Source organism: Chlamydiifrater volucris (assembly GCF_902806995.1).
Classification (GTDB): Bacteria; Chlamydiota; Chlamydiia; order Chlamydiales; family Chlamydiaceae; genus Chlamydiifrater; species Chlamydiifrater volucris.
On the sequence record NZ_LR777654.1, the window covers coordinates 230,687 to 288,357 of the forward strand.

Consider the following 57,671-nt stretch of genomic DNA (forward strand, 5'->3'; position numbering starts at 1 on the left):
TTCAAGTTCTCGAAAGAATCTTTCCCCGTGGGTTCTCACAATTTGCGAACAAGAAAAGGGTTTTTTATAGATGTGTAGGTAAGTGTTTCTGCAGTAAAGATCCAAATCAACAAAGGGTACATGTAATTCTTCAGATAATTGTTTTCCCAGAGAAGTTTTACCGGACCTGGGGAGACCACAAATTACGAGCATCTTTTGTTAGTTTCTCATTTATGATTTTTTATTCAATTTCTTCATGAATATCTGCGTGCATCTTGCACAAACTTTCTAAAAAATTGGGAAAGCTTTTTCCTATGCATTCTGTTTGATGGATAACGGTAGTCCCTTTTGCTCTGAGAGCTGCCGTAGTGAGGGCCATAGCTAATCTGTGATCGTTGTGAGAATGCACTTGGGCTCCCTTTAGCTGAGAAGGGTGGATAATTAGTTCATCGTCGTTAAGGATAGTGATTTTTGCTCCCATTTTTTTCAATTCTTTAGTGGTACACACTAGTCTGTCGCATTCCTTTGTTTTTGCGATTTTAGCGTTGTATATCCTTGAAGGTGTCTGCGCAGACAAAGCTAAGACAGCAAGAATGGGTACTGCATCAATGAAGAGATTGGCATCTACAGAAAAACCTTGCCAGGAGTTTTTGGAAGAAGTTACAACGGAATTATTATTAAAAGTAATATCTGCTCCTAGGGACTTTAGTAGATGAAAAAGTTCTTTATCCCCTTGAAGATCATTAAAGTTTAGATTATGAATGGTGACCGCGCCGGTTTTTCTGCCAGCCAGTAGGGTCGCTCCTAGAAGAAAAGACGCGGAGCTAAAATCCCCGGGAACTGAATAAGAAAAAGGTCGGTATGATTGGTTTCCGGGAACTGAAAAATGAGTTAACGAATTGTTAGCAGTTAGTTGAATCCCCAAACGTTTCAACCAGTCTAGAGTCAATTTCACCCAAGGAAGTTCTCCAGGATTTGACACGGAGATAGTAGATATTTGTTTTCGAAGGGGGAGCATTATTAGCAGAGCAGAGACAAATTGAGAATCAGATCCGTCTACGGAAAAGTCTATTTTTTTATGGGTATTAAGGTGAGAGATGCTGAAGAGGGAGTTTGAAGATACATTTGCCGTAATTTTGGCACCAGCATCCATCAGAGATTTGAGTAGAGGAGTCATTGGTCTTCTATGAACTGAAGGATCCCCCGTAAAGGTGATGGGGCTTTTGGATAGTGCTGCTAGAGCTGTCAAAAACCTCAGAGTAATGCCAGAATTTTTTACATCAATAAGAGAGGGTGTTTCGAAAAATTTTTTCTGTGTTGAAGAGATTATCAGCTGATTTTTCTCAAAATTGAAGATAGATCCCAGATTTTGGCATGCATTTATCATAGCTTCGGTATCAACGGATTTTAGTGGATTGGTGATCACAGATACTCCTTGGGCTAATGAAGCAAATAATATTGCTCTGAGGGTATGTGATTTCGAGGAAGGGGCGAAAGCTTCTCCTGATACGTTAGAAGGGTTGATGATATAGCGCACTCGTTATAGCTCCTCTGTGTCAATAGCATTTTAGAGCATATTACAATTATCTTTGTTTATTCACCTTTTTTAGGAAGATTCTTGAGAAGGTTGCGTTTTTCGTCTTAAAATTAAAACAATTTAATGTTAAACATTTTTTTTAATCTTAAAATAAGATAGTCTATTTTTCGTTAAAGTTTTGTTGTATGGGAATCATTTTCAGTAAGTACGAAATCTCTTATTTAGGCTACACTCTGTCCCTATTAGAGGCGATGAAGCGTCGATTTCATTTGGTGGTCTTTGTCATTGCTGAAAAGTCTTTCGCTCAGGGCTTAGACGTTTCTTATTCTTGATTTGGCAAATCTTTTTCTAAAGAGCAGAGTTTTTTCAGCACTTTAAGTGGTGCTCAAGTTTTCCTAGCTTGATAGCTAGTTTAGGGGAGGTTTTTATGGTAGGTGGAATCGAGGTCTCGCTGAATTCTGTGATAGATAATGCAGAAGTCAGAGAAAGGTCTCTTGGAAGAGAGCTATTGATAAAGCTCAAAGATAAGGTTTGCCTAGCTTCTCTTTTAACATTGAGTATAGCTTTTGCAACAATATCGGCAGCTTCTTTGATAGTAGCTAACTTTTCAATTGTGTCTATCTCTATCAGTTTAGTTTCTTTTTCTCTGTTTTTACTTTTCTTATTTAAATTTTTTTCTTTTTCTCTTCGGGATGAAGTTATAGAAGATGACAAATTGATTTCTGAAAAAGAATTTAAAGAAATTCAAAATGCAGAAAGTCAAGAGAAGGATATTGTTTTTTTTAAAAAGACTGTTGATAAAGACTCTTCTACTAACGAGGAGAGTACTTCTACCTCTACAAAAAGCGAAGAAATCTCTGAAAATAGTTCTGACGGATCCTATCCTGAAGAGTTGCTAGAATTTGCTCCTGAAGATTTATTGGAATATTCTGCTCTAAGCAAAAGAGGGGCAAAAGCTGTAGTTTCCACAATATTTTCAAGTGTGAGCTCTCTAGGAAGTAAAATGGCGAGTGTGTTAAAAGATGAGTCTTTCCGAGCGGCCCTAGGGGATTCGGTTCACAAGGTTGTTGAGGGTATCTACGTTTTAGCTGCGGGAGAATCTTCATCTGGAGAGGGAGGGAAAGAATCTCAGCAGAGTGTTGAAAAAGGTGGGGGGAGCTAGTTGATTGGGTACAACACTACCCATTTTCGGCTTGATACCACTCTCTCAAATCTTCTGGAAGAAACTGTCTTGCGTGCAAGACAGCCAAGGTCATGTGTTCACGAAATCTTTGTAAAAGTTGATTCGCTTGTTTTGTGGAGAGATTGCCATAGGTTGACCGTGAGCTTGATGAAGGGTTTTGGAGGTGGTTGTATAAGAACCAACAAGTGAAGGCTCCACAAGAGTCCCCATCAATTTGTAGTGCTCGGTCCTCCGTTACATTTTCTAAAGAAAAAGCCTGCCCCTGGGGATATTTCTGAGATAAAAGCTCTGCTATTAGATGGAGCTGTTCAAGGAGTTCTTTTTGCCCAAGATAATTGGAAAGGCTATTGAAATAGAGAATTTTTCTCATTTGCATATCCAAAATAACCAGAGCCCAGTGATTTCCGAATGTTCCAAAATCTCCTGGGGAGAATAGGAAGGGGAAAGAGATAATTTGGTCCGCAGTAAAAGAATCGGAGTTTACTTTTTCTAGGACTTGGTTTTTAAGATCATCGGGGTGGGAGCTCCAGTGTTCTGCATCGGCCAATTTAGGAAATTTACGAAATAGTGCTAGAGAAATTTCCCTTATAAGCCCTGGAGAAAATTGTGAGGGAGGGGTCATACGTTTCAATAGGCGTGGGTATAAACGCTCTTTCCTGAGTTCTTCTATATCTAATCCACTTGTGAGAAGCTCTGGAGACGGTAGTGCAGAGGTGATAGTTTTTTTCGCTAAGGTGGTTTGACTGGGGCTTTTTTTAGAAAGCTGTGTCAGTAGATCCTTGGTTGTTTCAGCTGTTGGATAAAGGAAGGAATCGGTAGTGGTAATGGCTATGTCTCTATGCTCCCCAATGAGTTCGCGAAAGGAAACGAAGCAAAGAATAGTTCCCAAAGTGAGGATTACTAGAATTAAAGCCGCTATAACCAATATGATTTTCTTTACGGTAGCACAGTTCTCTTTCTCTGAAACTGAGGAGGGATAGGCTTTTGGTGTGATAAAAAAAGAATTAGTAGGTATTTGGGACATAAAAATTACCGACATTGTTGATTACAGTATTTTATTAAAAAAGAATTTGTTTTTAAATTTCCTTTTTCTTCTTTTTCTTTTGAAAAGATATCTTGATGTTTCTAACTAATTTGTTTATATTTCTTAATTTTTTTTGGTTTTTAACTATGAAAAAAGTAATCGGCATTCTAGGAATTACGGGAAAAGCAGGTAGTTCTGTTGCTCATCATATCAAAAGTTCCTCTCAATTTTGCTTGGGAAAGGGCGTAGGAAGAAGGTTTGGAAGTCCTTATCCGTTGGGTTCTTTGCAAGAAGTAGTGTTAGAAAGTGACTTTCTTATAGATTTTTCCTCACCGGACCTTGTGAAGGAGCTTTTAATAGAATTAAAAGAACATCCCAAGCCTTTAGCCATTTGTACGACCAATTTAGAATTATGCGGGGGGGAAATAGTAGAACTTGTAGAGACTGTGTCCAGGAAGAGCCAGATAATTATTGCTCCAAACGTTTCCTTTGGAGCCTGCCTACAGAGTTTTTTAGTTTCTTTTCTGACTAAAGTTTTGGATGATAAGTATGATATCCATATCCGTGATGAACATCATAGAAGCAAGAAAGACGCGGTCTCAGGGACAGCTAAGGCCCTAGTTAAAAGTATAATACAAGAAAAAAAAGAACATTGGAACTTAGACTATAATTATGGATTTCCTCAAGAGGGAGGTAGACCCGATCATTACATAGAACTAAGTTCTTCCAGATCTGGGGGTATCCTAGGCAGGCATAACGTATCTTTCACAAATTTTCAAGAATCTCTTTCTGTCGTTCATGAAGTTTTTGATAGAAGCGCTTTTACTTATGGTGTAGAAAAAATTTTGGGGTGGATGGAGAAAAACATGGGTAGAGTCGGAGTTTACGACATGGCTGATGTTTTTGGTTTAAAAAAACATCTCTTCGGTATGAAATAGAGTATCCGGTTTCACCGTAGTTGTTGAGTTTTCCTTGCGAGGTGCTGTTTGTTGATTAGGGTATATGCGGATCTGGATTTAGAAACATTGTACTTAGATAGATTCATATAGATATACCTAAGGCATAGGAATGGTTAGGGTTGTAGTAAAGTTTGGCGGGGGGAGTATAAGATCGGTCAAGAGCATACGGAAGGTTGCTGAGATTATTCGTAGCACCCCTGAGGCGGAAGTGATTGTTGTTAGTGCTTTTGCTGGAGTCACAAATATGCTCTCGGAGCTTTTTGTCCTTGGTGGCTATGACAGACAAGCCCTGATAGATAAAATTCTTTGTTTTCATGAGCAGATTTCTTCGGATTTATGCGTCCCTTTCTTTTCGAGTTTTTTCCGTAATAGGATTCGCAGTTGCTTAGTAAATCAAAAGATAAGTCCTAAGCAAAAAGCGGATATTCTTTCTGTTGGCGAAGACATGTCCCAGGCTATTTTGGCAAATTTTTTTGTCAAAGAGGGAATCTATACGGAAACTTTATGTGCAAGGACCTTCATTATCACTGATTCAAGTTATGAAAGAGCTTCTCCAGATCTCTATGCTATGAGAAAGCAGTGGTCAAAAAGGAAAACTTCTCCAGGTGTTCGGTACCTTATACAAGGATTTCTAGGTGCAACAAAACTAGGAGAAACTACTCTCCTTGGTCGGGGGGGTAGTGATTATACAGCAGCTTTGGTTGCTGAAATGATCAATGCGGATGAGGTGCGATTGTACAAAGATGTAGCTGGTGTATATTCTATAGATCCTGTCTACTCTGACAGGGCGGAAGTTCTTTCTCGACTCTCTTTTCAAGAAATGGAGATCCTTTCTCAAAAGGGTGCCAAAGTTGTATACCCTCCAACATTGTTACCCTGCATGAGAGCCAATATTCCTATTCGGGTATTATCTACTTTTGATGAAGAACCTACAAAGTTGTTAAATAAGGGAACTTTAATTTCTTATGAAGAGGGTTTGTTGAGGTCCCCAGAATCAGTTTTAGATTCTCGTATAAAGGCTGTAGCGATTCGAACGCAGCAAGTATTGGTTTTCATTAACCTGAGAAGATTAGAAGATATGCTTAAAGTTCGTAGCTTTTTAAGGGCCTTATCCCAGAAATATTCTCTAGATTACGTTCAGCACGGAGATAAGACCTATGTTGTAATGCTAGAAGATGTTTGGTTTGAGAGGCTTAGCAAAAAAATAAAAATGCTTCGCAAACTAGAATCTTTTGCAGATTTGAATATCATAAAAAACGTTTCTGCTTTATCCTTGGTCGGCCGAGGTTTATCTAATCTTGATTATTTGCAAAATGCAGTTCAGAAACTGTTGCAGGACTTGGTTCCGGTCGTCATCTTTTACAAGGTGGGGGATTCTGCGCTTACTGTTGTAGTTGAAGGTAATGAGGCTTATGCATCAGCGTCTTTGTTACACAACGAGCTCGTCGGAGAGGCTTTTTTGGTTTAGAACGCGGTTCATAGAGAAGTTGGGTTTATTGAGTAATGCATAGCACTCTTCTTCCAGAGGTAATAGTAGCTTGTGTAACGCCTTTCTTAGATACCGGAGAGGTGGATTTTGGTTCCTTGATTAGGGTTCTTCGGTGTGCAGAGAAGGTTTCTGGAGGAATTCTTCTTTTCGGCAGTACTGGTGAGGGAATGGCCTTGTCCTTGTCGGAAAAATTGCAGATAGTTCAGTATGCCTGTGACCAATATCTTTCCGTTCCTATCTTGTTGGGGGTCCCTGGTATTGACAGCAGTGGTGCAAAAAAGTTAATGCGGGCGTGTGACTCTTTTCCCATTCAAGGGTATCTGCTAACGACTCCAATATACTCCAAGCCAGGTGTCCATGGGCAAATCGATTGGTTTAGAAATTTGATGCGAAGTACCATGCTTCCCATAATTTTGTACAATATTCCTGGAAGATGTGGTTCTCCATTGTACTCAGAAGTTGTTAGAAGTTTAAGTACAGAATCTAACTTTTACGGCGTTAAGGATGCTTCAGGTAGTCCTTCTTCGTGTAAGGAGTTTTCATCGATCTGCTCCAAGTGCAAAGTTTTTTGTGGTGATGATGTTTTGTTACAAGACTTCTTAAATCATGGGGCTAGCGGATGGATCAATGTATCCGGGAATGTTTGGCCAGAGGTAGCCTCTAAATACTATGGCTTTCTTAAACAAAGAATTGATCGCAAGGAGCTTATGGAAGATCGGCCTTGGAGAGATGCTTGCTCTTTATTATCTTCAGGAGGAAATCCCGTGTCAGTGAAGGTGGTATTGGAGAGGCTAGGTGTGATCAAATCTGCAACTGTCAGAGAACCTCTGAGCGTTTTAGATTTTCCTCCTCATAACGATATAGAATTCATCCATAATGAGTTGATGAGTTGGTCTAGGTCCTTAGAAGTTTGTGCGTAGCTCTGTCTACAAAGGTGGTTTTTTAATGAGAGTGAATTATGTGATGGGATGCCATTGCGAAAGAACTTATCGTTGGAATAGTCTGAGGAATTCCTTAGTGATATTTGTTTCGTTTGTTCAAAACTTGCTAAAGCTTTTCTTCTTGCGTATGAAAGAAACTTGGCAAATGGTTTCTAATCGACTTAGAGTTTATCGGGCAGATATTCGATTGATAAATCCTATACATGTCTTATTTAGTGAGGGTTCTGGAAAAGCATGTAAAGCCTTTTTTAGGTTTTTATATTTGCTATCTTAGTCTTTAAGAGACTAGTGCCTTAGAATCAGTCAAAACTAGCTCTAATCTTGAGAGGACCCGTGGTAGTGAGTGCTTAGTTTTTATTGTGGTAATACTTATAATCAGCCTTGCTTATTAGGTTCTTTGGTTCTGGTGGAGGAGGTCTTCGCCTTAGCTGGAAAGTTTTCTGACATGTTTGTATGTCTGGGAGCACTTCAGAGTTTGTCAAAATGTTAGTTCCTTATGACAGCTTTGGTTTTCAATTATTGCTGAGCATAGTTCAGTTTCGTTTTTAACCAGAATCTCTTAATGATTGTGTATGAGAGAAATTTTAGTGAAGGAGAGGTATGATTAATCGGAATGGGGGTGTTGTATCTAAAGTTCCTGTCGGTATTTTGGGGGCTACTGGCGCTGTAGGTCAAAAATTTGTGGGTTTATTAGCAAACCATCCTTTTTTCCAAATAGTTTCTCTTATGGGATCAGAACGCTCTGTAGGAAGAAGATATGGTGATTTAGTTAACAATCTTTCTTGTTTCATTCCTCGAAATTTGCTGGATATGAAAGTTCAAGCTAGCGAGCCTATAGAGGGGTACGCGCTTGTTTTTTCTGGATTACCATCAGAGGTAGCATTTCAGCAAGAAGTGGCGTTTGCTACATCAGGGTGTTTCGTGGTTTCTAATGCTTCAAGTCATCGGATGAGAGAAAATGTTCCGCTACTGATTCCTGAAGTTAATGCCGACCATTTGCGGTTAATAGATAATTCTTCCGGAGGTATTGTAACTAATCCAAATTGCTCTGTAGTTGCAATAGTTGCAGCCCTCAAACCTTTGGTAGATACTTTTGGTGTTTCTGCTGTCCAAGTTGTCACTCTTCAAGCTGTTTCTGGTGCTGGATATCCTGGAGTATCAGCTTATGATGTTCTAGGAAATATTATTCCCTACATACCGGGAGAAGAAGACAAAGTAGAGATGGAACCAGCCAAAATTTTAGGTAGTTATTGCTATCAAACGAATTCTATACAACCATACCCAATAAGTGTAAGCGCTTATTGCACAAGAGTTCCTGTATTAGACGGACATACGGCTTGTGTTTCTGTGAAATTACGAACTTCAGCTTCCAAGGAAGAGATCATTCGTGCTTGGAAGAAATACTCCGGGGAACCTCAAAAGTATTCGCTACCTAGTGCTCCCAAACAATTTCTATATTATTTACCAGATCTTTTTGGTCCTCAACCAGTTAAGCATTCAGAAATAGAAGGCGGGATGTCTATAGCTATAGGTAGATTAAGAAAGTGCACTGTTTTGGATTGGAAGTTTATTATCGTTTCTCATAATACGGTCCGAGGAGCTGCAGGTGGAGCTATTTTAAACGCGGAATTAATGTTAAAAAGGGGGTTAATTTCTAATGGTTTATTTGTTGACTCTGAGTCTAGTATAACTTGTTTGCAATAAACATAATAAATTTTGTTCATTAAAATTAATTCCTTTATTGTTTGTTTTTGTTTACAAACAGTTTAGGTTTGAAAGTTATTTTTTAAATAAAAGCGCCTTAGTTTGTTTTTAATTTATTTTTTATAATAAAAATAAAAAATTTATTAAAAATGAGCAGTATTAATTCTAATAATGGAGTAAGTTCATCTTTCCCAGTACCAGATAATTCATCTTCAAATGTTGGAAAATCTTCCAAACTGGGAAATCACAATATTAGTAACAAAGGAGATGCTAAGCAGGCAGAATCAGCCTCCAAGTCTTTTGACGCAGCTAGATTAGCTATAGGAAGGGCTTTGGGAGGATCTTCTGTTCGGTCCTCTGCTCCATTATCTTCTAGGATTAGTACATCGTCCGGGGGAGATCAAAGATCCGCATCATCAGTTAATCCTCCCCCTGCACCTCCGTTGCCGTCAGATTTGGGTAAATTTGATGCTAAACCCTTACAGCTGCCTCCAAAGTCAAGTTCGCCAACTTCAAAAACGTCTGAAATGCCCCAGGGAAAAAAAACATCATCCGGGGGATTTTTAAGTGAGTTGCAGAAAGCTATTTCATCCAGAGGTGGAAATGAGGAAGTAGTTGAAAATACCCCAACTCCCGGTACTTCAGATCCTGTTGTTCAACAGAATTTGTCTCTTCCTAAAGATTCTGATCTCCCATTTGATCCCGCCACCACTCCTCCTCCTCTTCCCTCAAATTTTGGAAGTTCCTCTGCAGCATCTATGTCTAGTTTGAATTCTCCCACAGAAAAGAAAACACCTTCATCTAGGCCCCGAGAAGGGAATGCTCCTAGCAGTAGTGGATTGATGAATGAACTAAAAGCTAAATTGCAACAAAGGTCTTCTTCTGCTCCAAATTTGGATAGTGGTTCGACTTCAAAAATCTTAGAGAAATCTCAAAACTTCTCCGCCAAGGAGGCGACTAGTATGGAGAAATCTCAGAAATTTTCCAAAGATGGTAACGTACAAAGACCCGTTAGTGCTCCTGCTGGTTTGAATTTCATGGAGGAGTTAAAAGCAACTTTGCAGAGAAGAAATTCCGTTGGGGGTGGTAATGAATCCAAAAACGAAGATACCAGTTTTGTACGTGAAGATTCTGAGGTGAATCGTTCGGAAGTTAACAAGGAAAGTTCAAGGGTGGAGGAAGGTCCTTTAGAATACCCCCCTGTGGACTATGATTCTTCAAAATCAGTGCAGGAGAATAGCTCCCGTCAGGATCTTCAAAGGACGGGATCTCGTCGTAGTTTGAGCGAATCAGAGTTGCCTCCCGTAGATTATAATTCAGGGGAATCTCGTTCTGTTGAACAGGCTTCCAAGGAATCTTCCAAGGTTGACGGAGAATCCAAAAAATCCTTACCCGCCCAGGTTGGAGATAAGATTCGAAAGTTTTTCAATAGAAGAAAATCCTTATAAGAAGCTTTCCTGAATCGCGTTTAGCCTTATTCTCGTTGAGAGGATGGTCCTTCGTCCGGGTCCTCCTCTTCTTCCTTGTTGTAGCTTGTAGACATTTTTATGCTCAAGACGGATTTGCTAAATTGTCTTACTTTTAGTATTCGTTGCTTTGGTTCTAGCGGGTCATCATCTCCATCCTCTTTCTTTCTTGTTCTCTTGGAGAGGAGAAATTCACCTAAAAGTGTTTTTCTAAATGTTTCTGAAGAGGACCTAATTAACTCGGAAGTTTCCGCAGGAAATTGTTGGATGAGAAGTTTATTTCTTAAGGCAGGGTATTTTTGTTCAGATTCTAAAGAGGCAACGAGAATGCAGTAGAGAAGCTCTGTGGAACATACGTAAATAGTTTGTGAGCTTATCATTTGAGTTGTTAATAGGGCGCTTCTGTATTTATCAGAGTCTATGATACATGAAAGAGTTGTCCGTACTTGTAAAACTATATGCTCAACCTTTCTGATAGATGCTCTTAGACTGCGTTGGGGGGTTAATTTCGAATGAAAGGTCTGAGAAGAAACAAAAGCTTCTAAGCGTTGGGAGCAGAAAGGAGAAAGATCACCTTGCTTATTTTTTATCCACAAAGAGGCTATATTAGGTAGGTTTTTAGCGTTTGTTTTTTTTGTAGTTTGCCATAGCTCTAAGATGAGATGGAGAGCTTGTGATTGTGTCTGAGAACTGATTACGTGGTTCCTAGCACTATTAAGCTTGTCTTTGCCTTCTTCCAAGGAAAGCTCATAAAATTTTTTACAATCAGATTTTAGAATTTCCTTTTGTTTTTTGGTGAGGTCTCCCAGTTGTCGCATCATGGTTCCCAAAGGTATCTTATTGCGAATAACTGTTTCTGCGATGCAGTTGATATTATGTTGTTTGACTAGTTCAGTTAGGAATAAGTGAAGTTCTTTGATATCTTTGCCGTGAACTTTGCCAAAACAACAGGTCCAGCAATGACACAATTCCATTAGCGGTTGTCCGCCCCCTGAGTGGACACAGCCTTGAGGGGGACATGATAGACACCCAGAATATCTTTTCAGACAACGATCGGAAGACAGTGGGATCAAACTAGATACAAAATCATTAATTTTTCTTGTCGTGGCTAATATTTGTTCTGGAGATATTAAGGTTGTTTCAGCTTTTAAAGATGGGTCGTAAGATGAGCAGGATATGGATTCCTCTTGAGAGGTGGAGGTAGAGGATACTGACATAAATTTTTAATTGATGAGAAATAGCTGAAATTATTTTTTAAATGACTTTCATTTGTTTTAAGCGATTTTAATTAAACTGTCTTTTTTTGATTAGAAATAATAATATTTTATATTCTTTTTAATTAAATAAAATATTGATATGTCTATCAATTCTTTTTTTCGAGGTCTGCAGAGTATTATTTCTCCTACTCCCTCAAGCTCTTCTACAGAAAACCCAGGGGAGGATGAGCGCTCATGTAGCGTCAATATCAATCAATTACCAGTAGAAGTTGCCTCGAGCATTTTTAATTTTTTGTCCGAAAAAGATGTTCTCTCTTATGGACTGACTTCTCAGGCCGCTAGGGTGCAGGTGATTCTATATGCTAACCATAGATCAAAAAAAGCTTTAGCTAGTTTGAGAAAAGGATCAGAGTCTTTTTCTAAAGCTGTTAGTGTTTTAAAAATCGTTTTAGGTAAAAGGGTGGACCTCCTCCCCATTTTAGAAGCAGGGGATGCAGACGTTTTATTAAATTGCTTAGACGATCTTCGGGTGCCATCCTTTTCAGATCAGTTTTTTTTGCCATTTCTTGTGCAAAATGAAGAGGAAGAGCTTGACCTTTCCTTGGCAGTTTCGATTAGTAACCATTTTGATTTTTCTAGGGGGCTGTTCTCAATATTACATGCCCTGGATGAATTGGATTTTTTGATAAAATCCGAATTTGAAAGGATTCGTATGCCATTGAATTCTTCGATGATAGAAGAATTAAGGGCTCTTTTAGTACCTCTGATTAATCGCGTTTGTGAACATTTTTCATGGAAAATTGCGGAAGGCAACATAGACGAGTTATTAGAGTCTGTCTCGGAAGATTCTTTGAAAAAAATTTTAGAGAACAGATTTTTAGAAACAGAACCCGACCGCCCGGGGACAACGAGCCACATATTCGTAGAAAGGTTGTATAAGTTTATTTCTTTAGGACTCAACTGGGAAGCTTTTTTATTTGTAGTTAAGGTCTTCAAAATTTCTATTCCTAGGATGCATCCAGGTGTTTTGGAAAGATTATTAAGGTCTTCGTTGACAAGACCAGATTTTGTTAAACAACTCTTACAGTTGCCTGTAAGAATGGATCCAGTCCTCTTGGGAGGAGAAGTCTACGAAGCGTACCCTGTGTACAGTTGTTTGAACGTCTTTTTTTTGGAAGATAATGAAGAAACATTAGCTTCCGCAATGAGCTCTTGCTACGAGATTTTGACTAGTAGAGCATGCTGCAAGCAGGTGTGTAGCGGGGTTTTTTCTCATCTTTTTCTTTCTGCTTTGATCAATTGTAAGGAAGCAACAAAAACTCTTTTAGAAAAATCATTGAGTGTAGATTTATTGAAAATTCCCTCTTCGACTCACATACATTCAGTTGCTATTCATCATCAGGGGGTAAGAATTTCTTTAACTGACGTTGTTATGAGGAGATATTTAAGTCGGTTTTCAAGCATCTTCCCTCATAGATTTCCTCTAAATGCTATGGGGCAATTAGAAAGAAACTTTCTGCAAGCATCTCCGTTTGTCTCTTTTAGTAGATTAGCGGCTTTGAATCTAGATTTATTTGCTATAAGAAGTCTATCACGCCGGGGAATAATGGAACCTCTAGAAAAACCTTATGTTGTGGGTGGACTATCTATCACAATTCTTGCCGATATATGCTTTCCTCTGGAACCTTTGCGTCGGGAATCTCCTAGAGAGCAAGGAATGATGGCGCATCTTCTTATGGAAAATGGGGCTAATGTAAACGCTATCATTTGTGGAGGAACAACTATCTTAATGCTAGCTTGTCGTTTGTGTGGTTGGTATTCAAGAGCTTTCTTTATTCAAGAGTTGCTTCTTTATGGAGCGGATGTTAATGCTGTGGATGATGAAAATAACACCGCTCTTCATTATCTTGCCCAATCGATTCCTTCTGAGGATCTTCTAGGGGAATATTCCATGATTTTTCAACTTCTGTTAGTAGAGAATAAAACTTTGAACTTTCGTAACGGAGAAGGACGGACGGCTTTGGAAGTTGCCCAGTTTTTTGGTAATAATGTTTTTCTAGATTTGGCTGCGAGGGATGAAGGTTTTTTAGCAGAGGATGCGGAGTTAGATTGATAATACTTGATTCTATGCTTAACTTTGTGATAGGATGGCGTCCTCCTTGGGGCAGTAGCTCAGCGGTTAGAGCTGCGGACTCATAACCCGTAGGTCCCTGGTTCAAATCCAGGCTGCCCCAAAGGTTCTTCTTTTGGAAAGCGAGGCTAGCGGTGTTCTGTATTTTGAGCGCTCGTTGCTTGTATTGCTAGGAGTTTCATCTTTAGGAATAAGGCTTCCATTCCTTGTTGTCTTCCCAAGGATATCGCTGAGTAGAATTGTAGTTTCTTCGAAAAAATAGGAGGGACAGTGAATAGGGTTTGTGCAGTTTCTCCAGAGTAAGAGATCAGGAATAATCTAGTCATACCCATGGATAGAAGAGCTTCAGAGAAAGCGGAAAAGGATAATTTACTCTCCAATAGGCAACAACTCAAGTATAATTCGCTTTGACACCCCCTGACCAAATTTTTTTCTACCTTCTCATCCGGAACAAAGGGAGAGGGCTCCCTACCCAGATTTATGAGAGCTTGGTAGAAGGACTCTTTAGAAGTTAACTTGTTAAGCATAGAGACAAGAAAATGCTGCTTTTCTAGGCAAGAAAGGTTTTCTACATCGATAATTTCAAGATTCATCTTCTACAATCCTTTCCGGGGTTTCGTTTATACTAGCCAAGCGGACTGATAGGGCCAAAATGCTCTTTTCCAAAAGTTCGATAGCTGTTTTAGGGTCGCTTAGGCTAATGGGTTTAGGTGCTTCTGGGTTGCTGAAGTCATAAATTCTACTCATTAAGCCAGTAAGCTTCAGTGGTACAGTAAAAGTAGGGGCATTTTCTACTGCAGCTTTTTGGTGCTTTTTCAGTAGGAGAGAAAGCATTTCCTGATTAATTAACAAATTCCGAAAAATTTGACATTCATTGATGGAGTGTTGAATAGCGTTAGTCCTTTTTTCGAAATCGTCGGGATCATATAGACTTTGGACAGCATCTTGTCCCAATCGGATTCCGTAACAAGTTTGTATGGATATTTGGTTTCCAATGCACGTTCCAATCAAAAATCCCACAACTTCTGGAATCATGTAGATAAGTCCTGAGATTGAAGCTACCATGGTAGCCAGCAAAACTTGTCTTGTCCCGTTTTGATCCAGCTGGGTAATACCGTGGTTTAGAAGATTCCAAAGACTATTGATTTCTTTATGTTTATTTTCTTTATCCAGAACTGTAGCGGATACGATGCCTATAACAATTCCTGCAGCAAATCCGATACAAAGCCAAATTGTAAGTGTCATGGCTACAGTAAAATGGCAGGCCAAAATGAGGGCCCATGCAAGCATGTATAGTAGGATATATTTCCAATTAGCCTTGAGAAATTCTCCTATTTTGTCTGTGATGACAAACAGCCGGCCGGAGATTCCTGAAGAAGAGGTTTTTTGCAAAGGAATTACCTCTAGATCTGTAATAGGAGGGGCTTCCAATAGTCTTGATTTCGAAAACCGACCGATCATCTCAGACTCAGAAGGGTCATCCGCAGGAGATTTAGGAGGGAACTCTAACGAGGACGGGGGTTCTGGAAAGGCATTGTTGATAGACTGGACGCTCATTCTGTTTTGGTTTTAAGTTAAAAGGCATTATTTTAAAAATGATCTCTTTAATTCTAAAGAGAAAGTTTTTTCTTTATCCTTTTTGATTTTTCTAAATAAATGATTTAGGGAAGAAAAGTGTTTTTAATACAGTAGTCTCTTAAAAGAAGGGATTATTATTTTCTCCTAGTAGGAACTCATTTGACTTTTTCTTGTTGTCGAATATACTTTTTTCTTTTTACGATTCTATTCCGGCCCTTTTGGGTTGCCTTTTAGGGGGTAAAAATTCGTTTTTACAGTTTGCGATGTCGAAAGCAGGGTTATGGCTAAGAAAGAAGATACTATAGTTCTAGAGGGACAGGTTAAAGAATTGCTCCCGAACATGAGTTTTCGAGTGGTCCTGGAAAACGGGATGCCCGTTACGGCCCATTTGTGCGGGAAAATGCGTATGAGTAATATCAGGCTCTTGGTTGGGGATCGTGTGACTGTGGAGATGTCAGCTTATGACCTAACCAAAGCAAGGGTCGTCTATAGACATCGCTAGAGGTTTTCTGTTGATGTTTTAAAATTGGTTACATAGACTAGGCTATCTTCTATGACGCTTCGGTCTTGAACGAGCCCAGATAGCTCAGTGGTAGAGCACTTGCATGGTAAGCAAGCGGTCGTAGGTTCAATTCCTATTCTGGGCATTTGTAGGAACAGGTAGAATAAATTAATATATAAAGAGGATTCTGAAAGATGTCGAAAGAAACTTTCGAGCGAAAAAAGCCCCACGTAAACATTGGAACAATTGGGCACGTTGACCACGGTAAAACTACTTTGACAGCGGCTATTACGAAGGCATTGGCTGGTGATGGGTTGGCTGATTTTCGCGATTATAACTCGATCGACAATACTCCAGAAGAGAAGGCTCGTGGAATTACCATCACAGCTTCTCACGTGGAATATGAAACACCTAACAGGCACTATGCGCACGTTGACTGTCCGGGGCACGCTGACTATGTAAAGAATATGATTACGGGAGCGGCTCAGATGGATGGGGCCATTTTGGTGGTTTCTGCTACAGATGGTGCTATGCCTCAGACTAAAGAACATATTCTATTGGCAAGGCAAGTTGGAGTTCCATATATTGTTGTTTTCTTGAACAAGATTGACATGATTTCTGGCGAGGACAGTGAGTTGGTCGATTTGGTTGAGATGGAGCTTTCCGAGCTTTTGGAGGAAAGGGGTTATAAAGGTTGTCCTATAATTAGAGGTTCTGCTCTCAAGGCTTTAGAGGGAGATGCTCAATATGTAGAAAAAATTCGGGAGCTAATGCAGGCTGTTGATGATAACATTCCAACCCCCCAAAGGGAGATTGATAAGCCTTTCTTAATGCCTATCGAAGACGTTTTCTCTATTTCCGGTCGAGGAACTGTAGTAACGGGGCGTATTGAAAGAGGGGTAGTTAAAGTTTCTGACAAGGTTCAGCTTGTAGGTCTTGGAGAGACTAAAGACACTATCGTTACTGGGGTTGAGATGTTCCGAAAAGAGCTTCCAGAGGGGCACGCTGGAGAGAATGTAGGTTTGCTTCTCAGAGGTATTGGAAAGAATGAGGTTGAGCGCGGAATGGTTGTGTGTGTGCCTGGGAGCGTTAAACCTCACACGAAGTTTCAGGCTGCGGTCTATGTTTTGAAGAAAGAAGAGGGCGGAAGGCATAAACCTTTCTTCAGTGGTTATAGGCCTCAGTTCTTCTTTAGGACAACGGACGTTACGGGTGTAGTTACTTTGCCTGAGAATGTAGAGATGGTTATGCCTGGAGACAATGTTGAGATTAAAGTGGAGCTGATTTGTCCTGTGGCTCTCGAAGAAGGAATGAGATTTGCTATTCGGGAAGGCGGTAGGACGATTGGAGCTGGAACAATTTCAAAGATTGTTGAGTAGGTTCTTGCAATAGCAGTGAGCGCAGGGATTCTGCGCTCTCTGGGTGTGTAGCTTAGCTGGTAGAGCAGTGGCCTCCAAAGCCGCCGGTCGGGGGTTCGATTCCCTTCGCACCCGTTGTAAAGTATAAGTTCTGAAAGTTCGTTTATGAAACAGGGTCAAAAAAGTATAAGTTCTCGAGCAGCGTATTTCAAAAAAGCTTCTCAATTTGCTGGGAGCTTTTCTGACGAAATAAGAAAGATAGAGTGGACCAGTAGGAAAGACCTAAAGAGGTGTCTAAAAATTATTTTAGCGAGTGTTTTTTCTTGCGGATTGGCAATTTATTTGATCGATATAACTATTCGAAAGGTGCTTGTTGCTATAGGCGAATTGGTAAAAGTGGTTTTTGGTTAATTGCATGTTTAAGTGGTACGTCGTACAAGTTTTCACGGCTCAAGAAAAGAAAGTTAAGAAAGCTTTAGAAGACTTCAAGGAATCTTCGGGGATGTCTGAGTTCATCGAGGATATTGTCTTGCCTATAGAAAACGTTATGGAAGTAAAGAAAGGCGAGCACAGAGTGGTCGAGAAGTTGATTTGGCCAGGGTATCTTTTGATAAAGATGCATTTAACGGATGAATCTTGGTTGTATATTAAAGGTACTAACGGGGTGATAGAGTTTCTTGGCGGAACCACGCCTGTAGCTCTTTCCGAAGAAGAGGTAGGAAATATTTTAAACGATCTTGAAGAGAAGAAGTCTGGAGTTGTCCAGAAGCACAAGTTTGAGGTCGGGTCTAGGGTTAAAATCAATGATGGGGTTTTTGTGAACTTCGTTGGGGTTGTTTCAGAGGTTTTTGAGGATAAAGGCCGGCTTAGTGTGATGGTTTCCATCTTTGGTCGAGAAACTCGGGTTGATGATTTGGAATTTTGGCAAGTTGAAGAGGTTGCTCCTGGACAGGAAATTGAGTAAAATTCAACAAAATAGTGCATTCTAATTGTCGATCCTTTTATAATGCCGACTTCCTGTTTTTTTCTCGTCAATTTATGTAAGAACGTACAAACGTACTCAAGGTTATTCGTATGTCCAATAAAAAAATAGTTAAGCTTGTTAAGTTGCAGATTCCTGCGGGGAAGGCAAACCCTGCTCCTCCTATAGGTCCCGCTTTAGGGGCTGCTGGGGTTAATATTATGGGGTTCTGTAAGGAGTTTAATGCTGCCACTCAGGATCGAGCTGGGGATATTTTGCCTGTAGTTATCACTGTTTATGCAGATAAAAGTTTTACTTTCATAACGAAACAGCCTCCGGTGTCTTCGTTAATTAAGAAGGTGTTGGGGCTGGAATCCGGTTCTAGGATTCCGAATAGAAACAAAGTTGGAAAGATCACCCAAGAGCAAATGAAAGCTATCGCTGAGCAGAAAATGAAGGATATGGATGTCGTGAAGCTTGAGTCTGCAATCAAGATGGTTGCGGGTACGGCCCGGAGCATGGGGATAGATGTGGTAGAAGGTTAGGTTAGTTCGGGGTTAATAGGTTTAGAGCATTGCGTTATGAAGTGTGGAAAAAGAATGAAAAGCATAGCAAAGAGTTTTGACTCGAGTCGTTCGTACTCTTTGTTGGAGGCTATAGAAATTTTAAAATCTTGCCCTTCAGTCAAGTTTGATCAGACTGTTGATCTCTCTATGAAGCTGGGGGTGGATACCAAAAAGAGTGATCAGCAGGTTCGTGGGTCGGTGTTGCTTCCTAGTGGGACGGGGAAGAAGCTCGCTGTTTTGGTTTTTGCTGCTGGAGATAAGGCTAGAGAGGCTCTAGAGGCTGGGGCTGATTATGTGGGTAGTGATGAGTTAGTTGAAAAGGTTAAGAGTGGATGGACTGATTTTGATGTAGCGGTTGCCACTCCTGATATGATGAGAGAGGTTGGTAAATTAGGAAAGGTTTTGGGGCCAAGGAATTTGATGCCTACTCCTAAAGCTGGGACTGTCACGACTGATGTTGTTAAAGCTATTCAAGAGCTTAGGAAGGGGAGGGTTGAGTTTAAGGCTGACCGATCTGGGGTTTGTAATTTAGGTGTCGGGAAGTTGTCTTTTGAGACTCAATCGTTGAGGGATAATATAGAGGCCTGTGTTCACGCTGTGTTAAGGGCTAAGCCTGCTACGGCCAAAGGGCAGTATCTCGTTTCTCTTGTGGTTTCGTCTACGATGGGGCCTGGAGTTATGGTTGATGTTCGTGAGCTTGCGGTAGCATAGAGGGTGGAACTATGAAAGAAGAGAAGAATTTGCTTTTACTCGAAGTTGAAGAGAAGATAGCGGAGTCTCGGGGATTTATTCTGATGGGCTATTCTGGAATGGATGCGGCTAAGACCAGAAGTTTTAGAAACTCTTTGGCGGGGATCTCTGCTGAATTTGAGGTTGTGAAAAAGAGGATATTCTTTAAGGCCTTAGCTTCGGCTGGGTTAGATATTCCTGTAGAATCTTCAAAGGGTCATTTGGGTGTTGTTTTTGCTTATGAAGATATGCTTTCTGCTGCAAAAGAAGTATTAAATTTTACTAAGAAGAATGAAAATGCTTTAGTCTTTCTTGGTGGAAGGATAGATGATGCTTGTTTGAGCGGTAGAGAAGTTGAGAGTGTTGCAAAGTTGCCTTCATTGCAAGAATTGCGCGGACAGTTTGTTGGTTTATTATCAGCTCCGCTCTCAGGTGTTGTTGGAGTTATGAACTCAGTGCTTTCCGGAGTTGTTTCTTGTGTGGAGCAAAAAGCTGGGAAGAGTTCTTAGGAAGCTATTGTTTTGTTTAAGTTTGTAGAAAAAAGGTGTTAACGTGACTGCGGAATGTTTGGATGAATTAGTAGAAAAATTGAGCGGTTTAACCGTTTTGCAACTTTCTGATCTGAAGAAAAGATTGGAAGAAAAGTGGGATGTTACTGCTTCTGCTCCTATGATGGCTATGCCTGTTGCTGGTGCTGCTACTGGTGATGCTGGTGCTGCTGCTGAGGCTTCAGAGTTTATGGTAATCATTGAAGAAGTTCCTGCAGATAAAAAAATTGGAGTTCTCAAAACTGTTCGAGAATTGACTGGATTGGCTCTCAAAGAAGCTAAAGAAATGACTGAGGGGTTGCCCAAAACTGTTAAGGAGAAAGCTTCTAAAGCTGATGCTGAGGATATGGTTAAGAAGTTACAAGAGGCTGGAGCGAAAGCCGTTGCCAAAGGCATGTAGGCTGTATTTCTTCTTATATCGTTTAGATTTTCTTCGTCTTGTTTGCGTAAGAATATCGTGTGTGTTTTCTCCAAATTTGAGGTGCTCTTGTTTGGAGAAAGCTTGGTTGCATTCGAATTAGTTTAGGAGATCACGCATGTTAAGGTGCCCTGAGAGGGTGAGTTTCATCAAAAAGGAAGACATTTTAGATCTTCCTAATCTTATAGAAATTCAGATTAAGTCATACAATCAGTTTTTACAGATAGGGAAGCTTGCTGAAGAGAGAGAGAATATTGGGCTAGAAGAGGTTTTTAGGGAAATATTTCCTATTAAATCTTATAATGAAACTACTGTATTAGAGTATCTTTCTTACAATTTGGGTGTGCCGAAGTATTCACCTGAGGAATGTATCCGAAGGGGGATTACTTATAATGTGACGCTGAAAGTTCGATTTCGTTTGACAGACGAGACGGGAATTAAAGAAGAGGAAGTCTACATGGGGACCATCCCTGTCATGACTGACAAGGGGACTTTCGTCATCAATGGTGCAGAGAGGGTAGTAGTTTCTCAAGTTCACCGATCTCCTGGCATCAACTTTGAGCAAGAAAAGCGTTCAAAAGGAAGTGTCCTTTTTTCCTTCCGAATCATTCCTTATCGAGGGAGTTGGTTGGAAGCGATCTTTGATGTTAATGATTTAATCTATATCTACATCGATAGAAAGAAGCGTCGAAGAAAAATTCTAGCTATGACCTTTATTAGGGCTTTGGGATACTCTTCCGATGCAGACATTATAGAAGAGTTTTTCAAGGTGGATACCTTCTCCTTAAAAAGTGAGAAGGATTTTTCTGTTTTAGTTGGAAGGATTCTTGCTGATAATGTCGCAGATGAGTCCTCTTCTCTAGTTTTGGGTAAGGCCGGAGAGAAGCTAACCACAGCTATGTTGAAGCGAATATTGGATGCTGGAGTTGATTCATTAAAAGTGGCTCTTGATGCAGATGAATCTCATCCGATCATAAAAATGTTAGCTAAGGATCCTACGGATTCTTATGAGGCTGCATTGAAAGATTTCTATAGAAAAGTTCGTCCTGGGGAGCCTGCTACTTTAGCCAATGCTCGGTCTACAATCATGCGTCTTTTCTTTGACCCGAAGAGATATAATCTTGGTAAGGTTGGTCGATACAAAATGAATCGTAAGCTTGGGTTTGAAACGAACGACGAGATTCTTTCCCAAGTGACTTTGAGAAAGGAAGATGTGATAGGCGCTCTAAAATATCTGATTAAGTTGAAAATGGGAGATGAGAGTGCGTCTGTAGATGATATTGATCATTTGGCTAATAGAAGAGTTCGTTCTGTTGGAGAGTTAATTCAGAATCAGTGTCGTTCAGGATTAGCTAGAATGGAAAAAATCGTTCGAGAGAGAATGAACTTATTTGATTTCTCTTCTGACACCTTGACTCCGGGTAAAATTGTTTCGGCCAAAGGATTGGCTAGCGTCTTAAAAGACTTTTTCGGTAGGTCCCAGTTGTCTCAGTTTATGGACCAAACGAACCCTGTTGCAGAGTTGACTCATAAGAGGAGATTGTCTGCTTTAGGGCCTGGAGGGTTAAATAGGGAAAGGGCTGGATTTGAAGTCAGAGACGTACACTCCACGCACTATGGGAGAATATGCCCAATTGAGACGCCAGAAGGTCCAAATATTGGTTTGATAACTTCTCTATCGGCGTTTGCAAAAATTAATGAGTTTGGTTTCATTGAAACTCCGTACCGAATTGTCAGAGGTGGTGTAGTCACGGACGAGATTGAGTACATGACTGCGGATATAGAGGAAGAATGTGTTATAGCTCAGGCGTCGGCTAGGTTGGATGAGTACAACATGTTTGTTGATAGTGTTTGTTGGGCTCGTTGTAAAGGAGAGGCTTTTGAGGCGGATACAGCTACTGTCACTCATATGGATGTTTCGCCGAAACAGTTGGTTTCAATAGTAACTGGGTTGATCCCTTTCTTGGAACATGATGACGCCAATAGAGCTCTTATGGGTTCGAACATGCAGCGTCAGGCAGTGCCTCTATTGAAAACTGAAGCCCCTGTTGTGGGAACTGGATTGGAAGTTCGTGCTGCGAAAGACTCTGGAGCAATTGTTTTAGCTGAAGAAGATGGAGTTGTTGACTACGTGGATGGCTTCCAAATTGTTATTGCTCCTAAGTACAATTCGACGGTTAAGAAAACTTACAAATTAAAGAAATTTTTAAGATCCAATTCGGGAACGTGTATTAATCAGACGCCTTTAGTTTCCGTTGGAGATGTTGTTTCTGTGGGAGATGTAATCGCGGATGGTCCTGCTACGGATAAGGGAGAGTTAGCTTTAGGGAAGAATGTTCTGGTTGCCTTCATGCCTTGGTATGGGTACAACTTCGAGGATGCTATTATCATTTCAGAGAAGCTTATCAAACAGGATACTTATACTTCTGTGTACATTGAGGAGTTCGAGCTAACTGCTAGGGATACCAAATTAGGTAAAGAAGAGATTACTCGAGACATTCCGAATGTTTCCGAAGAGGTTTTAGCGAATCTGGGAGAAGATGGTATCATCCGCATCGGAGCTGAAGTGAAGCCAGGGGATATTCTGGTGGGAAAAATTACTCCGAAGTCAGAAACGGAATTAGCTCCAGAAGAGCGTTTGCTAAGAGCAATTTTTGGAGAAAAGGCTGCGGATGTTAAGGATGCTTCTTTGACGGTACCTCCTGGTACAGAGGGTGTTGTCATGGATGTAAAAGTCTTCAGTCGGAAGGATCGTTTGTCGAAAACTGACGATGAGTTAGTAGAAGAAGCGGTTCACTTGAAAGATTTGCAAAAAGGGTACAAAGCTCAACTTTCGGATCTTAAGGTTGAATACAGAGAAAAACTTGGTGCTTTGCTATTAAACGAGAAGGCTCCAGAAGCCATCCTGCATAGGAGAACTGCTGAAGTTATCCTAGGTAAGGGTGAGGTATTTGATCAAGAGGTCATAGAGAGAATAGAGAAGGAAGACTTAGTTGATCTCCTGATGCCTCAGTGCGAGTTGTACGATGTTCTGAAGAGCATACTAACGGATTATGCTACTGACTTACAAAAGTTAGAAGTTGGTTACAAAACAGAAATTGAGCAGATTCGAGAAGGGGATGCAGATCTTGATCACGGGGTGATTCGCCAAGTGAAAGTCTATGTAGCTTCCAAAAGGAAGTTGCAAGTGGGTGATAAAATGGCTGGTCGCCACGGAAATAAGGGAGTGGTTTCTAAAATTGTTCCAGAAGCAGATATGCCCTATTTACCTAACGGGGAAACAATTCAGATGATATTGAATCCTCTCGGAGTGCCTTCCAGGATGAACTTGGGACAAGTGTTAGAGACTCATCTTGGGTATGTAGCAAAGACGACGGGTATTTATGTAAAGACCCCTGTATTTGAAGGATTCCCGGAGGATCGTATTTGGGATATGATGCTAGAGCAGGATTTGCCTAGAGATGGTAAGTCTTTCTTGTATGATGGCAAGACTGGAGAACGTTTCGACAATAAGGTTGTAGTGGGTTATATTTACATGTTGAAACTCAGTCATTTGATTGCAGATAAGATTCATGCCAGGTCTATAGGCCCATATTCTTTAGTGACCCAGCAGCCTTTAGGAGGTAAAGCTCAAATGGGGGGACAAAGATTTGGAGAAATGGAAGTCTGGGCGTTGGAAGCGTACGGAGTAGCGCATGTTCTTCAAGAGATTTTAACTGTCAAATCGGATGATGTGGCAGGAAGGACGAGGATTTACGAATCCATAGTTAAAGGGGAGAATCTCTTGCGTTCAGGAACTCCTGAATCCTTCAACGTATTAATTAAGGAAATGCAAGGTCTAGGACTTGATGTCAGACCTTTGGTTGTAGAAGCGTAAACTTTTCACTTGTTGGAGATAAGATTAATGTTCGGAGAAAATTCTCGAGACATTTCTGCCCTGGCTATGAAGGAAGGGCTTTTTGATAAATTAGAAATAGGTATTGCCTCTGACTCTATCATTCGTGACAAGTGGTCTTGTGGAGAAATCAAGAAACCAGAGACGATTAACTACAGAACCTTTAAACCTGAAAAGGGTGGGCTCTTTTGTGAGAAAATTTTTGGTCCAACCAAGGATTGGGAGTGTTGTTGTGGTAAGTACAAGAAGATTAAGCACAAGGGTATAGTTTGCGATCGTTGTGGGGTGGAAGTTACGCTTTCAAAAGTTCGTAGGGAGCGCATGGCTCATATAGAGTTAGCCGTCCCCGTTGTTCACATTTGGTTCTTTAAGACAACTCCCTCCAGAATTGGAAATGTCCTGGGTATGACGGCTTCTGATTTAGAAAGAGTGATCTACTATGAAGAGCATGTTGTAATAGATCCAGGGAAGACGGATTTAGTAAAAAAACAGTTGCTTAATGACAGTCAATACCGGGAAGTGGTTGAGAAGTGGGGAAAAGACTCCTTTGTGGCTAAAATGGGGGGAGAGGCTGTTTACGACTTGCTAAAGAGTGAAGACCTGCAAACACTCCTTGTGGACCTAAAGGATAAGCTACGAAAGACTAAGTCTCAGCAGGCAAGAATGAAATTAGCTAAGCGTTTGAAGATAGTAGAAGGATTTGTTTCTTCTTCTAACCGACCTGAATGGATGGTTCTGAAGAATGTTCCTGTGGTGCCGCCAGATCTTCGTCCTTTAGTTCCTCTTGATGGCGGGAGGTTTGCTACCTCTGACCTCAATGATCTTTATCGTCGTGTGATTAATAGGAATAATCGCTTAAAGGCGATTCTAAGGCTTAAAACTCCAGAAGTGATAGTTCGTAACGAAAAAAGAATGCTTCAGGAAGCTGTTGATGCCCTATTTGACAATGGCCGTCACGGGCATCCAGTGATGGGAGCTGGGAATAGGCCTCTGAAGTCTCTTTCAGAAATGTTAAAAGGAAAGAACGGTCGTTTTCGTCAGAATCTTTTAGGGAAACGCGTTGATTACTCCGGTCGATCCGTGATTATTGTTGGGCCTGAACTGAAGTTTAATCAGTGTGGCCTTCCGAAAGAAATGGCTTTAGAGCTATTTGAGCCTTTTATTATCAAGAGATTGAAGGATCTTGGGTATGTTTATACTATTCGTTCTGCGAAGAAAATGATTCAAAGAGGAGCGCCTGAGGTTTGGGATGTTTTAGAGGAAATAATTAAGGGACATCCAGTGTTATTGAACCGGGCCCCTACTTTGCATAGGTTGGGTATTCAAGCCTTCGAGCCAGTTTTGATTGAGGGTAAAGCTATCAGAGTGCATCCGCTAGTTTGTGCGGCTTTTAACGCGGACTTCGATGGAGACCAAATGGCGGTGCACGTGCCCTTGTCTGTTGAGGCCCAGTTAGAAGCAAAGGTGCTAATGATGGCTCCAGATAATATTTTCTTGCCATCTTCAGGAAAGCCTGTTGCAATCCCCTCTAAGGATATGACGTTAGGCCTGTACTATCTAATGGCAGATCCTACGTTTTTCCCAGAAAAGACTAAAGTGTTTAGTGGAGAAAAAGAGGTTTTGGTAGCTCTGAATAATGGGGGCTTCATAGATGAAGAGCTTCCAGGAAGAAGAGACGAAACGGGGCGCGGACTTCACATCCATGAGGTAATTAAAGTAAGGATTGATGGCCAGATTATAGAAACTACGCCAGGTAGAGTGTTGTTCAATCAGATAGTCCCCAGAGAACTAGGGTTTCAGAATTACAGCATGCCCAGCAAAAGAATTAGTGAGCTGATTTTGGAGTGTTACAAGAAGGTTGGGCTAGAGGCTACAGTTAAGTTTCTTGATGATTTAAAAGATTTAGGGTTTGTTCAGGCTACAAAAGCTGCTATTTCGATGGGGCTGAAGGATGTCACAATTCCTCCTATGAAAGAAGAGGTTTTAAAGGATGCTTACGAAAAAGTGGCTGTTGTTAAGAAACAATATGAGGATGGGATTATCACGGATGGTGAAAGACATTCTAAAACCATTAGTATTTGGACTGAGGTTTCGGATATTCTTTCTGATGCATTGTATATTGAGATTAGTAAGCAACAAAATAGCAAACACAACCCGTTGTTCTTGATGATAGATTCTGGTGCTAGGGGAAATAAGTCGCAGTTGAAACAATTAGGTGCCCTTAGAGGATTAATGGCGAAGCCTAATGGAGCGATTATTGAGTCTCCTATTACCTCCAACTTCCGAGAAGGATTGACAGTATTAGAGTATTCCATTTCTTCTCACGGAGCTCGCAAAGGATTAGCAGATACCGCTCTCAAGACTGCAGATTCTGGATATTTAACGAGAAGATTGGTTGACGTAGCTCAAGACGTTATCATTACGGAACCCGATTGCGGAACCTTAAATTGTATTGAGACTTCTGCCATTCGTCAAGGAACAGAGGAGCTGTTGTCTCTTAGGGATCGTATTTATGGCAGAACTGTTGCTGAGGATATTTGTCGTCCAGGGGATAAGAGTCAGTTGTTGGCGAAAGCGGGTGACGTAATTACTTCCGTACAAGCGGAAGCTATTGATGATTCTGGTATAGAGTCTGTCAAGATTTTCTCTACTTTAACTTGTGAGAGTCGAAGAGGGGTTTGTGCTAAGTGTTACGGACTGAATTTAGCCAATGGTCGGCTCATTGGCATGGGTGAAGCTGTGGGGATTATTGCAGCGCAATCCATTGGGGAGCCTGGAACTCAGCTGACCATGAGAACTTTCCACTTGGGGGGTATCGCGGCAACTTCCTCTACTCCTGAAATTGTTTCTGATCATGACGGTGTCTTGGTTTACATGAACTTAAGGGTAGTGGAAGGGCAAGATGGGAATAACCTTGTGCTAAACAAGAAAGGTGCTTTGCACATTGTCAGAAATGATGGCAGAAGTTTAGAAGAATACAAAAAACTTTTGAGCACTAAGTCCATAGAAAGTTTGGAAACGATTCCTGTGGAGCTAGGAGTCAAGTTGTTGGCTCGTGACGGGGAAGAGATTTCTAAAGGGCAAAAGATTGCTGAAGTAGAACTTCATAATATACCTATCATCTGTGATAAGCCTGGATTTGTGAAGTACGAAGATTTGGTAGAGGGTGTTTCTACTGAAAAGGTTGTGAATAAGAATACAGGTTTGGTGGAATTAATTGTTAAGCAGCACCGAGGAGAATTACACCCTCAAATTGTTATTTACAATGATCCTGCTTTGACAGAGTTGATAGGCACTTATGCCATTCCTTCCGGGGCTATTATATCCGTGGAAGAAGGTCAGCGAGTGGCCCCGGGAATGCTTTTAGCTAGGTTGCCTAGGGGAGCGATCAAGACTAAAGATATTACAGGAGGTTTGCCTAGGGTTGCTGAGTTAGTGGAAGCCAGAAAACCAGAAGATGCTGCTGATATAGCTAAAATTGACGGAGTTGTAGACTTCAAGGGCGTGCAAAAGAATAAGCGTATTGTTGTGGTCAGAGATGAAGTCACGGGAATGGAAGAGGAACATCTTATTCCTCTAACCAAGCATTTGATCGTTCAGCGAGGGGATAGTGTTCTGAAAGGCCAGCAACTTACTGATGGGTTAGTTGTTCCTCATGAGATTTTGGAAATTTGTGGGGTTCGTGAGCTGCAGCGTTATCTTGTCAATGAAGTTCAGGAAGTTTATCGACTGCAAGGTGTGGATATCAATGACAAGCATATCGAAATTATTGTTAGACAGATGTTGCAGAAGGTTCGTATCACGGATCCAGGCGACACGACGCTTTTGTTCGGGGAAGATGTAGATAAGAAAGAGTTTTATGAGGAGAACAGGAAAACAGAAGAAGATGGGGGTAAGCCAGCCCAAGCTGTTCCAGTTCTCTTAGGTATTACAAAAGCATCTTTGGGAACAGAGTCCTTTATTTCGGCAGCATCCTTCCAGGATACTACTCGGGTTCTTACTGAGGCTGCATGTAGTAGCAAGACAGACTATCTGCTCGGTTTCAAGGAGAATGTGATTATGGGGCATATGATTCCTGGCGGAACAGGGTTCGAAACACACTGTCGAGTCAAGCAGTACCTGGAAAAGGAACAGGAAGAATTGGTATTTGATTTTTCTGACGAGTAGAATTGTTTTGGGCAGACGCCCTAGTGTTTATGGTGTCTGCTCGTGCTTTAAGGTTCGTGTTTGACTGTGGTCGTCAATCTAAGAAAGGTTCGGTGGCTCCTGGTTGTTTGTTTCTCTAATTAAATTCTTCGCTTCCTTGATAGTAAAGTATCTTTTTGTTAGATTCCCTGAAAAAGGATTTAGATAAAAGTAGGTGCGTCATGGCAAATCAGCTAGATCAACTTAAAGAGTTCAGTACTATTTCTTGTGATACTGCTGATTCCTCTTTAATTAAGAAGTTTGGAGCTAGGGACGCTACTACAAATCCATCTTTGGTTCTTCGCGTAGCACAGGATGAGAGGTACACGGAGCTTCTTAATGAGGCTGTTTACTGGGGAATTAAACAGAATGGGGATGAAGTTCAAACTTTACAGTTCATTCAAGATAAGATTTTGGCGAATATTGGCGCAGAGATTTTAAAAGAAGTTCCCGGAAGAGTTTCGACGGAGATAGATGCTCGATTGTCCTTTAACACGGAGGGCATGGTTCAAAGGGCCAAGTTTGTTATGAGCCTTTATGAAGCTATGGGAATATCTAAAGATAGGATTTTAATAAAACTCCCTGGTACTTGGGAGGGAATCCGTGCCGCTGGTTTTTTAGAAAGCGAGGGGATTAAATGCAACATTACTTTGGTTTTTAGTTTGATGCAGGCTATTGCCGCTGCCGAAGCTAAAGTTACTTTAATTTCTCCTTTTGTCGGACGTATATATGATTGGTGGATAGCTCATTATGGTGAGGCTGATTACTCCATAAATAATGATCCTGGAGTTGTTTCTGTAACCAATATCTATGCGTACTATAAGAAGTTCAAGATTTCCACAGAGATTATGGCCGCTTCTTTCCGTACCAAGGAGCAAGTTTTGGCTTTGGCTGGTTGTGACCTTCTCACGATTTCTCCTAAGCTTTTGGAAGAGTTGCAGCAATCCGAAGATAAGGTGGAGCGGAAGCTTTCAGAAGATATGGCCAACACACTACAGATTGATCCTATTAATTTGACGGAAAGTGTATTTCGCTACCTTCTAAATGAGGATATAATGGCGACGGACAAGTTGTCAGAAGGTATTAGGATATTTGCTTCAGATACCCAAGTTTTGGACGCTTCGATAACGGAGTTTATCAGATTGATTTCGGAAGGGGTGAAGTAGATTCCTTTTATTAGGGGTGATGTAGGCCAGAAAGTGGTGCTGGAAGGGGTTTTATTTCGGTTTTTGGAGAGAATGAATGGATGAGAATGTTGCGTTAAAGTTTCTTTGTGTTAAGTGCAACGAGGAACATGTATCATTCTTTCCTTCGGCTTTGTCTTATTCTGGTTTTTCTTGTCCTCATTGTGGTGCGGTTTACCGATTAGATGAAGAGTCGGAAGGTAGGATGCTAAGGGATTTTAGAGACTTGTGTAAGCAGATCTCGGCGTCTAGGGATATTTTGGGCACTATGTCTGTTGGGGTTTCAGTTGGAGAAGCCACTGTAGAAGTTCCTTTCAATTTATTGCTTACGAGGTTTCCTTTGCGATTATCGCTTGAGCTTGAAGGTAAGAAGTTTTTTATTGAGTGTATTTTTGATGCATTACGCCAAGAACCTCTCGCAAGAGAAGTTGTTTGTTTAGCTGCGGCAGGGGCTTCTGCTGCTTCTGACTTTGATATTTAAAAGTTAAGTTTTATTTTTATTTATTTATACCTCTGAGTGCCTGCTCTAGGATTTCATCCCCGGACATGTCTCTCCCTTCTTTTAACTGGAAAGAAGTAACCGTTTTTAGGAACTCTTGAGAAATGCTGGGAAAATCATCCCAGGCCGACATACAATTAAACAGATAGACCTTCCTATTTTTTACGGTCACGGCTTGTAAGAAGACGACCTGTCCCCAGCAGGAGTTTTTTTCTGTTTTGATGATTATAAATTCACAGCAAGGGGAACGTACGGTGGAGAACACGGAGGAAGAAAAAGTGTTAGGGTCCTGCAGATGATAAGAAATGATTTCTTCCGCATATTCCGTAGAGTTTTTTTGTGTTAGTTCGGAAGCTACATTGATGGTGGGGGTCAGGGAGCTTATGCCCTTTCCTATGAAAAGTAAATCAATTTTTTCCGGCAGCTGTTGCTTATCTTCTATGCACTGCCAATCAGATGACAGATGAATAGAATAGTCTTCACCACAGTATGTGGTGCCCTTCGTGACACAAAGTTTCTCCTTGGAGCACTTTTTTTCGTACCTCCGACTAAGATTTGATGTATGAAAAGAGCGCTGTCTACTCTTTTTTCGTTCGATCAGAACTTGTCTTCGCGTTTTGCTTTGTTCTCCTCCAGTGCTAGCCAAGGGACAGAAAAGTAAGAAGAAGAGACTAATAAAAAAATTAAAATAATTCATCTTTCAGAGTGTTATTTAACGTAATTCGGGTTTTGATTCATAGATTTGTGCTGCTTAACTAGTTGAACGATAAAGCAATTTTTCTTTAATATGAAACCGATTTCTTGAAATTGATCAACTAAAAGGCAAGAGTTATGGGTGAGTCGCACTCTGATGAAAAGCTAAAACGTATTTGTGATGCTTTAAGGACAGAAACCCTTGAGCCTGCTGAAAGAGAAGCTGCTTCCATCGTGGAGGGAGCAAAAGGGCAAGCTAGTGCGATTATAGAAGAGGCTAACAGGAAAGCTGAGGTTCTTTTAGCTGAAGCGGAAAGAAAGGCTCAAGATAAAATAGTTAGAGCCGAGAAGGCTTTGTCTCAGGCTGGGAAAAGGGCTTTGGAATCTCTTAGACATGCTGTGGAGGAAAAATTCTTTAAAGCGAATCTTTCAGAGTGGCTTTCTTCTATCTTGTCTTCAGAGAAAGTTGTTGCAGATCTTATGGCAGCATTGGTCGAGGCCATAAACACTGAAGGTGTCAGGGGGCAATTGGTTGGCTATATTTCCAAAAAACTAACACCTAGATCTGTTAATGAGTTGTTGGGGAAAACAATAACGGAAAAGTTTAAGGGTAAGAGTGTGACTTTAGGAGATTTTCAAGGTGGGGTGCAGCTTAAGGTGAATGATAGGCACTGGATCTTGGATCTTTCTTCAGAAGCTTTGCAAGAGCTATTTATTCGTTATCTTCAAAAAGATTTTCGGGAGATGATTTTTGCTGATTCTATGAGTGAAGAGTTTCCTACATAAGTTTTAGCAAGCCTTTACAAAGATTTGGTATTCTTAGAAGACAGTATTCATGACTAAGTATTATTTTCTTTCGTCTTTCATGCCTGTACAATCGCCTGATGGGGAGGCTGTATTTTCTTTGGCTGATTTAGACGATCTTTTGGTCACGAATCTTTCTAGGGAGGATTGGGTTAAATACCAATTGATTAAGCGGTTATTTGATCTCGAGAATTTTGCTTTTTTTTGGAATGGTAAAGAGATACGGCACTCCTTTGGGGAAGTCACGAAGGAAAATGTCGGGGATTTGCTGCGTTTTGAGCAATGGGGAGCCAACGAGGAATTTGAAGATTTTTTTAAAGATTTCCTACAGATGTATAAAAGTTCCGAGGAAAGATTGCAGTCTTATTCCCAATTGGTTAGAGATTTTTTAGTCCATTATAGCGAGCGCTGTGATGGGTTTCTTAGTAAGTATCTTTCTTTCAAACAAAATTTACGCATAGTTCTGGCCGGGTATAGGGCCAGAGCTATGCAGCTGGATATGTCTTATGTTTTGAGGAATGAAGATCATTCAGATCCAATAGTTCTGCATACTCTCATGCAAAAAGATGCGCCACAATATGAACTCCCTTGGGAATTTAGGGATTTGAAAGCCAGTTTAGAAGATTATGGTAGACTTTCCCATACTTTGTATCGATCTTTGGAGTTATATGAGTTCTACAAACTAGAGGAGCTAATGAGAGATTATTATTTTGACTCAGGTCTAGTTCTTGGTAGAGCTGTTTCGTATCTGTTGGCATTGAAACGATCCAGGGCAAGTATAGAGATAGGGAAGAATTTTATTGGTGAAATGGAGAAGTCGTTGACATGGTAGGTAGTAGCGGACAAACAACTCAAGGAGTTGTCGTGGAAGCATTTGGCAACTTGTTGCGGGTGCGGTTTGAAGGAACGGTTCGTCAGGGGGAAGTTGCATATGTCAATGTAGGAGATGCTTGGTTAAAGGCTGAGGTCATAGAGGTTATAAACCAAGAAGTAAAAATACAGGTTTTCGAAGACACGTTAGGGGTTTCTAGAGGCAATAAGGTTATGTTTTCTGGTAATCTTTTAGAGGCAGAATTGGGACCCGGGTTGCTAAAAACTATTTTTGATGGGTTGCAGAATCGATTGGAAGTTTTGGCCGAGGAGGACTTGTTTTTACAAAGAGGAAAGTACGTTTCTCCTATTTGTAGAGAGACAATTTGGAAATATATCCCTAAGGCATCCGTGGGACAGTCTGTTCAAAGGGGGGATGCTTTGGGATTTGTTAAAGAAGGACTTTTTGATCATAAGATTTCTGTGCCCTACAGCTTGTTCCAGACTGTCACGTTGACTTGGGTGATTTCAGAGGGAGAGTATACAGTAGATACTGTTATTGCTAAGGGAAGGGATGCATCCGGTGCAGAGCATGAATTTACAATGATTCAGAGATGGCCCATTAAGCAACCTCTCCGAGAAGGGGTGGAAATTCCTTGTAAAGAAATTATGAGCGTGGGGCTTCGGGTTTTAGACACGCAAATTCCCATTCTTAAAGGAGGTACTTTTTGTACTCCAGGGCCTTTTGGAGCAGGAAAAACCATATTGCAACATCATCTTTCCAAGTATGCGGCTGTAGATATAGTTATTATGTGCGCTTGCGGAGAAAGGGCTGGGGAAGTTGTCGAAGTTTTACAGGAATTTCCTAAACTGATAGATCCTCATACTAAAAAATCTTTGATCGACAGAACTTGTATTATTTGTAACACGTCATCTATGCCTGTGGCGTCTAGGGAGTCCTCAGTTTACATGGGCGTAACTATTGCGGAGTATTATCGTCAGATGGGGTTAGATGTTTTATTGCTAGCAGACTCTACTTCTCGATGGGCTCAAGCGCTCAGGGAGATTTCTGGCCGATTAGAAGAGATTCCGGGAGAAGAGGCCTTTCCAGCGTATTTGTCATCTAGAATAGCCGCTTTTTATGAAAGAGGGGGTGTTGTAAGAAATCGAGAGGGAGTAGAAGGCTCCCTAACTATATGTGGATCTGTGTCTCCTGCTGGAGGAAACTTTGAAGAACCGGTAACCCAGTCAACATTAGCTGTTGTGGGAGCATTTTGTGGCTTGTCTAAAGCAAGGGCTGATGCTCGAAGATATCCTTCCATTGACCCAATGATTTCTTGGTCTAAATACTTAGAAAAAGTGGGAGAAATTTTGGAAGATAAAATATCGGGATGGGGTGATTTGGTTGCTAGGTCATACAGATTGCTCCGTGAGGGTAGTGAGATAGGAAAAAGGATGGAAGTTGTAGGAGAAGAGGGAGTATCCTTACAGGATATGGAAACTTACCTAAAGGCAGAGTTGTATGATTTTTGCTATTTACAGCAAAATGCATTTGATTCTGTTGATAGTTATTGTTCTTTTGACCGCCAAGTGGCTTTGTTCAAGTTAATGAACAAAATATTTGATGCTAATTTTTTCTTTGAGAAGGTTGATGATGCTAGAAGTTTCTTTTTAGAACTTCAAAGTAAGATCAAAACTTTAAATGGTTTCGTGTTTGAGTCTTCGGAATACAATGAAGGATTGAATGCTGTTATGAAGTTACTGGAATCAAGAATGGAAATAAAAATGGCTTAAAGATATGCGGACGATTTATACAAAAATAACGGATATAAAAGGCAACCTTATCACAGTTGATGCCAAAGATACTTCGTTGGGGGAGTTAGCGTTAATAGAGCGCGCGGATGGTCGTTCTTCTTATGCCTCTGTTCTAAGGTTTGACTCTAACAAGGTAACCCTGCAAGTTTTCGGGGGTACTTCAGGACTTTCAAATGGAGACAAGGTAACTTTTTTAGGTCATTCTATGGAAGTTGTTTATGGGGATTCTCTTTTAGGTAGGAGATTAAATGGAGTAGGGAAACCTTTAGATGATGATAAAGAACCTATTATGGGAGATCCGATAGGGATATCTACGCCCACGTTTAATCCCGTCTGTCGTATTGTTCCCAGGGAAATGGTTCGGACCAACATTCCTATGATAGATGTTTTTAACTGTTTGGTTCGGTCTCAAAAAATACCTATATTTTCTTCCTCTGGAGAGAAGCACAATGCTTTGCTTATGCGTATTGCAGCCCAAACAGATGCTGATGTTGTGATTATTGGGGGAATGGGGCTGACCTTTGTGGATTACAGCTATTTGGTAGAAGAGGCAAAAAGAACCGGACTGTTGGATAAATGTATTATTTTCGCCCATAAAGCTGTAGATGCCCCGGTAGAGTGCATACTGGTTCCAGACATGGCTTTGGCTTGTGCAGAAAGATTTGCCATTGATAAAAAGTTAAATGTCCTGGTTCTCCTCACAGATATGACAGCTTTTGCTGATGCTCTTAAAGAGATATCCATCACGATGGATCAAATTCCCGCTAATCGAGGTTATCCGGGATCTTTATATTCAGATCTAGCTGTTCGTTACGAAAAAGCTGTAGAGATTGCCCAAGGAGGATCGATAACGGTTATAGCTGTTACTACTATGCCCGGAGATGATGTTACGCATCCGGTTCCTGATAATACGGGCTATATCACTGAGGGGCAATTTTACTTGAGAGGGGGCTGCATAGATCCTTTTGGATCTCTTTCTCGTTTGAAGCAACTTGTAATAGGTAAGGCTACAAGGGAAGATCATGGAGATCTAGCAAATACATTGATTCGTTTATATGCAGACTCCCGTAAAGCCATGGAAAGGATGTCCATGGGCTTCAAATTGTCTAAGTGGGATCAAAAATTATTAAGTTTTTCTGAGCAATTTGAATCTCGATTGATGGATCTGAATGTCAACATAGCGTTGGAAAAGGCTTTGGATATTGGTTGGCAGATCCTCAGAAATTCCTTTTACCCAGAAGAGACAGGGATCAAGCAACAGCTAATAGATAAGTTTTGGCCCAGATAGGATGCTATGACAACACCTTTAAAGCTAACAAAGAATGAATTTCGCGTCAGAAAGTCCAAACTGGAGTGGTTGCAAGCTTACTTGCCGACACTGAAGCTTAAAAAAGCTTTGTTACAATCAGAAGTTCAAACGGCTTTAGCGGAGCACGAATTTTGTGAGAGAGAGTATGAGTCAATAAAACACCAAGTGTACGCTATGGCAGAGTTATTCAGCATACCTCTCTACATCCATAACGTTGAAGGAAGTTTTCAGGTTTCTAAAGTAGATAAAGAAGTAGAGAACATAGCTGGAGTAGAGGTTCCTGTTTTCCGTGGTATCGAAATGAAGAGTTCTGCTTACTCGCTTCTGGATACACCCGCATGGACAGATACATTAATTGCATTGTCTAGGGATTTTGTAGCATCTAAAATCAAGTCAGCCATAGCTAAAGAGCGTTATGAGATTTTGCATGCGGAACTTCGTAATGTTTCTATTCGGGTAAATTTGTTTGAAAAAAAACTAATTCCAGAAACTAAGGAGGCTATGAAAAAGATAACTATTTTCTTGAATGATAGGGCCATGGTTGATGTGGGGCAAAACAAAATAGCTAAGAAGAAAATCGAGGAGAAAAAAGAGGCTCTTCATGAGGATTGATGTCAAGAAATGTCTTTTTGTAGCTACTTCTCAAGTAAAAGAAAGTTTCTTTTTAGATTGTCGTAGTTTGGGGGTCATAGAATTTTTTTCTAAGGAGATTGTCTTCTCAGACAGGGTTTCCGGTAAGCACGCAGAAGCTACAAAGATTTTACGTAAGCTCGGAATGGAGCTTTCCTTAGAAGAATTGAAAATTGACGCAACTAGTTTTCATCAGTCAGCGGAAGAAATTGTCGATGAAGTGTTGGGGCTAGATAGAGAGATATCGAAGCTAAAAGAACTTTTAAAAGCTGTCAATAAAGAAATTCTCAGAGTACAGCCTTTAGGTCGATTTTCAACTTGTGATGTGGAAGATTTAAGTCGTCGCACGGGATTATCTATCCGTTATTTTTATCGCAAGCATATTGATGGAGATTCCATGGAGGTTAACGATGAGAATGTTTTTTATATATCAACAGCACATAATTTTGATTATTACGCAGTGATCGGCGTGGTTAATCTTCCTAAAGATAAATATACAGAGATTGTCATCAAACAGTCTTTTCCGGAGTTGCAAGAGGAAATTGCTGAAATTCAAAAGAAAATCCGAGAAAAGAGTAATCGCTTAATAGAACTACATTCTGCTCTACCTCTAATTATAAAGGATCTGTACGAAAGGGTAAACTTTACAAATCTATTGAATGTTGAAAAGTGCAGCACATCCATTTTTAATGATAAAATTTTCTCCATAACGGGTTGGGTTGTATCCAATCATATGGAAAAATTATCTGAGATATGTAGAGTCCACGGCGTTTGGATGGAAGAGGTTTCTCCAGATGAGGGGGAAAGGGTTCCGACGTACCTAGAAAATGAAGGACTAGGGTCCATGGGTGAGGACTTAGTAAACATTTATGATACACCTTCATCCTCTGATTCAGATCCTTCTACATGGGTTTTTGTCTCCTTTGCCTTATTCTTTTCCATGATTATCAATGATGCTGGGTATGGATTACTATTTTTATTTTCAGCCTTGTGGTTTAGAGTCCGTTCCAAAAAGAAACTGAGTAAAGTGAAGAAGCGCTTTCTTAAGATGGCGACTATTTTGGGAAGTTGTTGCATTATTTGGGGGCTAGCTACTGCGTCTTTTTTCGGAGTTTCTTTTTCTTCAAACAATATAATGAGTGAGATTTCTTTGACTCGCTTTCTCGCCTTGAAGAAGGCGGAGTATTTTTTGGAAGCAAAACCGTCCTCTTATAAAAAATTGATAGTAGAGTACCCTTTACTAAAAGAAAAAACTTCTCCAGAGGAGTTTTTAATGGCTAAAGGGTCAAAAAGTGGAGGAGAAGAAGTTAGGTTTCTTATCTACGATAAATTCGTTGATAACGTGTTAATGGAAATTTCTTTGTTTATCGGCATTATGCATATTATGGTAGGTCTGATGAGAAATTTGCGTCGTTCTCCAGCAGGCCTAGGGTGGATTTGTTTCCTTGTTGGAGCGTATCTATACTTTCCTGTCTATTTAAATTGTGTCTCTTTAATCCATTATTGCTTGAAGATTCCTTACTTTTTTGGAGGAGAAATGGGTTTATATCTTCTCTTAGGAGGGATCGGATTATCTACATTAATAGCCGTTTTTCGAGACAAGTGGAAAGGAGTAGGAGAACTCACTGTAGTTATTCAGGTGTTTTCTGACGTTCTTTCTTACCTCAGAATTTATGCTTTAGGTCTTGCCGGGGCTATGATGGGTGCAACTTTTAATAGCATGGGAGCCAAGGTCTCCGGGGTTTTGGGAGCTTTAGTGATTTTACTGGGACATTCGGTGAACATAATTTTGTCCATCATGGGTGGCGTTATTCATGGCTTAAGATTAAACTTTATTGAATGGTATCACTACTGTTTTGAGGGTGGTGGTAGGATGTTAAAGCCTTTTCGTCAGGCTGCTTATGAAGATGAGTAAAGTGGTTTTTCTTACTCATAAATCTTAATTTTGGTAACATTCCCCTTTTTGTTTCGTTTTTTCGGCTCCAAAAAGGGTAAGCATATAATCGGGGTAAGATATGGTTGTTCTAGAAGTTGTAGGGCCTGCTTTACTTTTAGGCATGGCTATGATCGGGAGTGCTGTTGGATGTGGGATTGCTGGTGTGGCCTCTCATGCTGTAATGTCCAGGATGGATGAAGGGCATGGAAAGATCATAGGCATGTCGGCTATGCCGGCCTCTCAGTCGATTTATGGATTCATCTTAATGTTGTTGATGCAAAACGCTATCAAGGACGGAAAGTTGGGTGCCATAGGGGCTATAGCTATAGGTGTTTCTGTCGGTGTTGCGTTGATGGCGTCTTCGGTTATGCAGGGAAAATGTTGTGTAAGTGGTATACAGGCTTACTCAAGATCGTCTTCTGTGTACGGAAAATGTTTAGCCTCTATAGGGATTGTAGAATCTTTTGCGCTCTTTGCTTTCGTTTTTGCTTTACTACTCTTCTAAGTTTATTTTGGGGATCGCCGTCGTATTCGCTCTTCTGTTTTTTGTTTCGACAGGGTGTACGGCTCCAGTCTTGTATACTTTTACCGAGTATATCTGTGAGGAGGATTGTGCTTCGTCCAAAATCGGCCTGGAAGAATCCCTCAGCCCTGTTTTTTTAGGTAAGCAAGTTGTAATCAATTGGTCTCTTCCGAAAAAATATCATTCTTCCTCTCTGAGCTTGCTTCTGAATGTGTATTATAGCGATGGGGAGCACAAAAAGTTAGCATACGAAGTGGAAGGACTTTCGGGTTATAAAGTTTATAGAACTCAAGAACTATCGGATTCTGCTAAAGAAGTTATTTCTTATAAGGCGGTCCTAATGGCCGACGGTAAGGAAGTTATTTCTTCCGCACATCATTTGTGGACGGAAGTTATTCCTGTTACTAGGGGCGGCACCTTGAATCAGTTAAATTAATTACTAAAAATAAATTCCACCTAACAATTATGAAAAAAGAAGAGCTGCCTAAAACTTATTCCGCAGATTTAGTCGAAGAAAGATTGTATGCCTTTTGGGAGTCAGAAGGACTTTTTAAAGCAAACTCTGAGTCTAAAAAACCTCCTTTTTCTGTGATAATGCCTCCGCCGAATGTTACAGGAGTTTTGCATATGGGACATGCCTTAGTTAATACTCTTCAGGATGTTGTTGTTCGTTATAAACGCAAGATGGGGTTTGAGGTTTGCTGGATTCCAGGAACAGATCATGCGGGTATAGCCACCCAGAGCGTCGTCGAGAAGTACTTGTTGGCTTCTGAGGGGAAAAGAAGGACTGATTATTCCAGGCATGAATTTTTAGAAAAAGTGGAGGTGTGGAAAGAAAAAAGCCAGAAGGTAATTCTTTCCCAGTTACGTAAGTTAGGGTGTTCTTGTGACTGGTCTCGCCAGAGGTTTACAATGGATCCAGGAGCGAACGCTGCAGTCCGAAAGGCTTTTAAAATTCTCTTTGACAAAGGATTGATATATCAAGGGGACTACCTGGTTAATTGGGACCCTATTTTGCAGACAGCATTGGCTGATGACGAAGTCGAATATGAAGAGAAAAGAGGGTATCTTTATTATTTCAAGTATCCCGTGGTTGGAGATTGTTCTGGAAGAGTAGTATCTGTCGCAACAACTAGGCCTGAAACGCTCCTGGGAGATGTTGCTGTAGCTGTTTCTTCTGAGGATGAGCGGTATCAAGATTTATGTGGCGTCAAATTATATCACCCTCTTTTAGACAAGGAAATTCCTCTGATTTTTGATATTCGTGTCGATCGTAATTTTGGAACGGGCGCGGTAAAAATTACTCCTGCTCATGACAAAGATGATTATCGCATAGGATTGGATCATGGATTGCCTTTGATAAACATTTTAACTCCTGAAGGGTTGATAAATGACAATGGTGGAAGATTTTCTGGAATGACCCGAGAAGAAGCCCGAGAGAAGGTAACGGCATCCATGCAAGCACTCGGAATGTTTGAAAAAAAAGAAGAATATGTGATTCGGACGGGAGTCTCCTATCGATCTGGAGCTGTTATAGAGCCTTTCCTTTCGAAACAGTGGTTTGTTCGGGCAGAGCCTTTTGTGGGAGAGCTTAGAAGCGTTATAGAAGAACAGACAGTGAAGCTGTTTCCTTCTGAATTTAAACAAAATTATCTTTCTTGGGTCAATAATCTTAGAGACTGGTGTATTAGTAGACAGTTATGGTGGGGACATCAGATACCCATTTGGTACAATAGGGATGATCCAGAGATAATGATTTGTTATGATGGAGATGGTGTTCCCCCGGAGGTGGCTAGAAATCCCGGGGCTTGGGAGCAGGATCCTGATGTTTTAGATACTTGGTTTTCTTCTGGTTTATGGCCTATTACCTGTTTGGGATGGCCAGATTTGGACTCCAAAGATTTATCTAAGTTTTATCCTACCTCTTTTCTAGTAACAGGTCATGATATCCTGTTTTTCTGGGTTACTAGAATGATATTGATGTGTTCCGAGTTTTCTGGCGGAGATGTTCCTTTCAAAGAGGTATTTCTGCATGGCCTGATTTTTGGAAAATCTTACTTTCGCTTGGATGAACAAGGGCAGATGTCTTACATCACTGGGGAAGAGAAAAAATACTACGATTCAGGCGGCAAGGTTCCTGATGGAGTGTCTCACAAGTGGGAAAAGCTGTCCAAGTCAAAAGGTAACGTTATCGATCCTCTAGATCTTATTTCTTCTTATGGAGCGGATGCTATCCGAATGACACTGTGTTCTTTCGCTAACCGGGGGGAGCAGATAGATCTAGATTACCGAGTTTTTGAGGAGTTTAAGAATTTTTCTAATAAGATTTGGAATGGGGCTCGATTTATATTTGGGAACATTGAGGGTATCACAGCTGAGGATATAGAAGCGGGGTTGGACAGTTCTTTGCTAGGCCTAGAAGATTATCAGGTAATGCACCAGTTCAATGAGCTGTTGACCTTAATGCATGGGTACTATTCGACTTATTCTTTTGATAAAATGGCTACTAGAGCTTATGAGTTCTTTAGAAATGATTTATGTTCTACATACATAGAATTAATTAAGCCTGTTTTGTTTGGTAAGTCGGGTTCTGATTTAGAGAAAAAGAATAAACAGAAGTTATTGGTATGCTTGCTTGTAGGTGTTTTAGGAGTCTTGCATCCCATGGTTCCTTTTATAACAGAGGAGCTTTTTCAAAAAATCAAGCTTTTCTTGGGAACAGAAAAGTATAGAGATGGGGATGATTACACTAGATCCACTTGCAGTGCTCTGTCTGCAAGATCCTGTATGACGTCGTCCTACCCAAAAGCTTTTCCAACGCATGGCATTCCTGAGGATTTATTGGAACGTTGTGCTCTCAGAGACAGACTAGTTTATATTGTGAGGAATATTCGAGGTGAGGCGGGGATTTCGCCTGGAGAGACAGTTAAAGTTTACATAGCCTCTGCAGAATCCAGTAGTTTACAAGAGTATGACTCAGCATTGCGATCCCTAGCTGGGGTTGGTGAGTTATTCTTTACGGAAGTTCTTCCTAAGGATAAAGTACTATCGATAGGGGTTGTTGAACACATTTCTGTCGGAGTAGAAGTATCTCATGAGCATTTAATGAAAGAGACGGAGCGATTACGCAAGGAACTATCTAAGTTGGAGGGGTCTTTGGAAAGAAACTTAGCTCTCTTATCTAATGAAGATTTTGTATCTAAAGCAAAGGCAGAACTTATCTTGGAAAAAAAAGAGATAGTCGATAGGCAGAAAGCCGAAGTTGCTAAGATTAGAGAAAAACTCACAGAAAAAGAGAGACTGCAGTAAGTTTCTCACGTTGTCCATTTGCCAATGGAGGTTTATGAAAGATAGTAGCTATCAGATAATTCGCTTAATTGGCAAAGGAGGAATGGGAGAGGTCTACTTGGCTTACGACCCCGTTTATGACAGAAAAGTGGCTTTAAAGAGAATCCGTTCGGATTTACCTTCAAATGATCTTCTCAAACAAAGATTTCTTAGGGAACCTCGCATTGCGGGGAGGCTGGTACATCCTGGAGTCGTTCCGGTGTATTCCATTCAAGAAAGTGATGATCAGGTGTACTACACTATGCCCTATATAGAGGGCGATACTTTAAAGAGCCTTTTTAAGGAAGTTTGGAATAAGGACGTTATACCAAATTTTCTTAAAGAAAAAACTTCTGTATCATCGTTTATCCCTATTTTTTACAGTGTATGTAGAACTATAGAATATGTTCATTCCCAAGGTGTTTTACATCGAGATTTAAAACCGGATAACATTTTACTAGGTCTCTTTGGAGAAGTTGTTATTCTGGATTGGGGAGCTGCCATAGAGAAACAGGACTGCCTGGCAGAGGACTGTAATGAAGGGCGCGTAATTGAAAGTAATTTGTGGAGTGATAGGGAAGAAACCCCTAGCATCACAATTCCTGGAAAAATTGTTGGAACCTTGGATTATATGGCTCCCGAACGTTTAGCTGGGGAACCAGCAACGGAGCTCACAGACGTATATTCTCTAGGTGTCATACTATATCAAATGTTAACATTGTCATTTCCTTTTCCCAAGAGAAGAAAGATAAAGGCTTCAAAAATTTGTGAGCACATTCTACCTCCGGAAGTGGTGGCTCCTCACCGAGAGATTTCTCCCGCGTTGTCTAAGGTTGTTATGAAAGCTTTAGAGTTCAGTCCCTCTTCTCGCTATCAATCTGTTTCAGCTTTATGTGCTGACATAGCTTCTTACTTAGCAGGGACCCCTTGTTACTCTGAAGAAGAAGTATTATTTCTGTCTGATAAAAGTTCCTGGGAATTTTCAGAACCCGTACTTTTATCAACATATTTTCCCAATATTGAAGGCTCAACTTCTCTTTGGTATGAGTTGTCGGTATCCAAGCAGTCTTGGTTTGCGGATCTGAGGTTCCAGTATGTCATCCCGATACATCATCTTCGAGAGGGTATAGGCATCCTGTTTCCGATCACTTTGAGCCAAGGAAGTCTTTGTTTCTTAGGATATGGGTTGTGGTTAATATCTCTAGGTGACAAAGTGATTTTTTCCCTAACCAAGAATGGCATGGATTTGGTCCATCAAACAATCCCTATTCCCAATGGAGCAACTTCTATTCCGATTTTTATAGAGAGGGAGGAGTCAAAAATATCATTTAGCGTGAGTGACTTGTTTCAGTTTTCTTGCGCAGAAGATATTTTGAGAGGAGGGCGCATAGGTATACTATCTTGTGACTCGAAAGTTTTTTCTGGGGAGATATTCATTTCTAAGATTAATAGTAGCTTGCAAGTAAGTTGCTTATCTGTTCCAGATGCTTTTTTGGCGGAAAAATTTTATGACCACGCTTTAACGTTGTATCGGCGTATAGCCAACTCTTTTCCTGGGAGGAGAGAAGGTTGTGAGGCTCGTTTTCGAGCCGGGATGGCACTGTTAGAAAAGTCTTTAAGCCAAGGGGAAAACCAATTTTCTGATGATTTGCTTATGGCTTTAGAAGAGTTTTCTCATTTACATAATACCATATTAGCTCCCTTAGAGTATTTAGGCAAATCTTTCGTATATCGGTCTGTAGGGGATATTCATGAAGAAGTAAAGTGCTTGGCTTTGGGGCTAAAACGTTATTCCACGCATCAGGAATCTAACCGTCTCAAAGAACAGGTGTTTTATCGAGTACATGAATCTTCTCTCAAAGATCTTAGGTCTTTTCCGTTGTTTATGCTGCTAGCGCTAGGAGTTTCTCCTGAAGCTTTTTCTGAATCAGATCGCAATCGATTTTTTGAGTTGCTAAAGTTGAAAATTGCAGCAACGTTTCTATTTGACGATCGGCCTTTGATAGCTTTTGATTTAAATAACATATGTCTTTTATTGAGTTATTGGACTGGGGTGTCTACAACTCTTTTTGGTCTCATGCAGCAAGCAGATGAAAGAGAAATCGGTTTTTGGATCAAAGCCATTACCGTGTTATTTATGAATGCTCCGCAATATTTTTCTAGTCATATAAGAACGTTGATTGAGAAAGATATGGTGTATTTGAGTGAGCATTTGATGATATTTTCTGAATGGCTGTCAGTGGCTTACACTAATTTTGATGAAGTTTGTTTTTCTTTATCTCAAATAGATGAGGAATTTCCTGAAAGTTGTCTGGTTTATTTGTTGGAGGTCCTTTTGTTAATCGCTCCTACGATAAGTCGAGAAGAGAAGATGTTGGAATTGATATCTAGAATAGAACAGAAATTGAGATTGCCGTCGGCTAAGGACGTATTTGCAGAAAAGGTTTTGTGTTTCTATTCCAATCGGACACCCTCCGAGGTGAAGTTTTTTTTAAATTGTAAGAAAATTCGGATGTTTTTGTTTTTAGGGGATTGGAAAAGTGCTGGTAGATTATTAGCTCTTTACGATGAGGAAAGGTTTATCGACGATACGACGGATCTATTTGTTTTGTATGGGTGCTGGTTAGCATTAACGGAAGGGGAAGAGGTTGCTCAGATACATTTTTCTGGTGCAAGTGAAGCTCCAAATTATTCTCCTAAGATTCTTCTTGCACGCATGGTAACTGAGGGTTCTAGATTTTCTCCTCAAACCTTACTGGACGGAGAAAAAAGAGAGTTATTAGGTCAATTGTTGTTGTACTACCGATGCCTCGGAGATAAGGAAAAAGCTGCAGAAGTTTTGAATCAGTATAAGGACATGTTTTGGCTTTGGTAGTGAAGTTCGTCTACTACGGGTCTAGAATCTTGGTTTCAATTCTATGACATAGGAGGAGGCCTGAATGATTTTGGGAGAGTAATCGGCACAGAAGATAGAGTGTCCATCTTTGACTAATTTTTTCAGCAGTCTAACTAAGGCTTCAATGCCTTTGTCATCTAACTGTGATGAGGGTTTTTCTAAAAGATATAGGGTTGGGGTGGAGTTTTGTTTGTAGAGAGTCTTTGCCATTTCGACTAATTGTCTTTCCCCATGGGATAGGGAAGTTAATTTTCTGTTTAGTGACAAATGACTGATTTGTAACTCTTTCATTACTTGGATTTGAGTTGTTAATTTTTTTAAAAAAGGGAAAGTTTCTAAAAGGGTATATGCTGGGAGACGTAAAATTTCTCCAAAATGTTTTTCTTGATACAGCACGCTTAGGCTTATAGGATTAAGCATGAACCCGTTACATTCTGGGCAGCAGATAGCTTCAACTGGTGAAAGGAATTGTTGGGAATATAGTTTTCCAGTTCCGAAGCAAGACGAACACATTCCTTTTTTAGTATTTGCGCTGAAGGAAGAGGCCGAGAGATTTTGGGACACGGCTTTTGGTAACGAGGAGAAGAACTTTCTTAACGAAGGGGATAAATCTAAGTAGGTTCCCACATCGGATCTTGTATAAGATTTCTCTATGCGGGAATCCAGGAGTACTATGTTCTTGATAATATGAGAGCCAGCTCGTATTAGGTTTTCTCCTTCTTTAAAGAAACCCTCACGCAACAAAATGCTAGATCCGGATCCTGAGGGCCCTGTAATACAAACTAGACTGTTTAGTGGTGCTTTCTGAGAGAAGTTACGTATTGGCCCCATAGTTAAGTTTTTTACTGAGATCCACTCTTTGAACTCAGGTTTTGAAGGCATATCTACTTTTTGGTTGTGAATAGATTGAGAATCGGTTAGCGGGCATAAATATCCTCCTTCAGGTCCAGAAAGAGGTCCCAGGCGTATATTGTGATCTGCGAAAGGAACGAGCTGATTGCTTCTGTCTGTTACGATAATGGTGTTGCGTAGATTTTTTAATTGATTGAAAAATTCTACTAGCTTGGGAAGATCCTGTGGATGGAGATAAGAAAAGGGGGACTCAAAAATATAGATAATATCGGATAGAAAGTTACTAGTCTTAGCGACTAGGTACGTATTGTATAATTCGCCATCACCAAGCGTTTTCAGGGAGCGAATCAGAGTCATATGGGACAGGTTTAATGTCTTAATAGAAAGTAGGATGCTGTTTAACTTTTGTTTGATAGGTAAAAGAATCGATGAAAGGTTTGAAGGATAGAGGGAGGGGTCACAAAACGTTTCTAAGTTTGAGAAAGAATTATTAAGCAAAGAAATAAAAGAGTGACCTTCTACTTGAATGGCAAGAGCAAAAGAACTTAAGCCTGTCCCTTGGCATTTGGAGCAAGGCTCTTGGGATAAGAAGTGTTTTAAAAGGAAGAAGTTTTCTTCCGTGGAATTTTGTAGTTTTAGGGAGAGCAGAGTTTCAATACCAGGAGTGTTTTGAGTTCCTCTCAGTAACTTTTTTTTATTTTCGGAACTCAGTTGTCCAATTTTTTGAGTGAAAGGTAGATGCAGTTTTAGAATGGCTCTTCTTTCTTCTTCAAAGGAAGCTTCCTTGGGGAAAAAGTAAGCAAAAAGTTCTTGGGGAGAGAGTGTATTGAGTTTATCTGTGTGTGGAGATAGATTGAAAATTTTTGTGACGCCCTTTCCTTGACAATGTTCACAGGTACTTGAAGGATTCTTTTCAGAGAAAATTTCTGAAGAAATTTTTGGAAACAAGGTTCCTGAGTTATTTTGTAGGCCTTTGCGGATTTTTTTGATTGCTATGAGATTTTCTTTGTTTGATACCAGGAGCGTGCACTTGTCATCTGATAGATCAAATGCTAAAGAGAGCGCTTGTAAAATTTTAGTTTTGTTGCTCTCAACAACTGACAAATGGTTAATAACAACACCAGGGTCCTGTACTGTAAGGGGAGGAAAGTCGTCTATGTCGAATATTTGTTTGTCCCCAAAAAACTTCACGTAACCCATTTTCTGTTTTTCTTGAAATTCTTCATCGAAGTTATTGGATGTGAATGGGGCTATGATTGTTACGTACAAGCCCGGAGAAGTTTTAATGAGGTCGTTTGCTAAAAATTCTTCATCGATATTTTGTAGAGGAACTTCTGTTTTCGGATCAGCTGGTGTTCCTACGGTTAAAAATATCAGTTTTAAGAGATCATAGACTCCTGTTGCTTTTGCTAATGATTTGTCCATAGGAGAGGCTGCAGAGCTTAGAGAAGATTTGACAAAAGTTTGCATGTTGTCTGAGGACAAAGCAACGATAGGAGATAGTCCTTTAATTTCTTTACATTCGCTTGGAGAAGCCTCTGGCAATAAATTAGCTAGGTAGGGCGGGAGCAAGTCCGAATAGTTATGTATTCCTTCTGAATATAGTGTTCCAAAGGCTAAGGAATTTTTTCCCGAGGCTATGGGTCCTGAAATTATATTAAGGGCATTTCTCTTGATTATTGTATCGATATTTTTAAGGTTGTTTTTATTTGCGTGTATGATCTCTATATCCGGTAGTTGAGGAGGTGGAAAAGAGATAGAAGAAGTTTTGGAAAGGATCTGACAAGAAGGGGAAAGGAAAGGTTGGAGAAACTTACCTGTCTGAGAAGAAGTTGTTACCAATTCTTCTGGTGTGCACTCATGGAGAATATAGCCTCCGTTAGGGCCCCCTACGGGACCTAAATCTATGACGAGATCACTTATTTTAATGACATGGGCGTTGTGTTCAACTACGACTACTGTATGCCCTAATTTTGTAAAAGCATAAAGAATCTTTAGTAAAGCTTTTATGTCTTGAGTATGTAGTCCCGTCGTAGGTTCATCTAGGACGTAAAGAGTGGAATTTTTCGTTCGTTTAGAAGAACATAGCTCTGCAGCGAGTTTTAATCTTTGGCACTCTCCTTCTGAAAGAGATGACAAAGGTCTGCCTAACTGGAGATGATCTAGCCCTATTTGTACTAGGGAATAAATTTTTTCATGAATAGCAGGGCAGTCCTGAAAGAATTTTTCCGCTTCTAAGGCGGTCATTTCTAAGATGTCAGAAATATTTTTTTCTCTGTAAGAAACAGAAAGAACCCTCGGAGAAAATCGCTTCCCTTTACAAGAGGGGCAGTGCATAGTGTATTCCTCAAAAGATTCGGATATTTGAACTTCGCCTATTCCAGAGCATAGGGAGCAAGTATGTTCTGAAGTGTTGAAACTGAAAGAAGACTTTGTCAAGCCAAACTGATTTGCTAAAGGTTGCTTAGCAAATAACTCTCTAATTAAGTCAAAGACACCAATATACGTAGCTGGGATAGAACGTCGATTCTTCCCTGGAGTTTTTTGACTGATATTAACAACTTTGTCAAAAAGTTTACTTCCATAAATTTTGATGCCAGGAAATTTTAGTTTTAACGAATCTCCGCTTGTAATAGCCTCCATAACAGGGACTAAAGTATCATTGATAAGGGAAGATTTTCCTGAGCCTGATACTCCCGTTACGGAAATAAAAAGTCCCTTGGGAATATTCAGACTGACATTTTTGAGATTATTAGTTGTGATGTTCTCTATTCGCAAACATTCCGGACTTGCTCTACGCTTTTTAGGAATTTCTATGATAGCTTCCTTTCTTAAAAACTTAGCTGTCATGGAATCTGATTCTTTTAGGAATTTCTCGGGAGTTCCGTTGAATAAAATGTTTCCTCCAAAGACTCCTGCCCCTGGGCCTATGTCAATGACCCTATCGGCAAAAGAGAAAGAATGTTCGTAGTGATCAACGAGGATTACTGTATTGCCTTTGTGTTTAAGATCTTGGATGCATTGAGATAATTTTTTTGTATCTAAGGGATGGAGTCCTATTGAAGGCTCATCTAGAACATAAATGATGCCTACGGGACCAAAACTAATTTGTTTCGCTAATAGTGTTCTTCTTGCTTCGCCACCAGATAATGATCGCATAGTTCGGTTGCATGAAAGATATCCGAGGCCTAGACGGTTCATCAGGGAGGCTTTATTCATGAGGCGTTGTATGATTTCTTTAGAAACATCATCTTCGATTGAACCTATAGGTAAGTCTGATAAGTATTCGGTGAGCATGGAAATAGGCATGGAGAGTACTTCAGGGAAAGTTTTTTTACCTAAGGTTATGTTTGATATCCATGGATGATAACCATTCCCATGGCATGTAGGACATTTTGAAACAATAAGATACGGGGAGAGTTTATCTCTGATTTGCTTAGATGGAGATAAAATAAATTTTTCCGCCAACTCTGTAACGACTCCCTTCCACCGGATGTACGAGAGCTTTTTAAACAGATTGATTTCTAAATATTTGTTGGGATCCCCATACAGGAACGCATTTTTAGCTGATTCTTTTAATTCTTTCCATGGTGTTTTTAGAGAGAAGTTGTAACTCTTTGCTAAAGCATCATAAACAGCCCTGTAGTATGTTGTGTGATACCCCCCAGCAGGAATGCAAGAATTTTGAGCTATACCAACTTCTTCATTAATAGCGGTCTTTGGGTTGAGACGAATTATACTTCCTAATCCAAGACATACGGGGCATCGACCTTTTTCCGACCTTTTAGAGAAGTTTTGAGAAGATAGAGGGAAAGAAAGTCCTTTAGGCAAGTTTGGATTTAAAGATAATTTTTGTTCATCCATACCAGGAATTGATAGGAAACATACGCCTGCACCTTCTTCAAGAGCCTTGAATAGGGAGGAAGCCACTCTAGAAGTATTCGAGGGTTTGATTGTTATCGTATCGATAATTAACCGGATATGGGTAAAATGTTTAAGTTCCGAGGCATCTTGAAAAGCATAAAGTGATAGGGAAGTCCCATCGCAGAGAATTTTGGAAAAGCCTTTCTGAAGAAGACGTTGGCGCGCTTCCTGGAGGGCGGGATACTGGCTGAGATCGATTGATAATTGAACTTTAGTCCCTTCTGGAAGGGAGAGAATATCTTTTAAAAATTTTTCTTTAGACCCAAAAACGATTGGCTGTTTTGTAATGGGATCTCTAATAGTTCCCAGAAGGGAAAAAAGGATTTTTAGATAATCCGTAATTTTTGTCATTGTCCCTACGGTGGAGTAATGACTGGTATTTTTTACTGAATGTCTGTGAATAGCTATTGTAGGAGATAAACCCCTAATGTCGTCTACTTCCGGAGCCTGTGGCAATTGAAAATGTTCTGAAAGATTTAGAGTAGATGCGTATTGTCTGTGTCCAGAAGCAAAGATTGTATCGAAAGCTAAGGAAGACTTACCAGATCCGGATGGCCCTGTTAGTAAAACAATTTCTCCAAAATAAAAATGAGTAGACACATTTTTGAGATTGCGCACTCTAACATTGATTAGTTCTACGATGTGGTTCTTTTGCATGACAAGTAGTTAAAGTACAGTTGTTGGTTAGTTTTTTTAGTGTTCAATTATTGATGAAAATTTGGTTTTTTTTTAGAAAAACTTTTTATTTTTTCTTTGTAAATTGGGTTTTTGAGAGGTTGTTTTTTATCGATTTTCAGTTTTTTTTTTTTGATGGGGTCGTATACTTCCTTTTTGGACCCCCTGGAGGGTTTTTTATCAACCTGTCTTCACTTTGAGAGAATAAGTATCAATGATTACACGCACAAAAGTTATTTGCACTATAGGTCCAAAAACTTCCAGCGAAGAGATGTTGGAGTCTTTATTAGATGCAGGGATGAATATCGCTAGGTTGAACTTTAGTCATGGATCCCACGAAGAGCATGCCAAAGTCATAGTTAGACTGCGCGCTTTAAGACAGAAGCGACAGGTGCCCTTAGCCATTATGCTGGATACCAAGGGTCCTGAAATTCGAATAGGGAAAATTCGTGATGGATCTATGAGTATTTTTAAAGGGCAAAGACTTCATTTGGTCGCAGAGGAAATGGAGGGCTGCGAACAGGGTGTAACCGTGTGCCCTGCATCAGTTATCCCGCATGTTGTTCCTGGAGTGGAAGTTCTTGTGGATGACGGCTATATTCATGCTGTGGTGACGAAAGTTTCTGGGGGAGGGCTAGAAATAGAATTTACTGCTGATGGCATTTTGAAGTCTCACAAATCTGTGAGTATACGAGGAGTGGATGTCAACCTTCCTTTTATGACTGATAAGGACAAAAGCGATCTTAAATTTGGTATTGAACAAGGGGTAGATTTTATAGCAGCTTCCTTTGTTCGTTACCCTGAGGACATTGAAAATATGCGGAAGTATTTGGCTGAAAACGGAAGGCCAGATATGCCCATCATAGCAAAAATTGAAAATCATTCTGGAGTGCAAAACTTTGATCAGATAGCTAATCTAGCCAATGGTATTATGATTGCCAGGGGGGACTTGGGTATAGAACTATCTGTTGTAGAGGTCCCTGTTTTACAAAAGCATATGGCTAAAATTGCCAGAGATAAGGGGCGTTTTTGCATTATTGCAACGCAGATGCTGGAATCCATGATTCATAATTTATTGCCGACGAGAGCTGAGGTTTCAGATATTGCTAATGCTATATACGATGGTGCTTCAGCTGTAATGCTTTCTGGAGAGACTGCTTCAGGAAGTTACCCCATACAAGCCGTAAATATTATGAAGGCAGTTATTTCTAAAACAGAGAGTAACGTGAGTTGCGATGAATTCTCTCTATGCAACGATGAAGCTTGTGTATTGAAAGTTTCTCCGGGGTTAAAAGCTTTGGGGGCTTCTGTCGTGTCGATTGTTAGACGGGCAAACGCTAAAGCTATTGTTGTGTACACTGAGAATGGAATATCTCCGATGTTCTTAGCTAAGTATCGTTCAGAGATACCCATTCTTGCTGTAACAACTTCCTCTTCTCTGTATTATAGATTATCAGCGGAATGGGGAGTATACCCCATGCTAACAGAAGAATCTGATCGTACAGTTTGGAGAAAACAAGCATGTCTTTATGGGCTTGATAATAAGTTTTTTGCGGAAAGTGATCGTATTTTGGTTCTGAGTCGAAGCTCTGGAAGCAGAGAGACCAATATGCTGGCGATAGCTTCGGTCAAGGAGGTCCTTAGCGGCGATGCGCGGATTGGTTGAGCTTAGCAAAGCTTAGACTATTTGAAAAAATTTTCTGTTATTGCGAAAAGCTCTTGATTTGTTCTTTTGGCCATGTGGAATATGTGGCTTGTTCCAGTTTTCTTTAATTGTGTCCTTAGCATTTTGTTGTTTGTGCAGTCGAAAAAAGCTTCGAATATGTTTGGTGTGGAGAAAAGCTCAGGACCACTTGGTAGAAAAGTTAGTATTGTTTCCGGATGCTTGAGGGCTAAGTTCTCTATAAATTGTTTGGAATAGGGATCTTCTGCGATCATAGTTATTTCTGTACCTTTGAACATTGTTAGCCAGCGGCGAACGACGATTTCACTCTTTTTTATGAAATCTTCATTGAGGAGTATCAGGACACGGCTAAAGGAAAACTTCTTTTTTAAGGAAGGAGAGAGTTTCTTTTTCCAGCGTTTGTGTAACCACATCCATTGTTCTGGTTGGTATCTGATGCCGGTTTCCAGAAAGTGCATTAGTTGGTCCATGAGGGCAGAACACGCTTCTTTTGGGGGCAAATTTTTATCTGCAACTAAGGGTGGAGATGGTCGGATTACATATCCTTTGGGTTCTCTTGAGATGGTTATAGCTACAACAGGACAGGATGTCTTATAAGCCAGTAGAGCTGGAGACACCGTCGTCCAGGCCTCATTACCAAACAAGGGATAAGAATAAGTGGACATTAGCAGTGCTTGGTCACCAACGATACCCACCAGCTTGCCAAGATTTAGTGCTTTTAGACATTTGTTGATACCATTTTCAGGAGAAGTGATTTTTCCTTTATAGAGCTCACGTAATTTGCAAATTTTTCGGTTTAGGAGTTGGTTTTTAACGGTTTTGGCTAGGGCCAAGCCGGAGTAATTTTTAGTAATGAAGAGAAAAGGCAGTTCCCAGTTAGCTTGGTGCCCACAAAAAGCAATTAGTCCCTGGCCATTGGAAAGTCTTTTATAGGATTCTTCTAGTTCAAGATCTGATATAATCTTGGCAGGGAAACTGGGATTTTTAGTACTTTCTGTTTCTACTCGAACAATGTTGTCTATTTTTTTTGCTATCTTTCCAATAGAAAGGATTTCTAGTAAGGTGATCCCGAGGTGAGCAAAAGATTGTTTGGCTATCTTTTCCCTTTCGGAAAAGGTCTTTTTTGGGTAGGCCAGAGCCAAATTTCTTAAAGCTGTGTTCCGGTAATCTTTGAGGAATTTGTATGCTATCTTCCCCAGTATTTTCCCAGACGAATGAATCAGAGTAGTGGGGAAATAATTTAGTATACGGATAATTGTAGAGATCGAGAGGTAGAGGGGTAGCTCTCGAAAAGTTTTCCTTAAAGACCTTGTGGAGGCACAGCTATTTCTTTTCATCCGATTCCCTGAGAAGTTTTTCAATGCATAATTGTTATGCTAAAGCACTCGAGAGAATTTATTCCATGATTTAGTACAAGCTATGGCCAAAGATAAAGAGACCAGAGCTGTAGCAATAAGGAGAGCCGCTATCAGGTAAGAGGATTGGATGCCAAACAGAGCAGCAGGCAAGGCAACCACCCCAGCAACGGACAACCCTAAAAGCGAAGCAGATGACAAAAAAGTAATGGTCATTAGGGTGGACGCTAGTAGGGTTATAGTCTCCCTCTTTTTATAGTTTCGGTCGCATGGGGAACAAGCTATAGTTAAGAGGCAATTAGTGGAGGACGAAATACAGTCAGTACAGCACATATGCTTGTCCTTAAGGGGTTCAATTATTGTCCCAGGGTTATACCAGAGGGGAGGTTTAAGGCGTAATGTTTTTCATTAAAGATGATCTTTTCTCTGTGATGATCACTTTGTTATCCTGAATTGTTGCAAATAAGGAAAGAGGCGTTCCGCTATCATCAAAGAGTGTCATTTTTCTCAGGTACTCTCGGAATCGATGCCGGATTTGTTGTTCATCTGCTTGTCTTAAGATCTCATGTTCAAAGGCCTCTTGTTCCGTAGCTGCTTTCACAAAAGTGTTCTCCAAAGTTTTTTCATCGATAAATTCCACAGCCCAATTGGCTAAGGAATTAGGTTCTTGGGAAGGAGCGACAACGACAGCAACGGTGAGATTGTCTTTAACAACGTTAAGAAATAATCTACTCACATCTCTGACATATAGAGGAGTATTTAGAACGGAAATACCATTCTTTTGCGAAACCGTACTGGTTGTGAGGACGGAATAGTTTAGAGGGTTTGCGGAATCACTGTACTTGATGGGGAAAAAAAGAAATATGAGCAGTTTAACGTCCAGAGGCATGAGTTCTTGTTTGAGAAACAGTATTCTCAAGAAGTCTGCTTTGGGATCGTTAAGTGTGATAAGAGTGTTATCTCCAAAAGGTATAGAGATTTTTTTCCAGCTATCAGGGACTTTAAAAATAACTTCATCATGGTGATTTTGCTCCACGTAGTTCCTATCGAGTTCTTCTGCAGAGACTTTATTTAAATTAAGAGTTAACTCTAGGCCTTGTTCTTTCAGCGCAGATACTTGTTCTTGAGGTCCACTTATCTTTTGGCTTAAATATTTGGGCCATACGTCAAGATACTCATAGCCCTTTGGAGGGTTCCCTGTTGGAGGCATGACAGTAATAATGATATCCTCCGTAATGAATTTTGTTAGATTAATAAAGATATCTGAAGCTGCGACAGATGTTACTTGTTTTCTGACGTCTATGTTCTGGTTAATACTGACAAGGTTGTACTTATCTACTGAGGCTATCCAACTTTCTCTGTGTCCTGATGCATCGATGACGACTTCTAGATCATTAGACCGTAGGTCTTGGACGGTAGTTTTATTCCCTGTAACAGTGATAGTTATACGTTTGTTCAATAGACCCGTAGGGAGCAGCCCTACCACAGTTTGTTCTGGAAGTAAACCTACTATACGAATCGGGACATTGGTAAGTGTTTTGGTAATAGTCACTGTTTGATTAACGAGGAACCATATGCTGGCAGCAAACACTAAGGAAACTAATTTTCTTGGCCAATTTTTTACAAATAAGGAGAATAAAAATGATTTCATCAGAAAGAAAGCCACGATTTATAAGATTTATTTCTATTTTTATTTGCCGCAAACAGACTCCGTAGAACAGCTCTAAACCGGTCCATTTTTACTCCTCTGGTTAAAAGCCCATCTCTTGACAGGGAAACATTTCCATTCTCCTCTGAGACAGTGATAATGAGAGCGTCAGTTTTTTGACTAGCACCTAAAGCCGCTCGGTGTCTTGTTCCCATTGTTCTTGATAATTGGGCTGTATCTTGAGCTAAGGGTAAGATGACTCTTGCATAGGCAATAACTTCGCCGCGTATAATTACAGCTCCATCGTGTAAAGGGGAAGAGGGCTCAAAGATTGACTTGAGTAGTTCCTCAGAAAAGTCTGCGTTTAGGGTAACAGAAGACAAGTTAAGGTATTCATTAAAAGAATCTTTGTTTTCAAGAACAATCAGAGCTCCAATTTGCCTTTCAGAAAAGTAGTAAACCGTATTAGTAATTTGTTCAATGAAGTGGTCTTGAGCTTTCAGGTTGTACTTCCTACCTCGAATACGTATCCGGGACAGGGCAAGCCTAATTTCGGGCTGGAAAATGATAAAAACAGCTATAGCAGCAATATTCACTACATTGAGCATTAGCTTGTTGATGACAGGAAAGTTTAATCTATCAGAGAGGACGAAAAGAAAGAGAAAAAACAAGAAACCAAAAACTACGTCCATAGCCCTGGTTCCCCAAAAAAACTTCAACAAGTAATGTAGAAGAGCCCAAATCAAAGTAATTTCAGCAAGAGGAATTAAACGGGAAACATCCATAATGATTAACTACAAGCGTCCTCTTTTTTAATTTTTGGTATTGCCCCCCTTGTGTAGGGATCTTTGGAGAGATAGGATATTTTGGGAATCTAGCCGCAGCATACAGAAGACATGCTTAAGGTGAAAGATTTTTTATTTCTTTCTAGATGAAAAGAGATAATTGGCTTGATTAGCTTTGGTAATTGTGATCCAAACTTTTCTTGTTTATAGAACAAGAATAGATGTGTTTTGTAATTAAAAAAAGAAAAAGTATTCTTCTTGTGGACTTGTGAGTAAGACTTGATTTAGTGTATGGTAAGGTTTTTAATCTCTCAGATAGATGTTGGTCTATGGATACTTTGCTCTTGTCTAGGATTCAATTTGGCTTATTTGTAGGATTTCATTACCTCTTTGTTCCTTTGAGTTTAGGACTAGGGGGTATGTTGGTTATCATACAAGGTCTCTACCTGAAGACTAGATCGGAGACATATCGAAAGCTTTCTCACTTTTGGGTGAAGATTTTTTCACTGCTGTTTGTTGTTGGCGTAGTCACTGGGTTGATGCAAATTTTTTCTTTTGGATCGAATTGGGCTAGATTTTCCTCATATGTGGGCAACATTTTTGGTACCCTTCTTGGTAGTGAAGGAGTTTTTGCCTTCTTTTTGGAATCAGGATTCTTAGGAGTTCTGGTTTTTGGTCGAGGAAAAGTCTCTGAGAAGATGTACTTTTTCTCAACATGCATGGTTGCTCTCGGGGCTCATATGAGTGCCTTTTGGATTATAGCAGCTAATTCGTGGATGCAGACGCCTTCCGGATATAAAATGGCTGTCATTAATGGGCAGGAGGTGCCTGTAATAGAATCGTTTTGGAAGGCAGTTTTTTCTCCTTCTTTCTTGGATAGGTTCATTCACGCTACTCTAGGAGCATGGTTGTCTGGATGTTTTCTTGTTGTCAGTGTTTCGGCTTATTACCTATGGAAGAGGAGGTTTTTAGAATTTGCAGTAAAGGGTCTAAAGGTAAGTTCGTTGGCAGCTGTTGTTGTTTTAGTATTACAACTGTGGTCGGCAGATACTACTGCAAGGCACGTAGCTGTGAATCAGCCAGCGAAATTAGCTGCTTTTGAGGGGGTGTTTAAAACAAAAGAAAGAACTCCCTTGTGGTTATTTGGATATGTTGATGTTGAGAACGAGAAAGTGCATGGGTTGGCTATTCCAGGAGCGTTGTCCTTTTTAGTGCATCGTAACATCAATACTCCAGTGACAGGACTAGATGCTTTTAATAAAGAAGACATCCCAAATGTTCAATTGGTATTTCAACTATACCATTTGATGATTGCCCTTTGGGGAGTGATGGCTCTTTTAGCCATTATTGGTGTGTTTGCATACAGGGGGAAGCGATGGGCTAATTCTAATTTTTGTCTTAGGCTTTTATCTTTTTCGGTATTAATACCGGCGGTTTGTAATGAGGTAGGTTGGGCTGCGGCAGAAATAGGCAGACAGCCTTGGATTGTTCAGGGATTAATGCGGGTAAAGGATGCAACTTCTTTGGTAATTAATCGGGGCCAAGTTGTTCAGTCTTTGGTTCTTTTTGGCGTTGTTTTTGTCTTGCTATTTAGCTTATTTGTGACCTTGCTTCTGAAAAAGATTTCAGAAGGTCCAGATCAGGAATAAGCCAGTATGGATGCGTAGTTTTTAGAGGTAATCGGATGCAAAGCATTTTTTCTTCTGTTTTTTCCCCTTTATTTTCTGCCGAAGGCATTCTGCCTGTCCTTTGGTATGTGATATTAGGAGTTGCCGTTTTTGCTTACTCCCTGGGAGAGGGTTTTGATTTAGGAATCAGCTCTATTTATTTCCTATCAAAAACTGAAGAGGACAGAAGGAGATTACTAAACTCCATAGGACCTGTTTGGGACGGAAATGAGGTGTGGTTGATTATTGTAGTGGCGGGAATGTTTGCTGGCTTTCCCAGCGCTT

At 40.3% G+C, this 57,671-nt stretch carries 45 protein-coding genes and 3 tRNA genes (2 of these 48 running past the window's edge); 36 read left to right on the forward strand and 12 right to left on the reverse strand.

Going from position 1 to position 57,671, the window contains the following annotated elements; all coding sequences use genetic code 11:
- Both KJA62_RS00990 and aroA read right to left on the reverse strand, forming a co-directional pair.
- Positions 1 to 192 carry the beginning of a shikimate kinase gene (locus KJA62_RS00990; RefSeq protein ID WP_213318188.1) on the reverse strand. The gene continues 378 nt to the left of window position 1, outside the view, so 192 of the gene's 570 nt are visible here — the first part of the coding sequence; its start codon is at positions 190 to 192; the stop codon falls past the left edge of the window.
- A 28-nt stretch (positions 193 to 220) separates the two neighbouring features.
- Positions 221 to 1,516, reverse strand: coding sequence for a 3-phosphoshikimate 1-carboxyvinyltransferase (gene aroA, locus KJA62_RS00995; RefSeq protein ID WP_213318189.1), 1,296 nt, complete (start codon positions 1,514 to 1,516; stop codon positions 221 to 223).
- Between the two features lie 185 nt (positions 1,517 to 1,701).
- Here aroA and KJA62_RS01000 point away from each other — a divergent pair, with 185 nt between their 5' ends.
- Positions 1,702 to 1,848: a hypothetical protein gene (locus KJA62_RS01000; RefSeq protein WP_213318190.1), complete on the forward strand. Its 147-nt coding sequence runs from the start codon at positions 1,702 to 1,704 to the stop codon at positions 1,846 to 1,848.
- 95 nt (positions 1,849 to 1,943) lie between these two features.
- On the forward strand, positions 1,944 to 2,678 hold the full coding sequence (locus KJA62_RS01005; protein ID WP_213318191.1) for a hypothetical protein: 735 nt from the start codon (positions 1,944 to 1,946) through the stop codon (positions 2,676 to 2,678).
- Between the two features lie 16 nt (positions 2,679 to 2,694).
- Here KJA62_RS01005 and KJA62_RS01010 read toward each other — a convergent pair whose 3' ends face one another.
- Entirely contained in the window at positions 2,695 to 3,738 is a 1,044-nt protein-coding gene (locus KJA62_RS01010) for a Ulp1 family isopeptidase (protein WP_213318192.1), read from the reverse strand.
- Positions 3,739 to 3,869: 131 nt separating this feature from the next.
- Between KJA62_RS01010 and KJA62_RS01015 the strand changes: the two genes are divergently transcribed.
- From KJA62_RS01015 to KJA62_RS01035, 5 genes are all read left to right on the forward strand, one after another.
- Positions 3,870 to 4,661, forward strand: coding sequence for a 4-hydroxy-tetrahydrodipicolinate reductase (locus tag KJA62_RS01015; RefSeq protein ID WP_213318193.1), 792 nt, complete (start codon positions 3,870 to 3,872; stop codon positions 4,659 to 4,661).
- Positions 4,662 to 4,791: 130 nt separating this feature from the next.
- The gene (locus KJA62_RS01020; RefSeq protein ID WP_213318194.1) at positions 4,792 to 6,150 is read left to right on the forward strand and encodes an aspartate kinase; all 1,359 of its coding nucleotides are present in this window, start codon (positions 4,792 to 4,794) and stop codon (positions 6,148 to 6,150) included.
- 35 nt (positions 6,151 to 6,185) lie between these two features.
- A complete protein-coding gene (gene dapA / locus KJA62_RS01025; RefSeq protein ID WP_213318195.1) occupies positions 6,186 to 7,091 on the forward strand; it encodes a 4-hydroxy-tetrahydrodipicolinate synthase in 906 nt (301 codons plus the stop codon).
- Between the two features lie 621 nt (positions 7,092 to 7,712).
- Entirely contained in the window at positions 7,713 to 8,816 is a 1,104-nt protein-coding gene (gene asd, locus KJA62_RS01030) for an aspartate-semialdehyde dehydrogenase (RefSeq protein WP_213318196.1), read from the forward strand.
- Positions 8,817 to 8,965: 149 nt separating this feature from the next.
- Positions 8,966 to 10,264: a hypothetical protein gene (locus KJA62_RS01035; protein ID WP_213318197.1), complete on the forward strand. Its 1,299-nt coding sequence runs from the start codon at positions 8,966 to 8,968 to the stop codon at positions 10,262 to 10,264.
- Positions 10,265 to 10,290: 26 nt separating this feature from the next.
- Here KJA62_RS01035 and KJA62_RS01040 read toward each other — a convergent pair whose 3' ends face one another.
- On the reverse strand, positions 10,291 to 11,499 hold the full coding sequence (locus KJA62_RS01040) for a hypothetical protein (protein ID WP_213318198.1): 1,209 nt from the start codon (positions 11,497 to 11,499) through the stop codon (positions 10,291 to 10,293).
- Positions 11,500 to 11,638: 139 nt separating this feature from the next.
- On the opposite strand from KJA62_RS01040, the gene KJA62_RS01045 reads away from it, so the two are divergent.
- The gene (locus KJA62_RS01045; protein WP_213318199.1) at positions 11,639 to 13,612 is read left to right on the forward strand and encodes an ankyrin repeat domain-containing protein; all 1,974 of its coding nucleotides are present in this window, start codon (positions 11,639 to 11,641) and stop codon (positions 13,610 to 13,612) included.
- A 48-nt stretch (positions 13,613 to 13,660) separates the two neighbouring features.
- Positions 13,661 to 13,733, forward strand: a tRNA-Ile gene (locus tag KJA62_RS01050).
- A 25-nt stretch (positions 13,734 to 13,758) separates the two neighbouring features.
- Here KJA62_RS01050 and KJA62_RS01055 read toward each other — a convergent pair.
- A complete protein-coding gene (locus tag KJA62_RS01055) occupies positions 13,759 to 14,223 on the reverse strand; it encodes a SufE family protein (RefSeq protein WP_213318200.1) in 465 nt (154 codons plus the stop codon).
- Positions 14,213 to 15,187: a hypothetical protein gene (locus KJA62_RS01060; protein ID WP_213318201.1), complete on the reverse strand. Its 975-nt coding sequence runs from the start codon at positions 15,185 to 15,187 to the stop codon at positions 14,213 to 14,215. The genes KJA62_RS01055 and KJA62_RS01060 overlap by 11 nt, the downstream gene beginning before the upstream one ends.
- A 301-nt stretch (positions 15,188 to 15,488) precedes the next feature.
- Between KJA62_RS01060 and infA the strand changes: the two genes are divergently transcribed.
- The 14 genes from infA to KJA62_RS01130 all read left to right on the forward strand — a co-directional run bounded on the left by infA (position 15,489) and on the right by KJA62_RS01130 (position 30,035).
- The gene (gene infA / locus KJA62_RS01065; protein WP_213318202.1) at positions 15,489 to 15,710 is read left to right on the forward strand and encodes a translation initiation factor IF-1; all 222 of its coding nucleotides are present in this window, start codon (positions 15,489 to 15,491) and stop codon (positions 15,708 to 15,710) included.
- Between the two features lie 73 nt (positions 15,711 to 15,783).
- Positions 15,784 to 15,855, forward strand: a tRNA-Thr gene (locus KJA62_RS01070).
- A 49-nt stretch (positions 15,856 to 15,904) separates the two neighbouring features.
- Positions 15,905 to 17,089 carry an elongation factor Tu gene (tuf, locus tag KJA62_RS01075; RefSeq protein ID WP_213318203.1) on the forward strand — a complete coding sequence of 395 codons (1,185 nt, stop codon included), beginning with the start codon at positions 15,905 to 15,907 and terminating at the stop codon, positions 17,087 to 17,089.
- A gap of 41 nt (positions 17,090 to 17,130) precedes the next feature.
- Positions 17,131 to 17,203, forward strand: a tRNA-Trp gene (locus tag KJA62_RS01080).
- A 30-nt stretch (positions 17,204 to 17,233) separates the two neighbouring features.
- Positions 17,234 to 17,479, forward strand: a complete 246-nt coding sequence (secE, locus tag KJA62_RS01085; RefSeq protein ID WP_213318204.1) for a preprotein translocase subunit SecE — start codon at positions 17,234 to 17,236, stop codon at positions 17,477 to 17,479.
- Positions 17,480 to 17,483: 4 nt separating this feature from the next.
- Positions 17,484 to 18,032 (forward strand): transcription termination/antitermination protein NusG, encoded by a 549-nt coding sequence (gene nusG / locus KJA62_RS01090; RefSeq protein WP_213318205.1) that lies wholly within the window; start codon positions 17,484 to 17,486, stop codon positions 18,030 to 18,032.
- A gap of 110 nt (positions 18,033 to 18,142) precedes the next feature.
- Positions 18,143 to 18,574, forward strand: coding sequence for a 50S ribosomal protein L11 (gene rplK, locus KJA62_RS01095; RefSeq protein ID WP_213318206.1), 432 nt, complete (start codon positions 18,143 to 18,145; stop codon positions 18,572 to 18,574).
- A gap of 36 nt (positions 18,575 to 18,610) precedes the next feature.
- Positions 18,611 to 19,306, forward strand: a complete 696-nt coding sequence (gene rplA / locus KJA62_RS01100; protein WP_213318207.1) for a 50S ribosomal protein L1 — start codon at positions 18,611 to 18,613, stop codon at positions 19,304 to 19,306.
- Positions 19,307 to 19,317: 11 nt separating this feature from the next.
- Positions 19,318 to 19,833, forward strand: coding sequence for a 50S ribosomal protein L10 (gene rplJ, locus KJA62_RS01105; RefSeq protein WP_213318208.1), 516 nt, complete (start codon positions 19,318 to 19,320; stop codon positions 19,831 to 19,833).
- A gap of 43 nt (positions 19,834 to 19,876) precedes the next feature.
- Positions 19,877 to 20,272 (forward strand): 50S ribosomal protein L7/L12, encoded by a 396-nt coding sequence (gene rplL / locus KJA62_RS01110; RefSeq protein WP_213318209.1) that lies wholly within the window; start codon positions 19,877 to 19,879, stop codon positions 20,270 to 20,272.
- 136 nt (positions 20,273 to 20,408) lie between these two features.
- Entirely contained in the window at positions 20,409 to 24,167 is a 3,759-nt protein-coding gene (gene rpoB / locus KJA62_RS01115; RefSeq protein ID WP_213318210.1) for a DNA-directed RNA polymerase subunit beta, read from the forward strand.
- Between the two features lie 27 nt (positions 24,168 to 24,194).
- Positions 24,195 to 28,352, forward strand: a complete 4,158-nt coding sequence (rpoC, locus tag KJA62_RS01120; RefSeq protein ID WP_213318211.1) for a DNA-directed RNA polymerase subunit beta' — start codon at positions 24,195 to 24,197, stop codon at positions 28,350 to 28,352.
- Between the two features lie 200 nt (positions 28,353 to 28,552).
- On the forward strand, positions 28,553 to 29,536 hold the full coding sequence (gene tal, locus KJA62_RS01125; RefSeq protein ID WP_213318212.1) for a transaldolase: 984 nt from the start codon (positions 28,553 to 28,555) through the stop codon (positions 29,534 to 29,536).
- Between the two features lie 76 nt (positions 29,537 to 29,612).
- Positions 29,613 to 30,035: a ferredoxin gene (locus tag KJA62_RS01130; RefSeq protein ID WP_213318213.1), complete on the forward strand. Its 423-nt coding sequence runs from the start codon at positions 29,613 to 29,615 to the stop codon at positions 30,033 to 30,035.
- A 16-nt stretch (positions 30,036 to 30,051) separates the two neighbouring features.
- Here the strand turns inward: KJA62_RS01130 and KJA62_RS01135 are convergent, their stop codons facing one another.
- A complete protein-coding gene (locus KJA62_RS01135; protein ID WP_213318214.1) occupies positions 30,052 to 30,750 on the reverse strand; it encodes a hypothetical protein in 699 nt (232 codons plus the stop codon).
- Positions 30,751 to 30,884: 134 nt separating this feature from the next.
- Here KJA62_RS01135 and KJA62_RS01140 point away from each other — a divergent pair, with 134 nt between their 5' ends.
- From KJA62_RS01140 to pknD, 10 genes are all read left to right on the forward strand, one after another.
- The gene (locus tag KJA62_RS01140) at positions 30,885 to 31,532 is read left to right on the forward strand and encodes a V-type ATP synthase subunit E (RefSeq protein WP_213318215.1); all 648 of its coding nucleotides are present in this window, start codon (positions 30,885 to 30,887) and stop codon (positions 31,530 to 31,532) included.
- A 49-nt stretch (positions 31,533 to 31,581) separates the two neighbouring features.
- A complete protein-coding gene (locus KJA62_RS01145) occupies positions 31,582 to 32,382 on the forward strand; it encodes a DUF2764 family protein (RefSeq protein ID WP_213318216.1) in 801 nt (266 codons plus the stop codon).
- The gene (locus KJA62_RS01150; protein WP_213318217.1) at positions 32,376 to 34,154 is read left to right on the forward strand and encodes a V-type ATP synthase subunit A; all 1,779 of its coding nucleotides are present in this window, start codon (positions 32,376 to 32,378) and stop codon (positions 34,152 to 34,154) included. Before KJA62_RS01145 ends, KJA62_RS01150 begins: the two co-directional genes overlap by 7 nt.
- Before the next feature lie 4 nt (positions 34,155 to 34,158).
- The gene (locus tag KJA62_RS01155) at positions 34,159 to 35,463 is read left to right on the forward strand and encodes a V-type ATP synthase subunit B (RefSeq protein WP_213318218.1); all 1,305 of its coding nucleotides are present in this window, start codon (positions 34,159 to 34,161) and stop codon (positions 35,461 to 35,463) included.
- Between the two features lie 6 nt (positions 35,464 to 35,469).
- A complete protein-coding gene (locus tag KJA62_RS01160; protein ID WP_213318219.1) occupies positions 35,470 to 36,096 on the forward strand; it encodes a V-type ATP synthase subunit D in 627 nt (208 codons plus the stop codon).
- Positions 36,086 to 38,029 (forward strand): V-type ATP synthase subunit I, encoded by a 1,944-nt coding sequence (locus tag KJA62_RS01165; protein ID WP_213318220.1) that lies wholly within the window; start codon positions 36,086 to 36,088, stop codon positions 38,027 to 38,029. The genes KJA62_RS01160 and KJA62_RS01165 overlap by 11 nt, the downstream gene beginning before the upstream one ends.
- A 100-nt stretch (positions 38,030 to 38,129) precedes the next feature.
- Complete coding sequence (locus KJA62_RS01170) at positions 38,130 to 38,555, forward strand: ATP synthase subunit C (RefSeq protein WP_213318221.1); 426 nt, start codon at positions 38,130 to 38,132, stop codon at positions 38,553 to 38,555.
- Between the two features lie 7 nt (positions 38,556 to 38,562).
- Positions 38,563 to 39,009: a hypothetical protein gene (locus KJA62_RS01175; protein ID WP_213318222.1), complete on the forward strand. Its 447-nt coding sequence runs from the start codon at positions 38,563 to 38,565 to the stop codon at positions 39,007 to 39,009.
- Between the two features lie 29 nt (positions 39,010 to 39,038).
- Entirely contained in the window at positions 39,039 to 41,882 is a 2,844-nt protein-coding gene (locus KJA62_RS01180; RefSeq protein ID WP_213318223.1) for a valine--tRNA ligase, read from the forward strand.
- A gap of 34 nt (positions 41,883 to 41,916) precedes the next feature.
- Positions 41,917 to 44,775, forward strand: coding sequence for a serine/threonine-protein kinase PknD (gene pknD, locus KJA62_RS01185; protein ID WP_213318224.1), 2,859 nt, complete (start codon positions 41,917 to 41,919; stop codon positions 44,773 to 44,775).
- A gap of 21 nt (positions 44,776 to 44,796) precedes the next feature.
- On the opposite strand, the gene uvrA is transcribed toward pknD, so the two are convergent.
- Positions 44,797 to 50,229, reverse strand: coding sequence for an excinuclease ABC subunit UvrA (uvrA, locus tag KJA62_RS01190; protein WP_213318225.1), 5,433 nt, complete (start codon positions 50,227 to 50,229; stop codon positions 44,797 to 44,799).
- 232 nt (positions 50,230 to 50,461) lie between these two features.
- Here uvrA and pyk point away from each other — a divergent pair, with 232 nt between their 5' ends.
- A complete protein-coding gene (pyk, locus tag KJA62_RS01195; RefSeq protein ID WP_213318226.1) occupies positions 50,462 to 51,913 on the forward strand; it encodes a pyruvate kinase in 1,452 nt (483 codons plus the stop codon).
- A 17-nt stretch (positions 51,914 to 51,930) separates the two neighbouring features.
- On the opposite strand, the gene KJA62_RS01200 is transcribed toward pyk, so the two are convergent.
- From KJA62_RS01200 to cdaA, 4 genes are read right to left on the reverse strand one after another with little or no spacing between them, the layout of a single operon-like run.
- A complete protein-coding gene (locus KJA62_RS01200; protein ID WP_213318227.1) occupies positions 51,931 to 53,268 on the reverse strand; it encodes an LpxL/LpxP family acyltransferase in 1,338 nt (445 codons plus the stop codon).
- 39 nt (positions 53,269 to 53,307) lie between these two features.
- A complete protein-coding gene (locus KJA62_RS01205; RefSeq protein WP_213318228.1) occupies positions 53,308 to 53,619 on the reverse strand; it encodes a hypothetical protein in 312 nt (103 codons plus the stop codon).
- 55 nt (positions 53,620 to 53,674) lie between these two features.
- Positions 53,675 to 54,937 carry a CdaR family protein gene (locus tag KJA62_RS01210; RefSeq protein WP_213318229.1) on the reverse strand — a complete coding sequence of 421 codons (1,263 nt, stop codon included), beginning with the start codon at positions 54,935 to 54,937 and terminating at the stop codon, positions 53,675 to 53,677.
- Entirely contained in the window at positions 54,937 to 55,719 is a 783-nt protein-coding gene (cdaA, locus tag KJA62_RS01215) for a diadenylate cyclase CdaA (RefSeq protein WP_246481874.1), read from the reverse strand. The genes KJA62_RS01210 and cdaA overlap by 1 nt, the downstream gene beginning before the upstream one ends.
- Before the next feature lie 329 nt (positions 55,720 to 56,048).
- Here cdaA and KJA62_RS01220 point away from each other — a divergent pair, with 329 nt between their 5' ends.
- Both KJA62_RS01220 and cydB read left to right on the forward strand, forming a co-directional pair.
- Positions 56,049 to 57,368, forward strand: coding sequence for a cytochrome ubiquinol oxidase subunit I (locus tag KJA62_RS01220; RefSeq protein ID WP_213318230.1), 1,320 nt, complete (start codon positions 56,049 to 56,051; stop codon positions 57,366 to 57,368).
- A gap of 35 nt (positions 57,369 to 57,403) precedes the next feature.
- On the forward strand, positions 57,404 to 57,671 hold the 5' end (the start) of the coding sequence (gene cydB / locus KJA62_RS01225; protein ID WP_213318231.1) for a cytochrome d ubiquinol oxidase subunit II. The gene runs 794 nt beyond the window's last position; the window shows 268 of its 1,062 coding nt (coding positions 1–268); its start codon is at positions 57,404 to 57,406; the stop codon falls past the right edge of the window.

Coding starts and splice junctions, on each gene's coding strand:
- KJA62_RS01060 (WP_213318201.1), bottom strand. CDS start 15,187: ATGAGCGTCCAGTCTATCAACAATGCCTTTCCAGAACCCCCGTCCTCG.
- pknD (WP_213318224.1), top strand. CDS start 41,917: ATGAAAGATAGTAGCTATCAGATAATTCGCTTAATTGGCAAAGGAGGA.
- KJA62_RS01055 (WP_213318200.1), bottom strand. CDS start 14,223: ATGAATCTTGAAATTATCGATGTAGAAAACCTTTCTTGCCTAGAAAAG.
- dapA (WP_213318195.1), top strand. CDS start 6,186: ATGCATAGCACTCTTCTTCCAGAGGTAATAGTAGCTTGTGTAACGCCT.
- KJA62_RS01160 (WP_213318219.1), top strand. CDS start 35,470: ATGACAACACCTTTAAAGCTAACAAAGAATGAATTTCGCGTCAGAAAG.
- KJA62_RS01145 (WP_213318216.1), top strand. CDS start 31,582: ATGACTAAGTATTATTTTCTTTCGTCTTTCATGCCTGTACAATCGCCT.
- KJA62_RS01035 (WP_213318197.1), top strand. CDS start 8,966: ATGAGCAGTATTAATTCTAATAATGGAGTAAGTTCATCTTTCCCAGTA.
- KJA62_RS01205 (WP_213318228.1), bottom strand. CDS start 53,619: ATGTGCTGTACTGACTGTATTTCGTCCTCCACTAATTGCCTCTTAACT.
- KJA62_RS01010 (WP_213318192.1), bottom strand. CDS start 3,738: ATGTCGGTAATTTTTATGTCCCAAATACCTACTAATTCTTTTTTTATC.
- KJA62_RS01130 (WP_213318213.1), top strand. CDS start 29,613: ATGGATGAGAATGTTGCGTTAAAGTTTCTTTGTGTTAAGTGCAACGAG.
- nusG (WP_213318205.1), top strand. CDS start 17,484: ATGTTTAAGTGGTACGTCGTACAAGTTTTCACGGCTCAAGAAAAGAAA.
- KJA62_RS01000 (WP_213318190.1), top strand. CDS start 1,702: ATGGGAATCATTTTCAGTAAGTACGAAATCTCTTATTTAGGCTACACT.
- KJA62_RS01045 (WP_213318199.1), top strand. CDS start 11,639: ATGTCTATCAATTCTTTTTTTCGAGGTCTGCAGAGTATTATTTCTCCT.
- rplA (WP_213318207.1), top strand. CDS start 18,611: ATGAAGTGTGGAAAAAGAATGAAAAGCATAGCAAAGAGTTTTGACTCG.
- KJA62_RS01040 (WP_213318198.1), bottom strand. CDS start 11,499: ATGTCAGTATCCTCTACCTCCACCTCTCAAGAGGAATCCATATCCTGC.
- KJA62_RS01210 (WP_213318229.1), bottom strand. CDS start 54,937: ATGAAATCATTTTTATTCTCCTTATTTGTAAAAAATTGGCCAAGAAAA.
- KJA62_RS01020 (WP_213318194.1), top strand. CDS start 4,792: ATGGTTAGGGTTGTAGTAAAGTTTGGCGGGGGGAGTATAAGATCGGTC.
- infA (WP_213318202.1), top strand. CDS start 15,489: ATGGCTAAGAAAGAAGATACTATAGTTCTAGAGGGACAGGTTAAAGAA.
- KJA62_RS01180 (WP_213318223.1), top strand. CDS start 39,039: ATGAAAAAAGAAGAGCTGCCTAAAACTTATTCCGCAGATTTAGTCGAA.
- KJA62_RS01155 (WP_213318218.1), top strand. CDS start 34,159: ATGCGGACGATTTATACAAAAATAACGGATATAAAAGGCAACCTTATC.
- KJA62_RS01005 (WP_213318191.1), top strand. CDS start 1,944: ATGGTAGGTGGAATCGAGGTCTCGCTGAATTCTGTGATAGATAATGCA.
- pyk (WP_213318226.1), top strand. CDS start 50,462: ATGATTACACGCACAAAAGTTATTTGCACTATAGGTCCAAAAACTTCC.
- KJA62_RS01135 (WP_213318214.1), bottom strand. CDS start 30,750: ATGAATTATTTTAATTTTTTTATTAGTCTCTTCTTCTTACTTTTCTGT.
- KJA62_RS01150 (WP_213318217.1), top strand. CDS start 32,376: ATGGTAGGTAGTAGCGGACAAACAACTCAAGGAGTTGTCGTGGAAGCA.
- tuf (WP_213318203.1), top strand. CDS start 15,905: ATGTCGAAAGAAACTTTCGAGCGAAAAAAGCCCCACGTAAACATTGGA.
- uvrA (WP_213318225.1), bottom strand. CDS start 50,229: ATGCAAAAGAACCACATCGTAGAACTAATCAATGTTAGAGTGCGCAAT.
- cdaA (WP_246481874.1), bottom strand. CDS start 55,719: ATGGATGTTTCCCGTTTAATTCCTCTTGCTGAAATTACTTTGATTTGG.
- rpoC (WP_213318211.1), top strand. CDS start 24,195: ATGTTCGGAGAAAATTCTCGAGACATTTCTGCCCTGGCTATGAAGGAA.
- KJA62_RS01220 (WP_213318230.1), top strand. CDS start 56,049: ATGGATACTTTGCTCTTGTCTAGGATTCAATTTGGCTTATTTGTAGGA.
- KJA62_RS01170 (WP_213318221.1), top strand. CDS start 38,130: ATGGTTGTTCTAGAAGTTGTAGGGCCTGCTTTACTTTTAGGCATGGCT.
- KJA62_RS01200 (WP_213318227.1), bottom strand. CDS start 53,268: ATGAAAAGAAATAGCTGTGCCTCCACAAGGTCTTTAAGGAAAACTTTT.
- asd (WP_213318196.1), top strand. CDS start 7,713: ATGATTAATCGGAATGGGGGTGTTGTATCTAAAGTTCCTGTCGGTATT.
- tal (WP_213318212.1), top strand. CDS start 28,553: ATGGCAAATCAGCTAGATCAACTTAAAGAGTTCAGTACTATTTCTTGT.
- secE (WP_213318204.1), top strand. CDS start 17,234: ATGAAACAGGGTCAAAAAAGTATAAGTTCTCGAGCAGCGTATTTCAAA.
- KJA62_RS01165 (WP_213318220.1), top strand. CDS start 36,086: ATGAGGATTGATGTCAAGAAATGTCTTTTTGTAGCTACTTCTCAAGTA.
- rplK (WP_213318206.1), top strand. CDS start 18,143: ATGTCCAATAAAAAAATAGTTAAGCTTGTTAAGTTGCAGATTCCTGCG.
- rpoB (WP_213318210.1), top strand. CDS start 20,409: ATGTTAAGGTGCCCTGAGAGGGTGAGTTTCATCAAAAAGGAAGACATT.
- rplJ (WP_213318208.1), top strand. CDS start 19,318: ATGAAAGAAGAGAAGAATTTGCTTTTACTCGAAGTTGAAGAGAAGATA.
- KJA62_RS01140 (WP_213318215.1), top strand. CDS start 30,885: ATGGGTGAGTCGCACTCTGATGAAAAGCTAAAACGTATTTGTGATGCT.
- KJA62_RS01015 (WP_213318193.1), top strand. CDS start 3,870: ATGAAAAAAGTAATCGGCATTCTAGGAATTACGGGAAAAGCAGGTAGT.